We start from the raw sequence: 54,767 nt of genomic DNA, 5'->3' as shown, positions 1-54,767 counted from the left end.
ATGTGCTCTTCGCCCGCCGGATCCGCCGTCGCCGACCTCCGGCGGATCCGGCCCTCATGCCGATCCAGGGGGAGCGCATTCAGCATCGCGCACCCGAGCACGGGCCACCTCCCCGAAAACGCACCACGCTCCGGCAGGTCAGAGCACCGACACCCACGGAAAACGAAGCACGCGCACGGAAGTCTGATGGGCAAGCAAGAAGGCCCGGGTCGATGACCTGGGCCTTCACTGTCGGAACTGGAGCGGGTGACGAGAATCGAACTCGCGCTCTGAGCTTGGGAAGCTCATGTTCTACCATTAAACTACACCCGCGTGGTACCGCCGCTGAAGCGGCCCGTACTGCCGGACACTGTACCCCATGCCGGGCCCCGGGCGCTCAAGCCGCCGGGGTCCGGCTGCGTTGTGCGGCCTGGAAGTGACTGCGGGTGAAGGGAGTTGGGGCGTACGGTGGGCGGACCGCGCGAGGGTTTCTCAGGGGTGTCCCGAGGTCGGAGCGCCGCCTGGATCCGCGTCCCTTTCATCCCGTAATGTGACCCCGTCGTCGGTCAGGAAACTGGCCAAATGGCTCGTGGGGAAGGGACTGCAGGGACTTGATGGACTCGATGGAGCGCACCGTCGTCCGATGTGCCGAAGGGCACGTTTTCAGCACCGCATCGTTCCCGATGCAGCAGGCCGACCGTCTCGGTCCCGGCCGGCTCATCCGGTGTCCGAAGTGTGCTCGGTTGCGGCATGCCGTTCCTGTGGGACCGCAGCAGCGGTAAGCACGGCACAGGTAGTCGTACGGACCAGGTCAGAGCGCGCGGGCCCGCCGATTGTGGCGGGCCCGCGCGCTCTGCGTATCCTCGGTGCGTGCTTCTCTCAGACAAGGACATCCGGGCCGAGATCGACTCCGGGCGGGTACGGATCGATCCCTACGACGAATCGATGGTTCAGCCGTCGAGCATCGATGTGCGGCTCGACCGCTACTTCCGGGTGTTCGAGAACCACAAGTACCCGCACATCGACCCCAGCGTGGAGCAGGCCGACCTGACCCGGCTCGTGGAGCCGGAGGGTGACGAGCCGTTCATCCTGCACCCGGGCGAGTTCGTGCTGGCGTCCACCTACGAGGTCATCTCGCTGCCCGAGGACATCGCCTCGCGGCTCGAGGGCAAGAGCTCGCTCGGACGGCTCGGGCTCGTCACGCACTCCACGGCCGGCTTCATCGACCCGGGCTTCAGCGGCCACGTGACGCTGGAGCTGTCGAACCTCGCCACGCTGCCGATCAAGCTGTGGCCGGGCATGAAGATCGGGCAGCTGTGCCTGTTCCGGCTGTCGTCGCCCGCCGAGCACCCGTACGGGAGCGAGCGCTACGGTTCGCGTTACCAGGGACAGCGCGGGCCGACCGCCTCCCGTTCCTTCCTCAATTTCCATCGGACCCAGGTGTGAGCAGCAGCGACATGAGTGACGTCAGCCCCGTGCGCGAGAACCTTACGTACGAGAAGTTCGGGGTCGCGATCCGCGAGCTCGCGCAGACCATCGCCGACGACGGCTACGAGCCCGACATCATCCTGAGCATCGCGCGCGGCGGCGTCTTCGTCGCGGGCGGCCTCGGGTACGCGCTGGACGTCAAGAATCTGAATCTCGTCAACGTCGAGTTCTACACCGGTGTCGGCGAGACGCTGGAGATGCCGGTGATGCTCGCGCCGGTGCCGAACGTCATCGACTTCTCCAACAAGAAGGTCCTGATCACCGACGACGTCGCCGACACCGGCAAGACGCTGAAGCTGGTCCACGACTTCTGCCTGGACACCGTGGCCGAGGTGCGGTCGGCGGTCGTCTACGAGAAGTCCCACTCGCTCGTGAAGTGCGAGTACGTGTGGAAGCGGACCGACGACTGGATCAACTTCCCGTGGAGTGTCGAGCCGCCCGTCGTGAAGCGTGACGGTCAGGTGCTCGACGCCTGAGGGCGGCTGTCCGTTCTGTACGTGAGAGGGGCCCCGCACCGGGAGAACGGTGCGGGGCCCCTCTCACGTGCGTACGTGACTAGAACGTGCCCAGCTTGATGATCGAGAGCAGGGCGACCAGCTGGATCGCCGAGGCGGCCAGGGCCTTCGGCCACGGGAGGTCGTGGGACTTGGAGACCATCGTGGTGAGCAGGGCGCCCGCCGCGATCCAGGTCGCCCAGCCGAGGAGCTGGACGAACATCTCGTTGCCGCCGAGGAACATGCCGACCAGCAGGCGCGGGGTGTCGGTGAGGCAGGCGATCAGCATGGACAGGCCGACCGTGGGCTGCCAGGCGCCGTCGCCGCCGAGCTGGCGGGCCAGGGTGTGGGTGACCACGCCGAGGATGAAGAAGGAGACCGTGACCGCGACGCCCGTGGTCAGGACGTAGGGGATCGCCGAGGAGAGCGTGGCGTTGATCACGTCGTCGCGGGCGCCGTCGAAGCCGAAGATGGCGAGCAGCCCGTAGAGGAACGTGACGATGAGGGCCGGGGCCCACATCGCGTAGTCACGCATCTGGAGGTAGGTCGGCGCGGGGCGGAAGACGACTCCCGTCAGGAGGTCCTTCCAGTGCAGGCGGGGGCCGACCGGGCCCGCCGGGGCCGCGCCCGCCTGGTACGTGGAGCCCTGGCCGTACGGGTCCGGGTCGTCCGGGTTCACGGAGAACGCCTGGGTGTGGCCCGGGTTGTTGGCCGCGTACGGGTCGTAGCCGCCGCCCCCTTGCGGGTGGGGCGCCTGCCGCGGGTCGCCGAAGTACTCCGGCTCGCCGTAACCGCCGGCCCCGTGGTTGCCGTTGTTCTGGGGCCACTGCTGCTGACCACCGCCGCCGCCGTAGTACTGCGGGGGGCCTTGGGGCGCTTCGCGGTTGTCCCGGCCGCGTCCGTTCCTGAATCCAGCCACGTAGTCGAACGTACCTGGTTTCGCCGGGGTCAATGCCGGGCCCGGGGGATCGGGCCCGGCATTGCGGCTGAGCTGTGACATCCCCTACGGGGTGCCTCGTAGGGGGCGGATCAGTTGGCCGCGTTCGCGCCGAACTCCGGGTAGCCCGCCGTGTCCACGCCCGCCGCGGTCGCGGAGATGCTGCGCGCGCCGGTCGTGGTGATCTTCGTGCCGTCGGACGGGAGGTAGGTGATCGCGCCGTTGAAGTCGTTCTCGCCGACGGCGGTGACGACCAGGTCCGCCTTGCCGTCGTGGTTGGCGTCGGTGAGCTTCACCTCGCCGCCGAAGTAGTCGTTCTTCTCGTCGCCGCCGGGGACACCGGCCGTCGACTGGGCGAGGAACTGGGTGCCCGACGTCGTGTTCAGGCCGCTCGCGGAGCCGTAGAGGACGGTGACGGAGCCGGTGTTGACGACGCCGTCCAGGTTCTCGCCGGGGGCGCCGACGACGACGTCCTGGTAGCCGTCGCCGTTGATGTCGCCGAGGGCCAGCTCGCTGCCGAACCAGTCGCCGCGCTCGGAGCCGCCGGGCACGTTGCCGGTGTCCTGGTCGATGTTCGTGACGCCGGACGGGCCGGACGCGGAGCCGTAGGTGACGTGGACCTGGCCGCCGGTGACGGAGTCGGGGACGGTGGTGGTGCTCCCGTCGGGGTTCTTCAGGTTCGGGTCCCACTCCTGGCCGGTGACGATGTCGCCGAAGGTGTCGCCGTTGACGTCGCCGATGCCGGTGATGATGCCGCGCTTGAGCTGCCGGGCGCCGCTCGTGGTCAGGCCGGAGGCGGAGCCGGGCAGGTAGTAGTTGGTGTTGTAGCCCATGGAGGTGCCGGTCTCGTAGCCGTTGGCGACGAGGTCGGTGCGGCCGTCGCCGTTGACGTCGCCCGCGAACAGGCTGAGCGGGCCGGCCGTGCCGCCGCTGATGATGTTCGGCTTGACGGTGTAGTGGCCGCCCAGCGAGGCGGACTTGGTGAGGCCGCCCTTGTAGACGTAGAGGGTGCTGGCGGTCGAGCCGATGGCGAGGTCGTCGCGGCCGTCGCCGTCGAAGTCGCCCGCGGCCAGGGAGCGGCCCCACTTGTCGTGCGCGGAGACCGCGGGGTCGGCGATCGTGGTGCCGCCGGTCAGGCCGCTCGTGGAGCCCCACAGGATGGCGACGGTGCCGCCCTCGACATCGGTGCCCACCTTCTCCCACGGGGCGGCGACGGCGAGGTCGTCGAAGCCGTCGTGGTTGAAGTCGCCGTACGCGCTGGACCAGCCGAAGCCGTCGCCGGCCTCGGCGCCGCCGGGGACGCCGCCGGTGTTCTGGTTGATGGTGGAGCGCTTGGCGGAGGTGATGCCGCTGGCCGAGCCGTACAGGGCGACGATGTCGCCGGCCTCCTTGTGCCCGGCGACGGTGGCGTTGCCGGCCGCGTAGGCGAGGTCGCCGTAGCCGTCGTTGTTGAAGTCCGCCTGCTGGTGGTGGACGGAGTCGGCGGCGCCCGCGCTGCCCGCGGACACGGCGAGCAGCCCGCCGGTGAGGGTGGCCGCGGCGGCCGTCGCCGTGGCGAGGCGGAGGCGTGCGGGGGAGGGGGTCGGGACGCGTCTGTGCTTGGGCATGCGGAGTACTCCCATGAGGTGGGCGAGAGGCAGGGCGCGGGCGGGGTCGGTCAGTCGGTGAAGTTGGCGCCCAGGTGCGGGGTGCCGGTGGCCGAGATGCCGAACGTGGAGGTGTAGATGCCGGAGGCGGCGGCCGACAGCGTGCCGTCCGCCTTGATGTTCACCGGATAGACGGCGCCGTTGCCGTTCTCGCCGGGCGTGCCGATGTAGAGCTCGCCGCGGCCGTCGGCGTTCAGGTCGTCGATGTGGACGTCGGCGCCGAACCAGTCGTTCTTCTCGTTGTCGTTGGCCACGCCCGCGGTGTTCTGGTCCAGGAAGAGCGAGCCCTGCGCGGTGATGCCCGTGCCGTCGGCCTTGCCGTACAGCACCCAGGCGGCGCCGGTGTTCGTGCCGCCGGTGAGGTCCTCGCCGGGGGCGCCGACGACCAGGTCCAGGTGGCCGTCGCCGTTGACGTCGCCGAGGTCGACCTCGGTGCCGAAGTTGTCGCCCGTCTCGCTGCTGCCGGGGACGCCGGCGACGTTCTGGGTGAAGGTGGTGCGGCCGGCGGTGTCGGGTCCGCTCGGGGTGCCGTGGATGACGTACACCGCGCCGCTGTTCTCCTTGCCGCCGCTGGCGGACCAGTAGTTGCCGACGACGATGTCGTCGTAGCCGTCGCTGTCGGTGTCGCCGAGGTCGGTGATGACGCCCGTCGGGAGACGGACCGATCCGGACGTGCTCGGGCCGGAGGAGGTGCCCGGCAGCCAGAAGTTGGCGTTGGTGGCGTTGTCCTTGGCGTAGCCGTTGACGATCAGGTCGTCCTTGCCGTCGTGGTTGGCGTCGCCGGAGTGCAGGTTCCAGACGCCGGCGCCGGTGTCGCTGATCACCGGGACCTTGAGGACGGCGCGCTTCGCGGCACCCGAGGTGCGGCTGAAGCCGCCGCTGAGGATGTCGATCGTGTCCTTGTCGTTCGAGGCGATGGCCAGGTCGGTGCGGCCGTCGCCGTCGAAGTCGCCCGCCTCGACCGGGCCACCGAAGCCGTCGTGGGCGGTGGGGCGCGGGTCGGCGACGGTGGTGCCGCTGGTCAGGCCGTTCGCGGAGCCCCACAGGATGGCGGCGGTGCCGCCGTCCTTGTCGGAGCCGACGTCCTCGGTGGGGGCGCCGACGAGCAGGTCGTCGTAGCCGTCGCCGTCGAAGTCGCCGTACGCGGAGTCCGCGCCGAAGTAGTCCCCGGTCTCGGCCGTGCCGGGCACGCCGGGGGAGTTCTGGCTGAGGACGACCTTCTTGGTGGTGGCGGCTCCGCCGTAGACGACGCCGATCTGGCCGGCGTTGGCCTTCCCGTTCACGTAGGCGTGGGAGGCGGAGACGGCCAGGTCGGCGTAGCCGTCGTTGTTGAAGTCGGCGTCGGATGCGGCGACCTCGGTGGTGGCGGCCGATGCCGTGGTGGCGCCGGCCACGAAGAGTCCCCCGGTCAGCGCGGCCGCCGCGGCCGTCGCCGTGGCGAGGCGGAGGCGGGTCGGGGACGGGTCGGGGACGCGCTTGTGCTTGGCCTTGCTCGACATCGGGACAGCTCCTGCGGGAAGGGGATGTCTGGCCGACATCCCGCGACAAAGGGCATGACAACGTGCGGAGGTGCTGCCGTTCGGCTGTCGTTTGCCGGGAGTTGTCCCGTGCATGACCTTCCGGTCGGCGAACAGGAGACTCGTTGGGGGGTGCAAGGGTTGTACGGGAGCTGTGAGGACTTTGAGAAAGCGGGAACCGGAAGGGGTTCGGATCAGTCAGAGGTGAACTCGGCGGTCGAGAAGGTGAGTCCGGGCTTCGCCGCGATCAGCGACGCCGACCGCGCGCCCGTCAGCACCAGCACGGAGTCCTCGGCCGGATCCGACTCCTGGCCGCGCTGGACGACCAGATCGTCCCGTCCGTCCCCGTCGAAGTCGGCGACGGCGATCACCCGGCCCTCGCCCGGGGAGCCCTTCACCACGCGCGTACCGCCCGCCACCAGGCGGATCTTCCCGTCGCCCGAGGCGATCAGGTCGGTGCGGCCGTCGCCGTCGAGGTCGCCCGTGTCGAGGGCGGTGCCGGTGACGGGGAGCGTGCGACCGGTCTTCAGGACGATGCCGTCGGCGGTCATGACGGCCGAGCCGAAGCGGCCGAACGCCACGTCGGTGCCCGCCGGATAGGCGGCGCCGGCCGTCTGCGGGCCGTTCGGGCCGCCCAGGGCGAGGGCCGAGCGGGCGGCGCCGCCGTGGGCGCGGACCAGGACGTCGTCGGTGCCGTCGCCGTCCACGTCGGCCGCGGGCCCCGCAGGAACGTTTCCGGAGGACGGTACGAGACGGGCCGTGCCGCGCGGGGCGCCGGAGCGGGTGAACGGGCCCGGGAGGAAGGAGAGGCCGCCGTTGCTCGCGTGCACCACGAGGTCGGCCCTGCCGTCGCCGTCGAAGTCGCCGCACACGGGCTGGTCGGGCCAGTCGTTGCCGAGCCGCGCCCCGGCCGGGATCGTGACCTTCACGCCCTTGCCCGCGATCCCGCCGGGCGAGCCGAAGAGGATCTGCAGCGGTACCGGTGGCTGCCCCTGGCCGTCGTAGGGCGGGTCGGTCGACACGACGAGGTCGGTGAACCCGTCCGCGTTCAGATCGCAGCTCGCCTCCGAGGCGAACGCCGCCGGGGTCTGCCCCTTCGTCGGCGCCGCGTACGTCGCCGGGGACAGCAACTGCCGTACCCGCGGCGTCAGTCCGTGCCCCTTCTTCCCGTACACGATGCCGATCCCGGCGTCGTCGCCGAGCCCGTCGTGCGCGAGATCGTCCAGTACGAGGTCGGGGGCGCCGTCGCCGTTGAAGTCGGAGGCCACCTTCGAGCCGGTGCCGCGCGGCACCGGCTCGGCGGTCGTACGGGCGTTCTTGCCGGTCAGGGTCGTGGGGCGGTGGCCGGCCGAGGCGGCGGCGGTGTCGTCGCCTCCGCCGCAGCCGGTCAGCGCGGCGGCGAGGAGGACGACGGTGCCGGTGGTCGCGGCCGCGACGGTGGCGCGCCGCGCCCTGTTTCCCCTGCCGCTCCTCGTGCCTGTCATCGCAACGACCCCGCTCACCTCATGACTTCACAACCTCCACATCATGGCGGCCGCCGGGGGCGGGGTTAAGGGGTGCGGGGTGCCGCGTACGTCACGTCCGCGCGGATCCGGTCAGCGCAGGTCCGGTCAGCGCAGGGTGGTGCCGAACCGGACGCCCGGGCCCGGGAGGCCGACGTCGGAGCCGTTGAACGAGGTGGCCGCGGTGGTGGTGACGTACGGGGACGCGCCGCGCAGCACCCAGACCGCGCCCGCGTCCTTCGTGGCGGCGATGTCCTCGCCGGTCGCGGAAACGGCGAGATCCGCGCGGCCGTCGCCGGTGAGGTCGCGCAGGGCCACGGCCGCGCCGAACGCGTCGCCCGTCTCCGCCGCGCCCGGCACTCCGCTCGTGGCCTGGTGGTAGGCGCGGCCCGCGGTGAGCGTGCCCTTGTGGCCCTTCAGCACGGTGACGGAGCCGGTGCCCCGGACGCCGTCCACGGTCTCGCCGGGCGCGCCGACCGCCACGTCGGCGCAGCCGTCGCCGTCCACGTCGCCGACGGCCACCGACGCGCCGAAGCGGTCCTCGGGCTCGGTGACCCCGGGCACGTAGGAGCTGTCCTGGGTGACCTTGTCCATGCCCTCCATCTCGTCGGTGAAGATGGTGGACCCGCCCCAGAACACCCAGACCGAGTTGTCCTCGGGCTGGCCGGTGACCAGGTCGGGGGTGCCGTCGCAGTTCACGTCGCCGACGGCCGCGGCGCCGTACGTCTCGCCCGCGAAGCCGTCGATCGTGCCCGCCCGGTAGCCGATGTCGCCCGCGCCGCCGTCGACCCAGCCGGTGTACGGGCTGCCGTCCGGGTACGTGCCGTAGAGGACGTACGTGTACGTCCTGCCGACTCCGGCGCCGTGCACCTGGGCCGCCGTCTCGCCCTCCAGGGTCACGCCGTCGGGGAGGAAGTCGACCTCCGGGGCGTACGCCGACGACGGCGAGCTGTCCCCGTACCACCACCAGTTCTTCGCGCTGACGACGGACAGCTGGGGCCAGTCGTCACCGTCGAGGTCGACGAAGACGGCGCCCTCGCCGAAGCGGGTGTCGTCGGCCTTCGGGGCGTGGTAGACCTGCGCGCCCCGCGTGAATCCCTTCGCTCCGCCCCAGACCACGGTGACGGAGCCGCTCGCCCAGTCGGCGACCCGCTCGCCGGGGGCGCCGATGACGAGGTCGGCGTAGCCGTCGTGGTCGACGTCGCCGCTGGTGACGTTCTCGCCGAACTCGTCCTCGGGTTCGGTGGTGCCGGGGATGCCCTTGGTGGCCTGGGTGAGGGTCACGGATCTTCCCGTGCTCACACCGGAGGCCGAACCGAACGTCACCGTCACGGCGTTGGCGTGCGGGGTGCCGATGGCGAGGTCGCGGTAGCCGTCGCCGTTGTAGTCGTCCTTGAGGACGGTGGGCGCTGCGCTGGCTGTGGGGGTGATGGCGGTGAGGGTGCCTGTGGTGAGGGCGGCGACTGTGGCGGCGAGGGCCAGCTTTTTGATCCGCACGGGCAACTCCGTTGGGTGGCGGGTGTGTTGGTACGGGTGGGACGCATGAGGGGGTGGGGGTGGTTGTACGGGGGCGGCCGCGGCGCACGTCGTGGCTGGTCGCGCAGTTCCCCGCGCCCCTGAAGCATGCGCTGCGCGCAGCTTCCCCTTGCGGCTGCGGCTGCGGCTCCGCCGCGCTGTCGCACGCAGTGCGCATCTCAGGGGCGCGGGGAACTGCGCGACCAGCCCCCCGCGCACCTGCGTGCCGGCTAGTGGTCGATCGATGTGCCGTAGTGGGCCGATTTGGCCGGGGCGTTCAGGGATTTCGGGCCGTAGGTCCAGGAGCCGGAGGCGGTGACGCCGGAGGGGGTCGCCGAGAAGACCCAGACGACGCCCTCGGAGGAGTTCTCGCCGGGGGCCGCCGCCAGCAGGCCCGCGCGGCCGTCGGCGTTGGGATCCGTGAGGGAGACCTGCGCGCCGAACTTGTCGCCCTTCTCGGCGACCCCGGGCACCCCGGCCGTGTCCTGGTTGACGTCACGGACGCCGGTGGTCGTCAGACCGCCGGAGGAACCGCGCAGGACCCAGACGGCACCGGCGTCGGCCACGGCCCCGATGTCCTCGCCGGGCGCGCCCACGGCGACATCGGCGAACCCGTCGCCGTTGGTGTCGCCGACCGACAGGTCACCGCCCCACCGGTCACCGCGCTCGTGGGCGCCCGGCACCCCGGGGCTGTCCTGCGTCCACTGCTCTGCCTCCCCGGCGGGCCCCGCGTCGGAGCCGTAGTAGACGCCGATCATGCCCCCGGCGGTGGACTCCCCGCCCTCGTCGGGTCCCTGGGGATCGCCGGTGACGAGGTCGTCCTTGCCGTCGCCGTTGATGTCACCGGAGGCGACGACCGGCCCGCCGCGCAGCGCGAGCACGGGCAGCGGGTCGGCGTCGGAGGCGCTGCCCTGGAGGACGTAGGACCAGCCGTGGCCGCTGTCGTCGTCGGCGGAGATGCCGGAGACGACGAGGTCGGCGAAGCCGTTGGCGTCGTAGTCGCCGGTGGACAGGCCCGTCGGGTCGATGCCGGGCGGCTCCTCGGCGGCCGAACGGGCCTGGGGCGCCTTGTGCGCGAAGTCGGTGCGGGAGTGGCGTTCGAGGTGCTTGGCCGCGCCGGAGGCACCGCGCGCGGCGGGTGCCGCCTCGTACTGGAAGAGGGCGACGCCGACGGAGTCGAGGACGGCGACCAGGTCGCCGTCGGTCGTGTCGGCGAAGTGCGCGGCGGCGAGCGCCGAGCCGAAGTGCCGTCCCTTGCCGGGTACGTCGGCCTCCAGGCCGGTGGACTCGGTGCCGACGAGGCCCTTGGAGGTGCCCCACAGGACGACGCCGCCGCCGGAGTCGGCGACGGTGCCCAGGTCCTCGCCGGGCGCGCCGACGATCGCGTCGTCGTAGCCGTCGCCGTCGAGGTCACCGGTGGCGACGGCCTGCCCGAAGGCGTCGCCGTTCTCGGCGCTGCCCGGCACTCCGGCGGTGTTCTGGCTGATCACGGCGGCGCGGGAGGTGCCCATCCCGTTCGGTCCGCCGTACTGGACGGTGACGAGTCCGGCGCCGGCGTGTCCGCCGACGGTGGCGCCGGGGGCGCCGACGAGCACGTCGTCGTAGCCGTCGCCGTTGAAGTCGGTGTTGCGGTCGGCGGCGCTGGTGCCGCCCGGGACGCCCGCGTAGGCGGACGGGGCGGCGGCGATGAACGCGCCGGAGAGCAGAAGGAACGAGGCCGCCGCGAGGGCGGCCGTACGGTTCTTGCGCACGTGCGGCTCCTGAGTCTCTCGTGGAGAAGGAAGGCCGGGCAGCGCGGGGGTATGACCGACAAAGGGCCCGTTCCTTTGCCGGTGCCTGGTTCGACACGGGATCAGGCGCGAGGGTTGTACGGGACGGGACAGACGAAAGGGCACCCCGTCGGAACGGGGTGCCCTCAAGTGACGTACGGCGGGAACTACTTCACCGGCTCGGGCTCCGGCGCGTCCTCGGTCTCCGCCTCGCCGGCCGGGTCGGCGGGCGTCTTGACGGAGTCGAGCAGCAGCTGGGCGACGTCGACGACCTGGACGGACTCCTTGGCCTTGCCGTCGTTCTTCTTGCCGTTGACCGAGTCGGTCAGCATGACGAGGCAGAACGGGCAGGCCGTGGAGACGATGTCCGGGTTGAGGGAGAGGGCTTCGTCGACGCGCTCGTTGTTGATGCGCTTGCCGATCCGCTCCTCCATCCACATCCGCGCGCCACCGGCGCCGCAGCAGAAGCCGCGCTCCTTGTGGCGGTGCATCTCCTCGTTCCGCAGGCCCGGGACGTTGGCGATGATCTCGCGCGGCGGCGTGTAGATCTTGTTGTGGCGGCCCAGGTAGCACGGGTCGTGGTACGTGATGATGCCCTCGACCGGGGTCACCGGGACGAGCTTGCCCTCGTCCACCAGGTGCTGGAGCAGCTGGGTGTGGTGGATGACCTCGTAGTCGCCGCCGATCTGCGGGTACTCGTTGCCGATCGTGTTGAGGCAGTGCGGGCAGGTCGCGACGATCTTCTTGGCCGTCTTCGGCTTCTTCGACTCGTCGGTGACCTTGCCGTCGTCGTCGTACTCCTCGCCGAACGCCATGTTCAGTGCCATGACGTTCTCCTGGCCGAGCTGCTGGAACAGCGGCTCGTTGCCGAGGCGGCGGGCGGAGTCACCGGTGCACTTCTCGTCGCCGCCCATGATCGCGAACTTGACGCCCGCGATGTTGAGCAGTTCGGCGAAGGCCTTGGTGGTCTTCTTGGCGCGGTCTTCGAGCGCGCCCGCGCAGCCGACCCAGTAGAGGTACTCGACGTCGGTGAGGTCCTCGATGTCCTTGCCGACGACCGGCACCTCGAAGTCGAGCTCCTTGAGCCACTCCAGGCGCTGCTTCTTCGCCAGGCCCCAGGGGTTGCCCTTCTTCTCCAGGTTCTTGAGCATCGTGCCCGCCTCGGACGGGAACGCGGACTCGATCATCACCTGGTAGCGGCGCATGTCGACGATGTGGTCGATGTGCTCGATGTCGACCGGGCACTGCTCGACGCAGGCGCCGCAGGTGGTGCAGGACCACAGGACGTCCGGGTCGATGACGCCGTTCTCCTCGACGGTGCCGATGAGCGGGCGTTCGGCCTCCGCGAGGGCGGCGGCGGGCACGTCCTTGAGCTGCTCCTCGGTCGCCTGCTCGTTGCCCTCCATGTCCTTGCCGCCACCGGCGAGCAGGTACGGGGCCTTGGCGTGCGCGTGGTCGCGCAGCGACATGATGAGGAGCTTGGGGGAGAGCGGCTTGCCGGTGTTCCAGGCGGGGCACTGCGACTGGCAGCGGCCGCACTCGGTGCAGGTGGAGAAGTCGAGCAGGCCCTTCCAGGAGAACTGCTCGACCTGGGAGACGCCGAAGGTGTCGTCGTCGCCCGGGTCCTCGAAGTCGATCTCCTTGCCGCCCGAGGTCATCGGGAGCAGCGCGCCCAGCGACACGTCGCCGTCGGCGCGGCGCTTGAACCAGATGTTCGGGAAGGCGAGGAAGCGGTGCCAGGCGACACCCATGTCGGTCTTCAGGGCGACCGTGATCATCCAGATGAAGGAGGTCGCGATCTTCAGGCCGGCGAAGAAGTACGTGAGGGTCTGGAGCGTGGAGACGTCCAGGCCCGACAGCGCGTCGACCACGGGGTACGAGATGAAGAACGACGCCTCGTAGCCGTCGACGTGGTGCTGGGCGCCTTCGAGGGCGTGCAGCATGAAGATGCAGACGCCGACGATGAGGATGACGGCCTCGACGAAGTACGCCTGGCCGAAGTTCGAGCCGGCGAAGCGGGACTTGCGGCCCGGCTTGTCGGGGCGGCTCAGCTGGCGGATCACGATGAGGACCGCGATGCCGAGGATCGTCATGGTGCCGATGAACTCGACGAACATGTTGTACGGCGCCCACTCGCCGATGATCGGCAGCAGCCAGTCGGCCTGGAACAGCTGGCCGATGGCGTTGACGATCGTCAGCAGCAGCGAGAAGAAGCCCACCGCCACGAACCAGTGCGCGACGCCGACGACGCCCCAGCGGTTCATCCGGGTGTGGCCGAGGAACTCCTTGGCCACGGTCACGGTGCGCTGGACGGGTTCGTCGGTGCGGGTGCCTGCGGGGACGTTCTGGCCGAGCCGCATGAAGCGGTAGATCTGGGCGATGGCCCGGACGAACAGGGCTGCGCCGACAACGATCAGGGCCAGCGACACGATGATCGCGGCGAGTTGCATTTTGGGGGCTCCTCGGGCCTGCGAGGGGAGTCTTCTCGGGACACGTACTCGAACGGTGCTGATTACTAAGCGGTAACTTATGCAGTCCGTCTGAGACTACCCACTTACGCAATCGCAATGTAGTCGGCGCCGTGGTGATCTGCGTCGCTGAGGGTCCCCTCACGCGGCGCGGGCGCCGGGCCAAAGCTGATCGTGTTATTCGCCCCATATTTGGACATAACGGAATAACTTATGTAGGGCTCCAGGTGGGCGCGACCCACCGTTGTCACCCCGATACCGCACGCGCAACTCACCGAGGGGCCCATGACGACCGCATCTCTGACACATCTGGTCACCGGCGGCGCGGGCTTCATCGGCTCGCACCTGACGGACGCGCTGCTCGCCCAGGGCCATACCGTCGTCGTCCTGGACGACCTGTCCACCGGGGACCGCGCCAACCTCGCCGTCGCCTGGCCCGACCCGCGGCTGCGCTTCGTGCGCGGCTCCGTCCTCGACGCCCGGCTCGTCGACGAACTCACCGCGCGCTGCGACCGCGTGACCCACCTGGCCGCCTCCGCCGGTGTCCGGCGCACCGCCGAACAGCCCCTGCGGTCCTTCACCGCGACCGTGCGCGGCACCGAGCACGTCGTCGAGGCCGCCCACCGTCACGGCCGCCCGCTGCTGCTCGCCTCCACCGGCGAGATCTACGGCAAGAACGGCGCGGACCCGGTCGCCGAGACCGCCAACCGGATCCTCGGCCCGACCACCGTCGCCCGCTGGGCGTACCCCACGGCCAAGGCCGTCGACGAACTCTTCGCCCTCGGCCACCACCGCGAGTACGGCCTGCCGGTGACCGTGGCCCGCCTCTTCGCCACCGCGGGCCCGCGCCAGTCGCCCGCGCACGGCACGGTCGTGCCCCGGCTCGCCGCGCAGGCCGTCGCCGGACAGCCGCTCACCGTCCACGGCGACGGCACCCAGCGCCGCAGCTTCGCCCATGTCGCCGACGTCGTCGACGCGCTGCTGCGGCTGCTCGTCCACCCGGGCGCGAACGGCGAGGTCTTCAACGTCGGCAGCGCCGAGGAGACCACCATCGGCGACCTCGCGGGCATCGTCGTCGAACGCGCGGGCTCACCCTCGCCGCTGCGCTTCATCCCGTACGAGGAGGTGTACGGCGGCGCCGGCAGCGGCTACGAGGAACCCGACCGGCGCGTCCCCGACACCCGCAAACTCCGCGACCTCACCGGCTGGGAGCCGCGCCGGGGCCTGATCGACATCGTGGACGCGGCGCTGCTCGACGCGGGAGGCGCCTTCCCCGGCCCCGCCGCCCCGGCGCTCTTCCCGCCCGCCGTCCCGGCCCGGGCCTGACGTGCTGTACGGAGCGGCCGCCGCCGCGACCGCGCTGCTGCTCACCGCCGCCCTCGCCGCGGCGCTGCGCACCCTGGCCCTGCGCGTGGCCCGGCCCGGGCGGGCGGCCGGGGCCGCGCGGGCGGCACGGACCAGACCCAGGGCCGCCCCGCGCGTCGGCGGGGTCGCCGTCGCCGCGGCCACCGGCGCCGTCGCGGCCGTGGGCGCCGCCACCGGGCTCGCCCCGCTCGGCTCCGGCCCCGCCACGCTGCTGCTCGCCGCGGGCGCCGTCGCCGTGCTCGGACTGCTGCACGATCTGCGGCCGATGGGCGCCAGGGCGCGGGTCATCGTGCAGGCGGGGGCGGCGACCGCCGTCGTGCACGGCACCCAGCTCGGCCTGGTCACCGGCGCGCTCGCGGTGCTGTGGATCGTCTTCGTGACCAACGCCTTCCGGTCGCTGGACAACTCCGACGGGGCCGTGGGCACGGTCGGCGTCGTCACCGCGCTCGGCCTGTGCGTGTGCGCGGGGACGGCCGGGGCCGGCGCCCTGGCCGTGGTCCTCGCGCTGTTCGCCGCCTCGCTCACCGGGTTCCTCATGCACAACTGGCATCCCGCGCGTGTGGTGCTCGGCGACAGCGGCGCCCTGTTCACCGGGTTCCTCGTGGCGTCCGCCGCGCTGGCCGTGACCGACGGGCGGGAGGGGCCCGCCGCGCCGGCCGTCCTGTTCGCCGTGACCGCGGTCGCCACCACCGACACGGTGCTCGTCATGGTCTCCCGCCGCCGGGCGGGGCGCGGCCTGCTGCGCGGCGGCACCGACCACACCGCGCACCGGCTGCGCCGCCTGGGCCTGACCGCCCGCGGCGTCGCCGTCGTGCTCGGCGCCGCCACCGCCCTCTGCACGGCGACCGGGGTGCTGCTGCACGGCGGCGTCGTCGGCGCGGCGGTCGCCTGGTGGCCGCTCGTGGCGGCCGCGGTCGCGGTGGTGCTGCTGCTGCGCGTGCCGGTGTACGCGGCGGTCCGGCGCTCCGCACCGGGGATGGCCTGGGAACTGGGGGGAACCGGGGGAGCCATGGGACGCAAGGGAGCAGAGAGATGCTGAGCTTCGGCCGGACGCGCCGCCTGGTGCGCCAACTCGACCGCCACGAGATCGACCTGGTGCTGGAGTCGGGCCGCCCCGACGGGGCCTTCGGCCGCGCGCTGCGGCGGGCGGGCTACCGGGGCCGGATCGTGTCGTTCGAACCGTTCGGCGGCGACCGGGCCGGAGTGCGCAGGGCCGCCGCCCGCGACACCGCCTGGCAGGTGCTGCCCTACGCGCTCGGGGACCGGGACGGTGCCTGGGTCCGGCGGCTCGACGGGATGTGGGAGGACGTCGTCGCGCCCGGCGAGCGGGTGCTGCTGCACGTCGGGCACCGGCCCGAACTGCCCGAGGCCGTCGCGGGCGCCGGTGAGTTCGGCGGGGACCTGACCCTCGTACGGTCGGAGTCCGGGGACGATCTGACGCTCGCCCGGTTCGGGTTCGGGGACGGGCCGATGCCCGTGCGGGCCGGTGCCGGTGCCGGTGCCGGATTGACGTTCGTACCGTCCGGGAGGGTCGGGGCATGAGGGTCGCGCTCGTCCACGGCTTCTCCGGCGCGTCCGTGCCCGGCGGCGAGGACGACGCCGTCCTCGACCAGGCCGCCGCCCTGACCCGCGCCGGTCACGAGGTGCGGGTGGTCCGGGCCGGTGCCGGGCGGGACGTGCCGGCGGAGCTGCGGGCGTTCGCGCCGGACGTGGTCCACGTCCACCAGCTGTCCCCCGGCGCCGACCGGGCCCGTGTCGCCGAGTGGGCCGGGCCGCTGGTGGTGACGCTGCACCGGCACCGGCCGCCGCTGCGGGATCCGTTGCTGCGCCGCGCCGACCGGGCGGTGGTGCTGTCCGAGCCGGGCCGGGACGGCTGGCTCGCGGCCGGGATGCCGCCCGAGCGCCTCGCCCTGATCCCCGATCACGTCCCTCCGGTGCCGGACCCGGGCCCGCAGGAGCGGGCGGCGTGGGTGTGCGTGGGGCGGCTCGCCGTGGAGCGGGGGATCCTCGGTCTGCTGCGGCGCTGGCCCGCCGGGTGCCGCCTCGACGTCGTGGGCGAGGGCCCGCTGGAGCGCGAGTGCCGGGCCGCGGCGCCGCCGTCCGTCCGGTTCCTCGGGGTGGGCGAGCGGGGTGCGCTGCGCCGGTCGCTGACCGGCTACCGGGGGCTCGTCTTCCCCAGCCGCTGGCACGACGGCGCCGTTCCGCTGATCTATCTGGAGGCGCTGGCGGCGGGCCTGCCCGTGCTCGCCTTCGAGGGCTCGGCCGTGCCGCGCGCGGTCCGCGCCGAGGGCACCGGCACGGTCACCGCCCCGGACGCCCCGCTCCCCGCCGCCCTGGCCGCCGCCGACCGCATCTTCCCGACCCTGCGCGAACACTGCCGCTCGGTCCACGCGAAGCGCTACGGGGAGCCGGTGTGGGTCGAGCGCACGGAACGCCTGTACGCCACCGTCGTCCGGGAGCGCGTGTGACGGCACCGTGCGGGACGGACGCGGCTCGGGCTGATCGGGCGGTGCGCGGAAGGTTTCGGCGTCGTTGTGCGGGAGCGGGTGGGTTGGTGGGGGCCGTCGGTCGTGCGCGGGGTGTGGTCGGGGCTGGTCGGGCGGTGTGCGGCGGCAGGTCTTGGCGTCCTTGTGCGGGAGCGGCGGTGACGGCGCCGGGTGGGCTGGCGGGGGCCGTCGGTCGGGGCGGCGGGGGCCAGGTGCGTGGGGTGCGGTCGGGGTTGATCGGGCGGGGCGCGGCAGTAGGTCTCGGTGTCGTCGTGCGGGAGTGGGTGTGATGGCGTCGGGTGGGCTGGCGGGGGCCCTTGATCGGGTCACCGGGGATCAGGTGCGTGGGGTGCGGTCGCGGTTCGGGCTGCGGGCGGGGCTCACCGGGCTGTACGTGGAGGCGGTCGACGGGGGCGCGCGGGTGGCGTTCCTGCTGGCGGCCGCCGACCGGGCCGCCGCGCTGCTGCCCGGGTTCCGGCTGGTCGTCGCCGGGGACGGGGAGCTGCGGGAGGCGGCCGAGCGGCACGGGGCGCACGTCGTGTGCGTGGCGGGCGCCGCCGGGGACGACGACAAGGCGCTGCTCGGGGCCGTGGCCGACGTGCTGCTCGCGCCCGGCGCCGTGGGCGCCCTCGCGGCCGACTCGTTCGCGCTGCGCACTCCGCTGGTGATCACGGAGCGGGCCGGGACCGGCCCCGGGTTCGGCTGTCTGGAGGACGGCCGCAACGCCGTCGTCGCCCCCGACGACCCCGACGCCTACGGCGCGGCCGTCGCCGAACTCCTCACCCGGCCACGACGGTTGGCGTGTCTGCGGCGGGCCTGCCGGGCCGAGGCGCAGCGGTACACGGTCGAGGGGAGGACGGCTCGGGCGGCGTACGGCGTGGAAGGGCTTGTGCATGGCATTCCGTGATCTCCTCCCGGCCCGGCGCTGGGTGCGCCGCACGCTGCTCGGCGTCGTCCTGCTGCTGACCACCGCGGCAGGCGCGGGCGCCTGGGCGTACGCCCGGCTCGACGGCAACATCCGCACCGACGAGGCCACCGACCAGGCCCTCTTCGCGGATCACCACCGACGGCCCGCCGCCCTGCGCGCGGGCGCGCAGAACATCCTCATCATGGGCTCCGACATCGAGGCCACGAAGGACAGCCAGCGCTCGGACACCACGATGCTGCTGCACCTGTCGGCCGACCGGAAGCGGGCCGCCCTGGTGAGCGTCCCGCGCGACCTGATGGTCGACATCCCGGACTGCCGACTGCCCGACGGGGAACGCAGCGAGCCCGAGTACGCGCAGTTCAACTGGGCCTTCGAGCGGGGCGGCGCGGCCTGCGCGATCCGCACCTTCGAGGATCTGACGGGCGTCCGCGTCGACCACCACATGGTCCTGGACTTCACCGGGTTCGAGAAGGTCGTGGACGCGCTCGGCGGCGTCGACGTGAAGGTGCCGCAGCGGATGCGGGTACCCGGCGGCAAGGTCGTCCTCGACGAGGGCGAGCAGCACCTCACCGGCAAGCAGGCGCTGGTCTTCGTGCGGGGCAGGACCGGGGTCGGCGACGGCAGCGACCTGCAGCGCATCGAGCGGCAGAAGGAGTTCGTGCGGCTGCTGCTCGGGCAGGTGCGCAAGGAGGGGCTGCTCGACCACGGCTCCCGGCTGTACCCGGTGCTCGACGCGGCGACCTCGTCGCTGACCGCCGACCGGGGCCTCGACTCGCTGGGCGAGCTGTACGGGCTCGCGGAGGCGGCGGGCCAGGTGCCGGCCTCCCGGACCGCGATCGTCACCGTGCCGAGCGTCGAGCACCCGGACTACTGGGGCCGCTACATGCCCGTGGAGGATCAGTCGGAGGCGCTTTTCGAGGCGCTCCGGGAGGACGAGAAGCTGCCCGCGCACCTCTACAACGCCTACGACCCGGACAACGACGAACTCTGAGTCGCCCGGAAACCCGCAGGTCAGAAGGGTTCGCCAGACGGATTGCGGATAAGGAGGAGATAAAAGTTGAGTGGGGTCGACTCAGGTCTGTTGACTATGGGACGGGTGTCGTGCACTCTTGAGTCAGATCCACTCAAGTAAGCATCTGGAGGACCCGAAATGGCACGTGCGGTCGGCATCGACCTGGGCACGACTAACTCCGTCGTCAGCGTTCTCGAAGGCGGCGAGCCCACCGTCATCACGAACGCGGAGGGCGCCAGGACCACGCCGTCCGTCGTCGCCTTCGCGAAGAACGGCGAGGTGCTGGTCGGCGAGGTCGCCAAGCGCCAGGCGGTCACGAACGTGGACCGGACCATCCGCTCCGTCAAGCGCCACATGGGCACTGACTGGAAGGTCAACCTGGATGGCAAGGACTTCAACCCGCAGCAGATGAGCGCCTTCATCCTGCAGAAGCTGAAGCGCGACGCCGAGGCGTACCTGGGCGAGAAGGTCGCGGACGCGGTCATCACCGTCCCGGCGTACTTCAACGACTCGGAGCGCCAGGCGACGAAGGAGGCCGGCGAGATCGCGGGCCTGAACGTCCTGCGTATTGTCAATGAGCCGACGGCCGCCGCCCTGGCCTACGGTCTCGACAAGGACGACCAGACCATTCTCGTCTTCGACCTCGGTGGCGGCACCTTCGACGTCTCGCTGCTCGAGATCGGCGACGGCGTCGTCGAGGTGAAGGCCACCAACGGTGACAACCACCTCGGTGGTGACGACTGGGACCAGCGCGTCGTCGACTACCTGGTCAAGCAGTTCAACAACGGCCACGGCGTGGACCTCAGCAAGGACAAGATGGCGCTCCAGCGCCTGCGCGAGGCCGCCGAGAAGGCGAAGATCGAGCTCTCGTCCTCGACCGAGACCACGATCAACCTGCCCTACATCACGGCGTCCGCCGAGGGCCCGCTGCACCTGGACGAGAAGCTCACGCGCGCCCAGTTCCAGCAGCTCACGTCCGACCTGCTGGAGCGCTGCAAGACGCCGTTCCACAACGTCATCAAGGACGCGGGCATCCAGCTCTCCGAGATCGACCACGTCGTTCTCGTCGGTGGCTCGACCCGTATGCCGGCCGTCGCCGAGCTCGTCAAGGAACTGACGGGCGGCAACGAGGCCAACAAGGGCGTGAACCCGGACGAGGTCGTCGCCATCGGCGCCGCCCTGCAGGCCGGTGTCCTCAAGGGCGAGGTCAAGGACGTCCTGCTCCTCGACGTCACCCCGCTGTCGCTTGGTATCGAGACCAAGGGCGGCATCATGACGAAGCTCATCGAGCGCAACACGACCATCCCGACCAAGCGGTCGGAGATCTTCACGACGGCCGAGGACAACCAGCCGTCGGTGCAGATCCAGGTCTACCAGGGCGAGCGCGAGATCGCGGCGTACAACAAGAAGCTCGGAATGTTCGAGCTCACGGGCCTGCCGCCGGCCCCGCGCGGTGTCCCGCAGATCGAGGTCGCCTTCGACATCGACGCCAACGGCATCATGCACGTCACGGCCAAGGACCTTGGCACGGGCAAGGAGCAGAAGATGACCGTCACCGGTGGCTCCTCGCTGCCGAAGGACGAGGTCAACCGGATGCGCGAAGAGGCCGAGAAGTACGCGGAGGAGGACCACGCCCGCCGCGAGGCCGCCGAGTCGCGCAACCAGGGCGAGCAGCTCGTCTACCAGACGGAGAAGTTCCTCGCGGACAACGCGGACAAGGTCCCCGGCGACGTGAAGACCGAGGTCGAGGAGGCCGTCACCGAGCTGAAGGAGAAGCTCAAGGGCGACGACTCGGCCGAGATCCGCACCGCCACCGAGAAGGTCGCCGCCGTCTCGCAGAAGCTGGGCCAGGCCATGTACGCCGACGCCCAGGGCGCGCAGGCCGCCGGTGGCGCCGAGGGTGCCCCGCAGGGCGACGCCAAGGCCGCTGACGACGACGTCGTCGACGCCGAGATCGTCGACGAGGACCGCAAGGACGGTGCCGCGTGACGGAGGAGACCCCGGGCTTCGAGGAGAACGAGAAGCCTGACGTCCCCTCCGGCGCCACCTCCGAAGACGCCGAGCCGAAGGCCGCCCCCTCCGAGAAGGAGGGCGCGGCCCCGGCCGGGGACTCAGCTTCCGGCCCGCAAGGTGCCCAAGACGTGGCTCTGACGGCGCAGCTGGACCAGGTGCGGACCGCGCTCAGCGAGCGCACCACGGACCTCCAGCGCCTTCAGGCCGAGTACCAGAACTACCGTCGCCGTGTGGAGCGGGACCGCGTCACGGTCAAGGAGATCGCCGTCGCGAATCTCCTGTCCGAGCTGCTTCCCGTCCTCGACGACATCGGCCGCGCCCGTGAGCACGGCGAGCTCGTCGGCGGGTTCAAGTCCGTCGCCGAGTCGATGGAGACGGTCGCCGCCAAGATGGGGCTTCAGCAGTTCGGCAAGGAGGGCGAGCCCTTCGACCCGACCGTGCACGAGGCCCTGATGCACAGCTACGCGCCGGACGTCACGGAGACGACGTGCGTGGCGATCCTGCAGCCGGGTTACCGGATCGGCGAGCGCACCATCCGCCCCGCGCGGGTGGCGGTCGCGGAGCCGCAGCCGGGCGCGCAGACGGTCAAGACCGAAGGCTCCGGCGACGCGTCCGACAGTGCGGACGCCGAGAAGGAGACCGGTGGCCCGGAGGAGGGCTGACCCGGAGCACGTGCCGACCCAGGTGAGTGAGCCCAGTAAGGAGGGACGTCGAGGCCGATGAGCACGAAGGACTTCATCGAGAAGGACTACTACAAGGTCCTCGGCGTCCCCAAGGACGCCACCGACGCCGAGATCAAGAAGGCGTACCGCAAGCTGGCGCGGGAGAACCACCCCGACGCCAACAAGGGCAACCCGAAGGCGGAGGAGCGCTTCAAGGAGATCTCCGAGGCGAACGACGTCCTCGGCGACCCCAAGAAGCGCAAGGAGTACGACGAGGCGCGCACCCTGTTCGCCGGCGGCGGGTTCCGGCCCGGCGGCGCGGGCGGGGGCGGCTCGTTCAACTTCGACCTCGGCGACCTCTTCGGCGGCGGCGCCCAGGGCGGCGCCGGTGGAGCAGGCGGTGCCCAGGGCGGTTTCGGCGGTGGCATCGGCGATGTCTTCGGCGGCCTGTTCAACCGGGGCGGCGCGGGCGCGGGCACCCGTACCCAGCCCCGCCGCGGCCAGGACATCGAGTCCGAGGTCACGCTCAGCTTCACCGAGGCGGTGGACGGGGCCACGGTCCCGCTCCGCATGTCCTCCCAGGCGCCCTGCAAGGCGTGTTCGGGCACCGGCGACAAGAACGGCACGCCGCGCGTGTGCCCGACCTGCGTCGGCACCGGGCAGGTCTCGCGGGGCGGCGGTGGCGGTTTCTCCCTCACCGACCCGTGCGTGGACTGCAAGGGCCGCGGCCTGATCGCGGAGACCCCCTGCGAGGTCTGCAAGGGGTCGGGCCGGGCCAAGTCCTCGCGCACCATGCAGGTCCGCATCCCCGCCGGAGTCTCCGACGGGCAGCGGATCCGCCTGCGCGGCAAGGGCGCGCCCGGCGAGCGGGGCGGCCCCGCCGGCGATCTGTACGTGGTCGTGCACGTCGACAAGCACCCGGTCTTCGACCGCAAGGGCGACAACCTCACAGTGACCGTGCCCGTCACGTTCACCGAGGCCACGCTCGGCGGCGAGGTCAAGGTGCCGACGCTCGGCGGCCCCGCCGTCACCCTGAAGCTGCCCGCGGGCACGCCGAACGGGCGGACGATGCGGGCCCGCGGCAAGGGCGCCGTACGCAAGGACGGCACGCGCGGCGACCTGCTGGTCACCGTCGAGGTCGCGGTCCCCAAGGACCTGTCCGACGAGGCTCGTTCGGCCCTGGAGTCGTTCCGCGAGGCGACTGAGGACACCGATGTGCGGGCAGAACTGTTCCAGGCCGCGAAGGGAGCTTGAGCCAGATGGATGGCCGTCGCCGCAACCCGTACGAACTGACCGACGAGACACCGGTGTACGTCATCTCGGTGGCGGCCCAGCTGTCCGGCCTGCACCCCCAGACCCTGCGCCAGTACGACCGCCTCGGCCTGGTCTCGCCCGACCGCACGGCCGGGCGCGGCCGGCGCTACTCGGCCCGCGACATCGAACTGCTCCGCCAGGTGCAGGAGCTGTCGCAGACCGAGGGCATCAACCTGGCGGGCATCAAGCGCATCATCGAGCTGGAGAACCAGGTCACCGCGCTCCAGTCCCGGGTGGCGGAGCTCTCCGCCGCCGTGGAGGGAGCCGCCGCGGCCATGCAGCAACGTGAAGCGGCGGTACACGCCTCGTACCGCCGCGACCTGGTCCCGTACCAGGAGGTGCAGCAGACCAGCGCGCTGGTGGTGTGGCGGCCGAAGCGGCCGCAGGACTGACCTGTACGACGGAAGGGCCCCGGAGACATCGCGTCTCCGGGGCCCTTCCGCGTGTGCGCCCGGCCGGGTCAGCCGCTGATCGTGAACGTCCTGCTGTTGTTCTTCAGGTTCGGGTCGAAGGCGCTGATGGACAGCTCGGGGTCGTTGTTGCGGGTGGCGGCGGTGCCGGTCGCGCTCAGGGCGTCGGCCGAGGCCACCTTGAGCTTGAAGGCGAAGACGGTACGGTCCTTCTCCCACAGCAGGATCGGCGTGCGGCACACGTACTGGCGCTCGCCCGTCTTGTCGCACATCGCGGGCTTCTTGGTGACGGTCGTACCGGCGGGCAGCGTGACATCGACGGTGGCGACGCTCGCACCGGCGCCGAGGGAGGCGACCCAGGCCGGGCCCTTGTTGAGCACGCCGATGCGCGCGGTGACGGTGTCGCCGACGGCGGCGCCGGTGATGTTCGGCGCGGTGACCCGCAGGTCGGCGGTGTTCTCGGCGGTCAGGTTCCTCGCCCGGTAGTTGTCCTCCGGGTTGAGGTCGTCGGTGTCGGCCGAGCGCAGGGACGCGGCGGCCGGCTCTGGGACGAAGTCCGCCCCGCTGCCCTGGACGAACGGCCGTCCCGCGACGGCCTGCTGGTACGCCTCGTCGGTGTACGTCGCCACCTGGTAGTCGAAGCGCTCGTACAGTGCGGCGCCGGTGGTGCGCACGGCGGTCGCGGGCGACAGGTCGTACGTCTGGCCCGGCGCGACGGCCCGGTCCAGGACGCACACGGCGGTCGTGCCCGCCGTCTGGTCGGTGTCCGCGTACGTGCAGTTGCCGTAGCGGTGCGCCAGTTCCAGGCCGTGCGAGGCGAAGAGCGTGAGGATCGTGCGGTCGGCGGTCCGGTTCCCGGAGTTCGTCAGGCGCACCGGCTGCGCGACATCGCTGTTCAGGCCGACCTTGGCGTTGAACGGCAACTGGTTGAGCCCCAGGTCGGGGCCGTTGGCCACGGTGACGTGGGTGTCCGCCTGGTACGCGTCGAGCGGGCCGAAGTCGCTGTCGGCGCTCGCCGTGTAGTGCAGGTACGCGGAGGCGTCGGCCGGCGCGTCGGCCTCGGCGCGGATGCCGAGGGTGGCCGCGGTGATCCAGGGGGCGCCGTCGAGGCTGCCGAAGGTACAGGTCGCCTTGAGTGAACTCCCCACTTCCTCCGTGCAGTTGGCGGGCCAGGTCACGTCCGCGATCCCTGCCAGCTCGCCCGCGTCGACGGTGAGCGTGCCGCCGGAGACGGAGTTGTCGGTGTTGTCGTGGGAGAGCTGCACGTCGACGGATTGCGACGCGGCATTGCCGTCTGCGTCGGCCCCCGGCAGCACCAGGTCGTACGGTGCCGAGATCCACAGCGCGTCGGACGCGTCCGGCTCGTCGGCGAGGGCCGGGGCGGCCGAGGCGGCGGCGATCAGGGTCGCTGCCGCCAGGGCGGTGAGTACGGCGCGGCTGCTGCGCGGGGGAACGGCGATGGGCTGGCGCATGGGCTCTGCGGCTCCTTGTACGGGGTCGGAGAGGCGGGCTCTCGTCGGATGACAAGGTGACTGCCGGAGGGGCACCAGGGTTGTACGGGGCTCACATGTGGCGTCCCGGGTGCGATGCCGCAGGATGGACCCATGACCGAGATCCGCACCCCCCGCCTCCTCCTGCGCCGCTGGCTCCCCGACGACGACCTGACGCCCCTGGCGGAGATCCAGGCCGACCCGGCGGTGATGGCCCGCATCGGGGACGGCGCCCCGCGCTCCCTCGACGACACCGCCGAGGACATCGAGCGCTGGGAGGAGGAGTGGGACGACGAGGGGTTCGGGCTCTTCGCCGTCGAACTGCTCGGCTCGGGCGAGCTGGCGGGCGCGGTCGGGCTGTACGTCCCGGAGGCGCCGCCGAAGATCGCCGGGCACATCGGCATCCAGTGGCGGCTGGCCCGTCAGTTCTGGGGCCAGGGATACGCCTCCGAGGCGGCCCAGGCGTCCCTGGAGTTCGCCCTCCAGGACCGCGGCATCGACCGCGTCGTGGCGGCCGCCGCCCCCGACGACGCCTCCTCGATGAAACTTCTCCACAAGCTGGGGATGACGGCGACGGGGGAGGACGAGGGGTTGCGGCTGTACGCGATCGATCTGACGGAGTACGAGGGGTAGCTCGTCAGCCCTCGACCGCGTGGGCGACGAACTCGGCCCACACGGTGCCGGTCACGGTGAGGTGGGGGCCGGTGGTGTTCTTGGAGTCGCGGATAAGAGTGGTGCCGGGGGTGTGGGCGATCTCTACGCAGTCCGGGTTGCTGCTGTCGCTGCTGTAGCTGCTCTTGAACCAGGCCGGTTCGGACACGTTCATGTTTCTCCCAGCACATGCTCGATGAAGGCCAGTGACTCCTCTGGCGAGAGGGCCTGGGCCCGGATGATGCCACACCGTAGTTCGATGACGCGGACCTGCTTCGGGTCGGATACAGGCCGACTGGCGAAGTCGTCCTCGCAGCGTCCGATGGCTGTCCCGTCCTTGAACTTCAGCACCTCCATCTTGCCGAGCATTCCGGCGTGGCCTTCGCGTGCCGTCGGCATCACCTGGATGTCCACGTGGGGCAACGTGCCGAGTTCCAGGAGACGTTCGAGCTGGCGACGCAACACCATCTTCCCTCCGACGGGCCGCTGGAGCGTTACCTGCTCCTGGATGAAACTGAGAGTCGGTGCGGGGGAGCGGCCAAAGATCGACTGCCGGGCCGCGCGCCCGGCGACTGCGCGCTCGATTCGCTCTGCCGGAAGGACCGGGCGCCAGGTTGAGAAGAGCGCCTGGGCGTACTCGCTGGTCTGAAGCAGCCCATGCAGGTTGTGGCACCCGTACGCCGTCAGCTCCACGGCCCTCGACTCAGCCTCGGCGATGTCGCGCACCTTCTTCGGGTACCGCAGCTTGGCGGCATCCTCCTTCAGCTCCGCGATGCGTCCGCCGGCGTTCAGGACCTCGTCGGCCCTGTCGAGGTACTCGGGGCGCGGGATCCGGGTCCCGCTCTCCACCTTGTAGACGGTCCCCTCGCCGTACCCGAGGGCGGCGCCGAGTTCCGAGGCCCGCAGGCCGACCGACTCGCGCCACCCCTTCAACTGCCGCCCGATCAGCCCCAGTACAGCGGCCCCCTCCTCATCACCGGGCTCCAGCTCCCAGCCGTCACCATCAGTCATCCCGCGCACCTCCAGAACACCGAACTCCCCGACGTCAACGGCCGTACCCCCCGACGGTGTTGGACAGCCTGTACAGCCCTGTACAGAAGCTGGACAGTCACCGTACGTAGCAGCCGTGTCGCGGGTCAGAGTAGGCAGCCGCGGCCACGCTGAGTGACATGAACCAGAGATTCACGGTGCTGCTGTCACCCACACCCCGCGCCGCCCGCCTCGCCCGCCTGCTCGCCACCGAACAACTGCGCTCCTGGGGACACCCGTTCCTCCTGGACGAGGCGGCGCACATCGTGGCCGAGCTGGCCGCGAACGCCGTCACGCATGCGCGGGTGCCCGGCCGGGACTTCCGTCTCGGGCTGTGCGTCACCGGCGACGCGCTCAGGATCGAGGTGACCGACGCGCGGGGCGACCGCATGCCTCAAGTCGGCCCGGCAGAAGCCGAATCCGGGCGCGGGCTGATCCTCGTAGAAGCACTCGCCGACCGCTGGGGCGTCGACGAAGGCCCCCTCCCGCGCAAGACGGTCTGGGCCGAGCTGGACCTCGTACGACCGGCCCCCGGAAACCCGTACTCCGGTGACCCCGACGCCAACTCCAAAGACACCTCACTCAGGGGAAAGGAACCAGTCCAAGCCCACCCCGCCCTCCGCGCCGGAGGCGTTCACTCGCACCGGTGAACATCGCCAACTCAGCTGGCAATTGCCCCGGTTGCCTGGCTTACGCTCGGCGCCACACAGCACAACAACCGCAGACATACGTCGGCCCCCGGCCGGGAGTAGCAATCCCGATCGAGGGCCTGACCACCGAGGAAGAAAAGGCCTTCCCGATGGATACCCAGAACCCTAGCGCGCCCTCGCGCGCCCCGGGCCGGATCCCCGTGGATGTCCCCCGTGCGGGGATCGTTCACGAGAACGTTCGGCACCAGTCCCACTTCACGGTCGTCGGCAACCACCTCGCCCAGCACCGCGAACTCTCCGGCCTCGCGATCGGCCTCGGCGTCCACATCCAGTCGCTCCCGGCGGGGGCCCGCGTCGACGTCAGGACCCTTGCGGCCCGCTTCCCGGAGGGCACGACCCGGATCGCCGCCGCGCTGCGCGAACTCGAGGCCCACGGCTACCTGCGCCGGGAGCGGCACCGCACCCCCGACGGCCGGGTCCGTACGCGGACGGTCTCCTGCAACCGGCCCGGCGCGACCCCGGACCAGGAAAGGCCCAAGCGGCAGCAGCAGAAGCCCCGGGCCAAGCCGCTCACCGTCCCCCACCCCGAACACCGGCCGAGCCCCGCCACCCTCCAGGCCGCGACCGACCTCCTCGCCGGCCTGCACCGCGCCGACGCCCGCCTCGCCCTCTCCGCCCGCGACACCGAACGCCTCGCCCCCGGCGTCATCGCCTGGCTCGAACGGGACCTCACCCCCACCGCCGTCCGCCACGCCCTGACCCGCGACCTCCCGGAGGACCGGCCCGTGCGCAGCCCGGCGGCCCTCCTGGCCCACCGCCTGACGGCCCTGCTGCCCCCGATGCCGCCCGCCTTCCGGGCCCCGGCACCTCCGGACTCCGTACGCCATCCCCTCCAGAACTGCGAAACCTGCGACCGGGCCTATCGCGGGCCTCAGCCAGGCTCCTGCCCAGGTTGCCGGACCGCCCTCGGCGCACCCGCGTTCGTTCCCTGCGCCACCTGAAGGAGCTGCCCAGGATGACCGCCTTCCGACACGCCATCCCAGCGGTACCCCGGCCGATACTCTGGGCGAGGCACTCCCTGGAGGACACGATGAGCACACCTGCCACCGGCGGATCCGAGCTGATCCCGCGTCCGGAGAAGACCCCGGACGCGCTGCGCGCCCCAGGACCCCGAGGTGGCGCGTGAGGCCCTGCGCGAGCTGAGCGCTGTCCTGGACGAGGCTCTGGGGGCGGTCCAGGGGCGCCTGTGAAGCCCTGCACTTACATGGGCGAGCGCACGACGGAGTCGACCCGAAGGCGGCGACATCACGGTGCCGGGCGGCATGTTCACCTACCAGGTGGTCGTGCGCAGCGAACGTGTCTTCATCGTCCAGATCACGCATCTCGGCTACTGAGCCCCGCGACACAAGGCGCTCCGGATCCGACTCCTTACCTGTCACGTAATCGACCGCCCCCGCCCCGCCCGGCACTCTGAAGTCACCGGAACCCGGGCGGCGCACTCCGCTCGGGCTCCGGGTCCACCGACCTGGGGAGGCCCTTGCCATGACTGCCGACACGACCTACGACACCGCCGTCGCCCGCTACTTCGACGCCTGGAACGCCCGTACCCCCGAGGACCGCGCCAAGGCCGTCGCCGCCGCCTGGACCGAGGACGGCACCTACACCGACCCGCTCGCCGACGTCGCCGGGCACGACGGGGTCGCCGCCGTCATCGGCGCCGCCCACGAGCAGTTCCCCGGGTTCTTCTTCCGGCCGCTCGGCGCTGTCGACGGGCACCACCGGCTCGCCCGCTTCGGCTGGGAGCTGGTGTCGGAGCAGGACGGCGGCGCGCCCGTCGCCGGGTTCGACGTGGTCGAGCTGGACGACGACGGACGCATCCGCGCCGTCCACGGATTCCTCGACCGGGTGCCCGCCTGAGCACCGCCTGAGCACCGCTGAGAACGTGGCGGAAAAGTGAGCATCCTGTGAACACGGAACGGATGTCCAGTATTCGCCCCTTGGGGGGACTTCCGACTTCATGTGGGGAAGTAACGGACGCGGTTTCGTTGCGGTATTGGTTCACCTCTTGACGATGAATGTGCCGCCGAGTTGGCTTCGAGCCACCTCGGCCGCACCGTCGCGGCCACGTCAGGGAGGTATCCGTAATGAACACGCGAATGCGATGTGCCACGACAGCGGGCGCCGCATCCGTCCTGCTGGTCTCGCTCACGGCCTGCGGTGGTGTGCTGCCGGGGGGCGGCAGCGACAGCAGCGCTCCCGTGCGCAAGGGCAACGATGTCAAGATAGGTCTGCTCCTGCCGGAGAAGGAGGCCACGCGCTACGAGAAGTTCGACCGGCCGATCATCGAGAAGCAGGTATCCGAACTCACCGATGGTCAGGGCAAGTTCGTATACGCCAACGCGGACCAGGACGCCGATCTTCAGAATCAGCAGCTTCAGAAGATGATCGACGAGAAGGTCGACACGGTGATCGTCGACTCCGTGGACGCGCACACGATCGCCGCCTCTGTGCAGAAGGCGAAGGACGCGGGCATCCACGTCATCGCCTACGACCGGCTCGCCCAGGGCCCGGTCGACGCCTTCGTCGGGTTCGACAACGAACTCGTCGGCCAGACCCAGGGCAAGGAACTCGTCGCCGCCATCGGCGCGGAGCAGGGCAAGAAGGCCAAGGTCGTCATGATCAACGGCTCGCCGACCGACCCGAACGCCAAGGACTTCAAGGACAGCGCGCGGGAGGAGCTGGCGAACACGGTGACGGTCGCGAAGTCGTACGACACCGTGGCCTGGAAGCCGCAGAACGCCAAGGCCAACATGCAGTCGGCCATCGCCGCGCTCGGCGCCTCGAACATCGCGGGCGTCTACTCGGCGAACGACGGCATGGCGGCCGGCGTGATCGCCGCGCTGAAGGAGGCCGGCGTCACCAAGATGCCGCCCATCACCGGCCAGGACGCCGAACTCGCCGCCGTCCGCCGCATCCTCACCGGCGACCAGTACATGAGCGTCTACAAGCCCTACCCGGACGAGGCCGCGACCGCCGCCGAGATGGCGGTCCGTATCGCCCAGGGCCGCGACATCGAGTTCGAGGCCCTGGCCACCGGCCGCACCGACAGCCCGACCACCAAGCAGATCCACACGGCGAGCATCAGCGTCGTGGCGCTGAAGCGGACCAACATCAAGCAGACGGTGGTCAAGGACAAGATCTACACGGTCAAGCAGATCTGCTCGGGCGGATACGCGGCCGCCTGCGCCGAGGCCGGCCTGGAGTGACCGGGCTCCCGGAGCGGCCGGGTTCTCGCCGGGGCGGTCTCACGCCTCCTCGTCGAGGATTCCGGACCGGGCGATGAGATAGCCCAGCTGGGCCCTGCTGTCGCTGCCGAGGGTGGTCGCCAGCTTGGCGATGTGGACCCGTACGGTCCGGATGTTCACGCCGAGGCGCTCCGCGATGACCGCGTCGGTGTGGCCCTCGGTGAGCAGGGTCGCGATGGTGCGCTGCCGGGTGGTGACACTGCCCGGCGACGGCTCCTCGCCCAGGTCCAGGGGGAACATGGGGGTGGCGAGCCGCCACAGCCGCTCGAAGGTGGTCGCGAGATAGCTGATCAGGGCCGGGTGGCGGATCTCCAGCGCGACCGTGCGGTCCTGGTTCGCCGGGATGAAGGCCACGGTCCGGTCCAGCATGACCAGCCGCTCCGTGACCTCGTCGAGGGTGCGGACCTGGACGTCCCCGCTCAACTCCTCGTAGTGGGCGAGGACGGCCGGCGAATGGCGCGAAGTGTGCTGGTACAGCGTGCGCATGCGGCCGCCCCGGCTGAGCAGCTCCTGCTCGCGCGGCAGCGACGACGCGAGGAGCGACGCGGGGCGGGCCGGGCCCGGCTGGATGGTCAGCAGCTCGCTGCACGACTCCGCGGTGGCCTCGGCGATCGCTTCGTTGATGCGCCGCAGGCCCAGGAGCACGCCGATCAGCGGGGCGTTGGGCACCGCGGCGCGCTCCGCGTCCAGCGCCATCAGTGACGCGAACGTGTCGGCCAGCTTCGCCTCCTGGCGGCGCCGCTGGACGATGTCCTGCTCGATCGCCTTCAGCAGGCCGGGCAGCGCGATCGCGGGCGGCACGGGACGCAGCCACTGGGGATCCTCGCCGTCCGGGTGGAGCAGCCCGTACGCCTCGAGGCACGGGGTCGGGGCGGTGTCCTGGCGCAGCACGCGGCCCTCGCGCAGGCTGTGCGTGTACAGGCTCATTCCGGCCTCGCACAGTTCGCCGACGCCGTGCGGGTGGCCCTGCGCGGTCACGAATGACTCTCTCTGTTCGGTTCCGGCGTACCCGACTCCAGGAGTCCCGAGCGGGCGATGAGATAGCCGAGCTGGGCCCGGCTCCCGCTGCCCAGGGCCGCCGCCAGTTTGGCTATGTGCGCGCGGCACGTCCGGACGTTCATCCCGAGCCGGCGGGCGATCGCCTCGTCGACGTGGCCGTCGACGAGGAGCTTGGCGATCGAGCGCTGCACCCCGGTGATGCCGTCGGTGGGCGGGGCGTAGGGCGCTTCCTCCAGGAGCGGCACACCGCGCCCCCACAACTGCTCGAAGACCGTGGTCAGATACTCGACCAGGCCGGGATGGCGCAGTTCCAGGGCGACTTCGGTGTCTCCCCGGGTCGGGATGAAGGCCACGGTACGGTCGAAGATCATCAGCCGCTCGATGAGCTCTTCGAGAGTCCGGATTTCAACGTTTCCCTTGGCCATGTGTTCGGCATAGACCAGGGTGCCCTGGCTGTGCCGGGCCGTGTGCTGGTACAGGGTGCGCATCGTGATGCCGCGCTCTATGACGTCCTGGCCGCGCTCCAGGGCCTCGGTGAGCGAGTGTTCGCTGCGGCCGCCGCCCGGCTGGACCGTGAGGATCTCGGACGTGCACTCCGCTATGGCCAGTTCGATCGCCGAGTTGATCCGGTTGATGCCTTCGAGCACGGTGATCGCGTGGGTGGTCGCCGGATCCTGTGCGCTGATCGCCATGAAAGGTTCGAAATAGTTGGCGAGGTCGACGGCGAGGCTCCGGCGCTCCTGTATCTCGCGCTCGATGGGGTGCAGCCGCTGGGCCAGCGCCGCCGCGGGAGGCACCGGCCGCAGCCAGTTGGCGTCGTCCGGGTCCGGGTGCAGCAGGGCGAAGTCCAGCAGACAAGGTGCGGGCACCACTTCGGTGCGCGCGATACGCCCCGAGTGCAGGGCGTGGGCGTACAACCGCCTGCCCTCGTCACACAATTCGGCCGCAGCATGGGGATGTGTCCCATGTGGCTGTTTTGCTATCACTTGCTCACCCCCCAGGGTCCTGAACGTGCAGGAACATGATGCATCGATCCTGTGGTGTTTGCGTGGCCGAATGAGCCATCGTCTTGGGGAGCCGGGGGAGAGTAGCCATGGAAGTGAGGACGAAGCCCACTATGCGCAAGGAAATGCTTCGCTCGATACTGGTGGGTGCCTTCTCCGCCGGGCTGGCCTTCGGCGCTGCCGGCGCCCTGGATCTGTCGTGGAGTTCGGCGCCTGCCGGTACGGGCACTTCGGGGTCGCAGGCCGTGGCGCCGCCGGATCTTTCCTGGAGTTCGGCGCCCGCGGACGCGGCGGTGCGGCCCGCGGACCTGTCGTGGAGTTCGGCGCCCGCCGACTCGCTCGTACGGCTCGCGGACCTCTCGTGGAGTTCGGCGCCCGCCGAGACGGCGGTGCGGCCCGCGGACCTGTCCTGGAGCAGGGTCACGGGCGGCGCGACGGTGCGGCCCGCCGACCTGTCGTGGAGCGTGGCCCCCGCCGGGTCGGCCACGGCCGCGTCGCAGGCCGCCGTGCCTCCGGACCTGTCCTGGAGCACCGCCCCGGTGGACGGTGCTGCATGATCACCCCTCCGGACGACAGAACCCTCCGCCGCGAGATGGCGATCGCCTACCGCTCCGGTTGGCACACCATCGACCTCGTGACGGCGATCCCGAACGCCGGTGACTCCCTCATGGTCACCCTGTTCGGAGAGCCGATCGTCGTGGTGCGGGAGGACGACGACGACATCCGGGCCTTCCGGTGTCTGCGACGGCCGCGCGGCGCCCCACAGCCGGTGCGGTCGGTCGTCCGGTACGGAATGATCTTCGTGAACCTCGACCAGCGGGACCATCAGCTGGTCGGCGAGGCAGGACCCGAGGCCTCGCGGACGCCCCGAGCGGCGTCCCCTCGCACCACAGCCACCCCCCGCAGTGCCTGACGCGATGCCCCCGTCGTAGTAGATCGCGCAGGTGCTTCCCCCCGCAGCGGCGTCACCGTGGACCTGAAACACGGTGGCGCCGCTGCAGTTTTGCGTGCGGTCGTTGTGGTTACCCGGTGCCGGTGTGCGCCGGAGTCTCAGTCCGTGTCGGGGGTTCAGTCCGTGTCGGGGTCGAAGACGGCGTTGCCCGTCGCGCGGGTCACCGCGATCTCGATGACCACCCGGTCCGGGTTGGGCCGGGGCGCCTTGTAGCGCTCCGTGTAGCGGCGCTCGGCGTCGGCGACGCTCTCCGGGTCCGTGCGCACCGTGGCCTGCCCCTCCAGCGTGGCCCAGCGCCGCCCGTCGACCTGGCAGACCGCGACGGGCCCCGGCCCGTCGAGGAGGTGCGCGGCCTTGCGGGTCGCCTTCCCGGTGATCACCCGGGCCACCCGGGCCTCGGCGTCGTAGGTCACCCCCACCGGCACGACATGCGGTGTGCCGTCGCGGCGCAGGGTCGTCAGGGTGCACAGATGCCGCTCCCGCCAGAAGCTGAGAAAAGCGGCGGGAGGGTGGTCGAGGTCGATCCGCTTGGCCATACCGGGAACCTATCCCCCCCGAACCAAGGTTGAGTGGAATAGACTCAACTTTGCCTATGTTGGTCAAGGCAGAGTGAGTACCCGAGTGGGTGCCCGTAGGACGAGGACGCGGAGGAGAACAGGCACGTGGACGCCGAGCTGACGAACCGGAGCCGCGACGCGATCAACGCGGCGAGCAGCCGGGCCGTGTCCGGGGGACACCCGGATCTGACCCCGGCCCATCTGCTGCTTTCGTTGCTGGAGGGGCAGGACAACGAGAACATCGTCGATCTGCTGGCCGCCGTCGACGCCGACCAGGCGCAGGTCAGGGCGGGCGCCGAGCGCGTACTGGCGTCGCTGCCCAGCGTCACCGGGTCGACGGTCTCGCCGCCGCAGCCCAGCCGCGAGCTGCTCGCGGTGATCGCCGACGCCGACGAGCGGGCCAAGGAGCTCGGCGACGAGTTCCTCTCCACCGAGCATCTGCTGATCGCCCTCGCCGCCAAGGGCGGCGCCGCCGGCGAGGTGCTGACCGACAATGGGGCCAGTGCGAAGAAGCTGGCCGAGGCCTTCGCGACGAGCAGGGGAGGGCGCCGGGTGACGACACCCGACCCCGAGGGGTCCTACAAGGCGCTGGAGAAGTTCGGGACGGACTTCACCGCGGCCGCCCGCGAGGGCAAGCTGGACCCCGTCATCGGGCGTGACCAGGAGATTCGTCGCGTCGTCCAGGTACTGTCCCGCCGCACCAAGAACAACCCCGTGCTCATCGGTGAGCCCGGCGTCGGCAAGACCGCCGTCGTCGAGGGCCTCGCCCAGCGCATCGTGAAGGGCGACGTTCCGGAGTCCCTGAAGGACAAGCGGCTCGTCTCGCTGGACCTCGGTGCAATGGTTGCGGGTGCGAAGTACCGGGGTGAGTTCGAGGAGCGGCTGAAGACCGTCCTCTCCGAGATCAAGGAGAGCGATGGCCAGATCATCACGTTCATCGACGAGCTGCACACCGTCGTGGGCGCGGGCGCCGGCGGCGACTCCGCCATGGACGCGGGCAACATGCTGAAGCCGATGCTCGCCCGCGGTGAGCTGCGCATGGTCGGCGCCACGACGCTCGACGAGTACCGCGAGCGCATCGAGAAGGACCCGGCGCTGGAGCGCCGCTTCCAGCAGGTGCTGGTCGCCGAGCCGAGCGTCGAGGACTCCATCGCGATCCTGCGCGGGCTCAAGGGCCGCTACGAGGCCCACCACAAGGTCCAGATCGCCGACAGCGCGCTGGTCGCGGCCGCCACCCTCTCCGACCGCTACATCACCTCCCGCTTCCTGCCCGACAAGGCCATCGACCTCGTCGACGAGGCGGCCTCCCGGCTCCGCATGGAGATCGACTCGTCACCGGTCGAGATCGACGAACTCCAGCGCGCCGTCGACCGGTTGAAGATGGAGGAGCTGGCGATCGGCAAGGAGACCGATCCGGCCAGCCGGCAGCGCCTGGAGAAGCTGCGCCGCGACCTCGCCGACAAGGAGGAGGAGCTGCGCGGGCTCACCGCCCGCTGGGAGAAGGAGAAGCAGTCCCTCAACCGCGTCGGTGAGCTGAAGGAGAAGCTCGACGAGCTGCGCGGCCAGGCCGAGCGGGCCCAGCGCGACGGCGACTTCGACACCGCCAGCAAGCTGCTCTACGGCGAGATCCCCACCCTGGAGCGCGACCTGGAGGAGGCCTCCGAGGCCGAGGAGGAGGTCGCCCGGGACACCATGGTGAAGGAGGAGGTCGGCTCCGACGACATCGCGGACGTCGTCGCCTCCTGGACCGGCATCCCGGCCGGACGCCTCCTGGAGGGCGAGACGCAGAAGCTGCTGCGCATGGAGGACGAGCTCGGCAAGCGGCTCATCGGCCAGTCCGAGGCCGTCCGCGCCGTGTCCGACGCCGTCCGCCGCACCCGCGCGGGCATCGCCGACCCGGACCGCCCCACCGGCTCGTTCCTCTTCCTCGGCCCGACGGGCGTGGGCAAGACGGAGCTGGCCAAGGCGCTCGCCGACTTCCTCTTCGACGACGAGCGGGCCATGATCCGCATCGACATGAGCGAGTACAGCGAGAAGCACTCGGTGGCCCGCCTGGTCGGCGCGCCCCCCGGCTACGTCGGCTACGAGGAGGGCGGCCAGCTCACCGAGTCGGTGCGCCGGCGCCCCTACTCCGTCGTCCTGCTCGACGAGGTCGAGAAGGCGCACCCGGAGGTCTTCGACATCCTGCTCCAGGTGCTCGACGACGGGCGGCTCACCGACGGGCAGGGCCGCACGGTCGACTTCCGCAACACGATCCTGATCCTCACGTCGAACCTGGGCAGCCAGTTCCTGATCGACCCGATGACCTCCGCGGACGAGAAGAAGCAGCAGGTCCTGGAGCTCGTCCGGGCCTCCTTCAAGCCGGAGTTCCTGAACCGGCTCGACGACCTGGTCGTCTTCTCCGCCCTGGAGAAGGACGAGCTGCGCCGCATCGCCGGCCTCCAGCTCGGCCGGCTCGCCAAGCGCCTGGCGGACCGCCGCCTGAAGCTCGACGTCACCGACGCCGCGCTGACCTGGCTCGCGGACGAGGGCAACGACCCGGCGTACGGTGCGCGGCCGCTGCGCCGCCTGGTCCAGACGGCCATCGGCGACCGGCTGGCCAAGGAGATCCTGTCCGGCGAGATCAAGGACGGGGACACGGTCCGGGTGGACGTGTTCGGGGACGGGCTGATCGTGGGACCCGGGGCCACAGCCGAGGCCGGGGGCAAGACGCTGTAGCGGGGGAGCGGGGCTGTCCGCAGACGGCGAACGGCCGAAACGCGGCGGAGGGGCTTCCGGGCTTGCCCCCGGGGGCCCTTCCTGGGAGAGGATGGCCGCATCCGTACGAAGGGAACAAGCACGTGAGCATCGACCCGTCCTCGATTCCGAATTTCGGGGGACAGCCTCAGCAGCAGGGGGCGGGACCGGCGGGCCCCGTCATTCCCGACCAGGACCTGGTCAAGCAGCTGCTCGACCAGATGGAGCTCAAGCACGTCGTCGACGACGAGGGTGACCTCGCGGCGCCGTGGGAGGAGTTCCGCACGTACTTCATGTTCCGCGGCGAGGACGACCAGCGGGTCTTCTCGGTGCGGACCTTCTACGACCGGCCGCACGGCATCGAGGCCAAGCCGCAGCTCCTGGAGTCGATCGACGACTGGAACCGCCGCACGCTGTGGCCCAAGGTCTACAGCCACACCCACGACGACGGCACGGTCCGCCTCATCGGCGAGGCCCAGATGCTGATCGGCACCGGGGTCTCCCTGGAGCACTTCGTGTCGTCGACCGTCAGCTGGGTGCGCGCCGCGATCGAGTTCGACCGCTGGCTGATCGAGGAGCTCGGCCTCGAGGCCGAGGTCGACTCGGCCGTGGAGGACGAGAAGCCCGGCGACGACGCCGAATAGAGCACTGCCCGGCTACAGCGGTCTGTGGGCATAGACCAGCAGATACGTTCCGTACGCCACCGAGAGCCCGGCCAGCGCACCCACCACCAGGAGGGCCTGCGCGGGTCGGGTTCTCGCCGTTCTGGCGAGGGCGCACGCCAGCGGCAGCAGCAGCGGGAACGCGGGCAGCAGGAAGCGCGGCTTCGACTCGAAGAACCCGGAGCCGCAGACCGCGATCGACAGCAGGACGCCGCTGTGGACGAGCAGCGGCAGCGGTGCCCGGTCCAGGAGCAGCAGCGCGAACAGCAGCACGCCGGCCGCCACGATCACCAGCGCCATCGGGAACACGAAGAGATCCCCGCGCAGCAGCATCCGCTTGGCGAACCGGGCCGACCCGGCCCCCATGTCGAACGTCGACCCCCACGCCCGCTGCACGGCGAAGTACCCGCCGAGCAGATCGCCCTCGCGCCGCCCCACCCACAGGACGTACGCGGCCCAGCCGGCCGGGGCGAGCAGCGCGCCCGTCCACAGCCTGTGGGGAACGCGGCCGCGCCGCCGCCAGAGCTCCCAGCCGGCGGTGGCCACCACGGCGGCGGCGACCGCGAAACCGTTCGGCCGGGCCAGACCGGCGAGCGCGGCCAGGGTGCCCGCCCACACCCAGCGCCCGGTCAGCACCGCGTACAGCGACCAGGCGGCCAGGGCCGTGAGCACCGGCTCCGTGTAGGCCATGGACAGCACCACCGAGTGCGGCAGCACTCCCCACAGCACGACGAGCAGCGTGGCCACGGTCGGGCCGTGCAGCCGCAGCCCGATCCGGTGGATGCCGAGGGCGGCGGCGCCGGTCGCGGCCCAGGCGATCAGCAGTCCGCAGGTGCCGGTGTCGAGCACCGGCAGCAGGGTGTGCGCGGCGCGGATCAGGGCCGGGTAGAGCGGGAAGAAGGCGAGGTCCTGGTAGAGGAGGCCGGGGCCCGGGTGCAGGGTGCGGGCGCCGTAGCCGTTCGCGGCGATGCCGAGGTACCAGAGGGAGTCCCAGGAGCGGCCGAGCAGCGCCCAGGGTTTGTCGCCGGCGAGCGCGAGGGCGGTCATGCCGGTGAGGCGGGCGACGGCGAAGAGGGCCAGGGCCTTCAGCGCCGAATCCGTCGTGCGGGGCCGGGCGATGGTGGCTGAGGGGGCGTCAAGTAGGGCGGTGGTGCTGCTCGGCTCGGTCACATCCGAACCCTGCGATGCGGCTGCCGCCGGCGCGACTCGGGGTGCGCCGACTGGGTTCGTCGGTCGGGCGCGGCTCACGTCGTGGCTGGTCGCGCAGTTCCCCGCGCCCCTGGGAGCGAGCTCCGCTCGCCCAGGGGCGCGGGGGGAAGGCGCGCGCAGTGCATGCCTTCAGGGGCGCGGGGAACTGCGCGACCAGCCCCCGCCGGCCGTCAGCCGGACGACGCGGCTCAGAGTCCCTTGAGGCGGGCCACGGCGTCCTCCAGCACGCTCTCCCGCTTGCAGAACGCGAACCGGACGAACGGCGCCCCGGCCTCCCGGTCGTCGTAGAACACGGCGTTCGGAACAGCCACCACCCCGCACCGCTCGGGCAGCGCCCGGCAGAACGCGAACCCGTCGTCGAACCCGAGCGGCCTGATGTCGGTCGTCACGAAGTACGTGCCCTGCGGCCGGAACACCCCGAACCCCGCGTCGGCGAGCCCCGCCACCAGCAGATCCCGCTTGGCCGTCATCTCGGCGCGGAAGTCCGAGAAGTAGGAGTCGGGGAGCGCGAGCGCCTCGGCGACCGCGTACTGGAACGGCCCGGCCGACACGTACGTGAGGAACTGCTTCGCCGAGCGCACGGCCGTCACCAGCTCCGGCGACGACGTCACCCAGCCGACCTTCCACCCGGTGAACGAGAACGTCTTGCCGGCCGACCCGATCGACACCGTCCGCTCCCGCATCCCGGGCAGCGTGGCGAGCGGGACGTGCTCGGCGTCGCCGTACGTCAGGTGCTCGTACACCTCGTCCGTCACCACGAGCAGATCCCGCTCGACGGCCAGTTCGGCGATCGCGGTCAGCTCGGCACGGGTCAGGACGGTGCCGGTCGGGTTGTGCGGGGTGTTGACGAGGAGCAGCCGGGTGCGCGGGGTGACGGCGGCGCGCAGCTCGTCGAGGTCGAGGCGGAACGCGCCGTCGTCCGGGCGCAGGGTGACCGGCACCCGCGTACCGCCCGCCAGCGCGATGCTCGCCGCGTACGAGTCGTAGTACGGCTCGAAGGCGATCACCTCGTCGCCGGGCTCGACCAGGGCCAGCAGCGAGGCGGCGATGGCCTCGGTCGCGCCCGCGGTGACCAGCACCTCGCGGTCGGCGTCCAGCTCGATGCCGTACCGGCGCCTCTGGTGCTCCGCGATCGCGGTACGCAGCTCGGGGACGCCGGGCCCCGGCGGGTACTGGTTCCCGCGCCCGTCCCGCAGCGCCCGCACCGCGGCCTCGCGCACCTGCTCGGGCCCGTCGGTGTCGGGGAAGCCCTGCCCGAGATTGATGGCACCGGTGGAGACGGCGAGCGCGGACATCTCCGCGAAGATCGTGGTCCCGAACTCGGCGAGACGGCGGTTGAGGAGGGGGCGGGTGCGGGAGGTCATGGGCGTCATCCTGCGTCGAAGTCCCGGGGTTCCTCAACTTCCGTTCCGCTGTTCCGTCGCGGCCGATTCGGGCAGGAGTCGGGCGCGCGAGCGCACCGGACAAACACCCTCGTCACCGCCGGGCGCGACCGGACTGCGCTTCTGCGCAGGTCAGCAGCCGATCACTGACGCGGACCCTCAGAAGTTCCTCAACTCTGCTTTGACCGCGTACGGGCAGGGGCATCCCCCTTGCACGCCCGCACGGGGCGCCCCTCGGGGGATTCGGGGGAAGGGAAAGGAGGACCGGTGATGGGAGCTGTTTTCATCGGGGTCTTCGTGGTGGTGGTCGTCGCCATCGTGGTCGGAACGGCCAAGGCGGGCGGCAGCGGCCGCGCGCCGAGCACGTCGTTGAAGAAGAAGAGGCGTTCGCGGGGATCGAGCGGCAGCTGGTGGGCCGGGGGCGGTGCCGCGAGCAGTGGCGGTGCCTCGTGTTCGTCCGGATCGTCGTCCGGCCATCACGGCCATTCCTGCGGGGGCGGCCACTCCTGCGGCGGGGGCAGCTCCTGCGGAGGCGGCTCGTCGTGCGGTGGCGGGGGAGGGTGCGGCGGCGGCAGCTGACGCCGCGCCCACGGGGGAAGCGGGCGGCCCGCGCGGAGACGACTGACACGGGGCAGTCGGTCCACGCGGGCCGTCCGTATGTCGGGACACTCGTGCCCGTACATATGTCCAGGAAAAACCCGAAGGGTGTGCGCCGGGCGCATTCGGATGCCCGCGGAGGTTGAACAGTTGAGCTGTGCAGCGCCCGGGGGGATGGAAACCCCGTCAAGTTGGGTAAAAACGCTGTGACGGCGCCACCGCCCATGATTCCCTTTTAACCGTCAACTCAGCCCTCGTACTGCGTCTTCACGCCGTTCGCGTGGGCACGAGCCGGTCCCTTTGACACAGCCGGCCCCACCTCCCTTTGCGTGCTAGCGGAGCCGACCCATGCTCACGACCCTGAACACCGCCTACACCGACACCAGCGCGGACGACCTGGCCTGGACCCTGGGCCGTGAGCCGCTTCCCGCGCTCGCCACCCTCGACCTGCAACTTTCCGGCGCCACACTCCAGTTGAGGCTGCTCGGCGCCTCCCACCAGGTACTCCTGGAGGAGGAGAACGGCAGCTGCTCGGAGACCGTGGCCTGTATCCCGGGCAGCAGCACCCCGCTGCCGCTCGGTGTCGCCGAGCGTGTCGGCGACTGGGAGTACGAGTTCGCGGCCCGCGTCGAGGATCTGACCCCAGGTCAGTTCGCCGGACGCGCGCAGGAACTGCTCGCTCTCGTGTCCGACCATCCGAACGGTCTGGCCGGGGTCTTCCCCGGCAGCCCGCACGCCTTCACCGCGATGCTCGCCCAGCGGCACGAGGGCCAGGTGCACTGGCGCACCTGGCACGCGTACCCGCAGGACGGTCAACTCGTCGCCACCCGCACCCGGGTGGGTGTGCGGCGGCCCGCCGCCGTGCTGCTCTAGGGCCTGTCCGGGGCCTGTCCTCGACGAGGTATGCCTGCGCCCGGTTTTTCCACACGTGTGGGTGACCGGCCGGAGTTGCACGGTGACGTAGCGTTCCCTGGGTGATCGATCCGCACGCCCCTGCCCCGTACTCGGGGGTCCCGCGGTCCCGGGGCGAGCCGGGCCGGGCCCCGCTCCCGGTCAAGCCGGGCACCGGCCGGTTCCTGGTCCTCGCGGGCGTCTTCGTCTGCGCGGCCTGCGGACTGGTGTACGAACTCGAACTGGTCGCCCTCGCCTCGTACCTGATGGGCGACTCGGTCACCCAGGCGTCCGTGGTGCTGTCCGTCATGGTCTTCGCGATGGGCCTCGGCTCGCTCGCCGCCAAGCGGCTGCGCTGCCGTGCCGCGGTGGGCTTCGGGTTGCTGGAGACCCTGCTCGCGCTGGTCGGCGGGTGCAGCGCGATGGCGCTGTACGCCGTGTTCGCCTGGACCGGCGGCTGGGGCGGTGTCTGGGGCGACGGGCCGAGATATCTGCTGGTCGGCTTCTCGCTGGCCATCGGGGTGCTGATCGGCGCCGAGGTGCCGCTCCTCATGGTGCTCATCCAGCGGATCCGGAGACAGGACCCCGGCGGCGCGGTCGCCGACCTGTTCGCCGCCGACTACGTGGGCGCGCTGGTGGGCGGCCTCGCGTTCCCGTTCCTGCTGCTGCCGCTGCTCGGGCAGCTGACGGGTGCGCTGCTGACCGGCGCGGTCAACGCCGTGGCGGGCGGGGCGCTGGTCCTCGGGCTGTTCCGGCGGGACCTGAGCCGGCGGGGCCGCTGGCTGCTGCTCGTCGCCAATGTCACGGTGCTCGCGGTGCTGGCCGCCGCCTGGGTGCTCGTCGACGACTTCGAGCGGGCGGCGCGGCACGCCATGTTCGGCGCACAGGTGCGGGTCGCCGTGCAGAGCGAGGTGCAGGAGGTCGTGCTGACCGGCGGGGAGCACGGGCGGCCGCTCGGCCTCTACCTGGACGGGCGGCTGCGGGTGCGCGGCGACTCCGCCGCGCGCTACCGCGCCGACCTCGTCGACCCCGCGCTGCGCTCCGGGCCGCGCGGGCGGGTGCTCGTCATCGGGGGCGGGGACGGGATCGCCGCGCGCGAGGTGCTGCGCTTCGGCGGGGTGCGGCGGGTCGACGTCGTCGACGGCGATCCCGAGGTGGTGCGGCTCGCCCGGCGGGATCCGGGGCTCAGCGCGTTGAACGGGCGGGCGCTGAGCGATCCGCGGGTGCGGGTGGTCACCGGGGACGTGTTCGGGCTGCTGCGCGGCGGGGCGTCGCTCGGGGGGCCGTACGACGTGGTGATCTGCGACCTGCCCGATCCGGCGCTCACGGGCAGTACGAAGTTGTACTCGCAGGAGTTCTACGGGCTGGTGGCGCGGGTGCTGGGGGAGCGGGGGCGGGTCGTGGTGCACGGGGGGCCGGTGTCGGGGCGGTTCTGGACCGTCGCCGCGACGGTGCGGTCGGCCGGGCTCCGGGTCGTCTCGTATCGGGGTGGTGGGGGTGCCGCGTTCGTTCTGGGCGGGCGGCAGGCGGTGCCGTCGCCCGGGGGTGCCGGGGTCCTCCGTCCGGACCGTGCCTACGCGCCGTCGACCCTGGTCCACCCGCGCTACGGCACCGGATAGCGGTCACCCGAGCGCGCCGCCGTCGTGGCTGGTCGCGCAGTTCCCCGCGCCCCTGGGTCGTACATCGGCTGACGGCCGGTGGCCGCTTCTCGCGCAGTTCCCCGCGCCCCTGGGAGCGAGCTTCGCTCGCCCAGGGGCGTAGGGGGAAGGCGCGCGCAGCGCATGCCTCAGGGGCGCGGGGAACTGCGCGAGAAGCCCCACCGGCCGGTAGTCGACGACGAATCGTCATTCGGTGCGGCGAACACGGGTCAAGCCCCGCAGGGAGTCGCTAGGCTCGGCCGACATGGAGCATGAGGTGTTCGTTCCGGTTCCGGCGGAGTCCGTCAGGGCGGTGCTCGGCGACCCCCTTCGGGTGGCCCGGGCCCTGCCCGGGTTCCAGCGCGACGCGTCCGGCGACGGCGGTCGCCTCAAGGTCCGGATCGGCGGACACACCATCACCTACCGCGGCAGCGTCACGGTCGACCGCACCCCGGACGGCTCGTTCACGCTGACCGGCGACGCCGTCGAGGCCCGCGGCACCGGCGCCGTCACCTTCGCCCTCACCGCCCGCGCCGCCGCCGCCGACGGCGGCACCACGCTCACCTTCACCGGCACCGCGACCGGCGACGGCCGCGTGGCCGAACTCCCCGGCGACGCGGTGGAATCGGCGGCCCAGCGCCTCCTGAACCGTTTCGCGGAGAACCTCGGGGTGGCCGGCCAGGAACCGGGCAGCGACCCGGAGGAGGCCGAGGAACCCGAGGCGCCCGAGGCGCCCGAGGCGTCGGTGTACGAGGCCGAGGTGCCGCCCCCGTCCCTCGACCCCGAGACGGACCTGCCCGCCGAGCCGGCCGCCGCCCACGCCCGCCGCACGATGATCGGCCGCAGCGCGGAGGAGGTCGACCACGCCCCGCCGCGCGGCCGCTACGCCCCCGTGCCCGCCCCGGCCGGCGCCACGGCGAGCGCCACCCTGCGCTGGGCGGCACCGGCCGCCGCCCTCGCCGTGGCCTCCGCGATCGTGGTCGGCCGGGCGCTGCGCAGGCGCCGCTGAGCGGTCGGGGCCCTACCCCGCATAGGGTCAGTGGTCGTGACGACACAGGAAACGACGCTGACCGCGGGCGACGCGGAAGTGACCGTGGCGCCGGGCAACGGCTGCCGCATCAGCAGTCTGAAGATCGCCGGAACCGAACTGCTCCGGCAGGGCGAGCGCTACGGCTGCTTCCCGATGGTGCCCTGGTGCGGCCGGATCGCGGACGGCCGGTTCATGGACGGCGGCCACGTCCACCAGATGCCGCTGAACTCCCCGCCGCACGCCATCCACGGCTTCGCCCGGGACGCCGAGTGGACCACGGCGCGCGCGTCGGCGACCGAGGCGGCGTTCACGTACGACCTCACCGACCCGTGGCCGTACTCCGGCCGGGTCACCCAGGTCGTCGCGCTCACCGAGGACGCGCTGACGCTGACGCTCGGCATCGAGACGTACGGCGACTCGTTCCCGGCGCAGGCCGGCTGGCACCCCTGGTTCAACCGGAAGCTGGGCGAGAGCGAGGTCGAGATCGCGTTCGACGCCGCCTGGCAGGAGGAGCGGGGCGAGGACCATCTGCCCACCGGCCGGCGCATCGGCGTACAGCCGCAGCCGTGGGACGACTGCTTCGGCATGCCCGACGGGGTGGACGTGACCCTGACCTGGCCCGGTGCGTTCGCCGTGAACGTCACCAGCCGTGAACCGTGGGTCGTCGTCTACGACGAGCAGGACGCCGCCGTGTGCGTCGAGCCGCAGACCGGGCCGCCGAACGGGCTCAACACCGCCCCGCGCCTCGTCACGCCCGTGGAGCCGCTGGAGGCCAGCACCACGTGGACCTGGCGGCGCCTTTAAGCTCTTGGGCATGACGACGAACGACGTGCGGGACGCCCTGCTCCAGCAGATCAAGGACAAGGCCGTGGTGCACGGCAAGGTGACGCTCTCCTCCGGCCTTGAGGCCGACTACTACATCGACCTGCGCCGCGTCACCCTCGACGGCGAGGCGGCCCCGCTCGTCGGGCAGGTCCTGCTGGATCTCGCGAAGGACCTGGAGTTCGACGCGGTCGGCGGTCTCACGATGGGCGCCGACCCCGTCGCCGGCGCGATGCTGCACGCCTCCGCCGCCCGCGGCGAGCGGCTCGACGCGTTCGTCGTCCGCAAGGCCGCCAAGGCGCACGGCATGCAGCGCCGGGTCGAGGGCCCCGAGATCAAGGGCCGTCGCGTCGTCGTGGTCGAGGACACCTCCACCACCGGCGGCTCCCCGCTGGAGGCCGTGCAGGCGGTGCGCGAGGCGGGCGCCGAGGTCGTCGCCGTCGTCACCATCGTCGACCGCGCCACCGGCGCCGCCGAGAAGATCACCGAGGGCGCCGGGGTCCCGTACCTCTTCGCGTTCTCGAAGGACGAGCTCGGCCTGGACTAGGGACGTACGTCCCGGCATCCCGGGCCTTCCCCGGACTGGAGCATTCGCACAAGTCTGGAAAGATGGGGCCGACGATGAAGTCACCCCATGGTGCTTGGTGAGGTCGGACCACCGGTCAGGACACCAGAACAACCTCAACCCGCAATCGCGCTTCACGAGGAGACGGCAGATGCCCATCGCAACCCCGGATCAGTACAACGAGATGCTCGACCGGGCCAAGGCGGGGAAGTTCGCCTACCCGGCCATCAACGTCTCGTCGACGCAGACGCTGAACGCGGCGCTGCAGGGCTTCGCCGAGGCCGAGTCCGACGGCATCATCCAGATCTCCACCGGTGGCGCCGAGTACCTGTCGGGCCAGGGTGTGAAGGACATGGTCGTCGGCGCGCAGGCGCTCGCCGAGTTCGCCCACGTCGCCGCCGAGCACTACGGCAACAAGATCGCGCTGCACACCGACCACTGCCCCAAGGGCAAGCTGGACGGGTACGTGCGCCCGCTGCTCGACATCTCCGCCAAGCGCGTCGAGGCCGGCGGCCTGCCGCTGTTCCAGTCGCACATGTGGGACGGCTCGGCCGAGACCCTCGCCGACAACCTGGAGATCGCCCAGGAGCTGCTCGCCAAGGCCAAGGCGGCGAAGATCATCCTGGAGATCGAGATCACCCCGACCGGCGGTGAGGAGGACGGCGTCTCGCACGAGATCAACGACAACCTCTACACCACGGTCGACGACGCGGTGCGCACCGTCGAGGCGCTGGGCCTGGGCGAGAAGGGCCGCTACCTGCTGGCCGCCTCGTTCGGCAACGTGCACGGCGTGTACAAGCCGGGCAACGTCGTGCTCCGCCCCGACCTCCTCGCGGAGCTGAACTCGGGCATCGCCGAGAAGTACGGCAAGCCGGCCGGCTCCAAGCCGTTCGACTTCGTCTTCCACGGCGGCTCGGGCTCCACCCTGGAGGAGATCCGCACCGCGCTGGAGAACGGCGTCGTGAAGATGAACCTCGACACCGACACCCAGTACGCCTTCACGCGGCCCATCGCGGGCCACATGTTCGAGAACTACGACGGCGTCCTGAAGGTCGACGGCGAGGTCGGCAACAAGAAGACGTACGACCCGCGCGTGTGGGGCAAGAAGGCCGAGGCGAGCATGACGGCCCGCATCGTCGAGGCCTGCGAGAGCCTGCGCTCGACCGGTACGCGCATCAAGTAACCGCTCGTGCCGTGTGCGGGCCCGGCCCCCTCGGGGTGCCGGGCCCGTGCCATGTCTGGAGGACTCAGCAGTGACGTACGACTTCGACACCGTCGTCGACCGGCGCGGCACCTGGTGCGTGCAGTGGGACGGCATCACGGACCGGTTCCCCGTGCCGGACCTGCTCCCGTTCACCATCTCCGACATGGACTTCCGGTCCCCTCCGGTGGTGCTCGACGCCCTCACCGCGCGCGTCGGGCACGGCGTGTTCGGCTACACGGACTGGCACAACGACGACTTCCGCGGGGCGATACGCGACTGGTTCCGGGAGCGGTACGCGACCGAGGTGGACGTCGACCGGCTCGTCTACGGCCCGTCCGTCCTCAACCAGATCGCCCAGCTCCTGCGCATGTGGACGGTGCCCGGCGACGGCGTCGTCCTGCACTCCCCGACCTACGACGGCTTCCGCAAGGCGATCCTCGGGCTCGACCGCGACCTGCGGACCGTCGGGGTCGACGACTGGGCGGGCCTGGAGCGGGAGTTCGCCCGGCCCGACAGCCGGGTCTTCGTCCTCTGCTCGCCGCACAACCCGACCGGTCACGTGTGGACGGACGCCGAGCTGCGCCGCATGGCCGAGCTGGCCCGCGCCCACGACGTCGCCGTGATCAGCGACGAGATCCACGCCGACCTCACGCACGACGGACACGTCCACCGGCCGTGGACGGCGTACGGCGAAGGAGTGCGCTGGGCGCTCGTCACCTCCGCCAGCAAGTCCTTCAACTTCCCGGCGCTGAGCGGCAGTTACGGCTTCATCGGCGATCCGGACGACCATGCCGAGTTCGTCCGCAGGATGGGGCACGACGAGGGGCTGGAGTCACCGGCGGTGCTCGCGCTGACCGCGCACATCGCCGCCTACCGCGAGGGCGCCCCCTGGCTGGACGAGCTGCGCGCGTACACGTACGGCAATCTGCGGCTCCTGGAGGACCGGCTGAAGGCGGCCTTCCCCGAGCTGGGCTGGCGGGTCCCCGACGCCGGATATCTCGCCTGGATCGATCTGCGGCCGCTCGGCATCACGGCCGACGAGGAGCTCCAGCGGGTCCTCGTCGAGCGGGAGCGGGTGGCGATCATGCCGGGCGGGACCTACGGCGAACCGGGCTTCGTCCGGCTGAACCTCGGTTGCCCCCGGGACAAGGCGGAGGCCGGGATCGAGGCGCTCGTACGGGCCGTCGCGACCGTTCGCTCCGATGGCGCAGACTGGAACCCATGAGCCTTCACGAGAACCTGCTCGGGGGACCGCCCCCGACCCACCTGCCCGACGACCCCGAGCCCCGCGAGCTGCTGGCGGGCGGCACCGCCCCGGCGGACGTCGCCGCGAAGTACCCGACCTCCTCGCTCGCCTGGGCGCAGCTCGCCGACGCGGCCTTCGAGCGGGGCAGCGTCGTGGAGTCGTACGCGTACGCCCGCACCGGCTACCACCGCGGCCTGGACTCCCTGCGCCGCAGCGGCTGGAAGGGCCACGGGCCGGTGCCGTGGGAGCACGAGCCCAACCGCGGCTTCCTGCGCGCCCTGCACGCCCTGGCCCGCGCCGCCGGTGCCATCGGCGAGCAGGAGGAGTACGAGCGCTGCTCGCAGTTCCTGAAGGATTCCTCGCCGGCGGCCGCGCAGACCCTCGGCTAGGACCGGTTCCTCCCGTGAGGCCCGCCTGTGATCAGGCGGGCCTTGCCGTTTCGGGGCACGATTGTGAAGGATGCGAGGTGGGGACCGGGGCCCCGTGCCGGTAACGGCAGGGCGGACCGCTACCCGTAGTACGCAACAGGAGACAGCGATGTCCCACGACGCGGATCACGAGGCGCACTCCGACACGGAGGAGACCGCCGCACCGCATCTCGACTTCGCGGGCACCACGCCCTACGAGGACTACGTCCAGGCCGACGTGCTCACCCACCTCCAGACACTGCGCTCGGACGATCCGGGCGAGATGGTCTTCCTCGTGACGACCCAGGTCATGGAGTTGTGGTTCACCGTCATCGTGCACGAGTGGGAGACCGCGAGCCGGTCCCTCGCCGCCGACGACGTGCCCGCCGCGGTCGCCGCGCTCAAGCGGTCGGTGCGCGAGCTGGAGGCGCTGAACGCCTCGTGGCGGCCGCTGAGCCAGCTCACCCCCGGCCAGTTCAACTCCTACCGGGCCGCGCTCGGCGAGGGCTCCGGCTTCCAGTCGGCGATGTACCGGCGCATGGAGTTCCTGCTCGGCGACAAGTCGGCCTCGATGCTGGTCCCGCACCGCGGCGCCCCGCGCGTCCACGCCGAGCTGGACAAGGCGCTGCACGAGCCGAGCCTCTACGACGAGGTGCTGCGCCTCCTCGCCCGGCGCGGCCACGACGTGCCGCGCGCCGTCCTGGACCGGGACGTGTCGCGCCGCTACGAGCCGTCGCCGGAGGTCGAGGCGGTGTGGACGGCCCTGTACGCGGGTGACGAGAGCGCCGAGCTCGCGCGGCTCGGCGAGGCGCTGAGCGACGTCGCCGAGCTGGTGTGGCGCTGGCGCAACGACCACCTGGTGGCGACCCGGCGCGCGATGGGCGCCAAGACGGGCACCGGCGGCTCCGCCGGGGTCGCCTGGCTGGAGAAGCGGGCGCGCGGCAATGTCTTTCCGGAACTGTGGACGGCGAGGTCCCATGTCTGATCTGCTGTCTGATCTGCGAGAGCGCGCGCGGGAGCTGGACGCCGCCGACGAACTGGCCGCCGTGCGCGAGGAGTTCGTCCTCGGCCCTGACGATCTGGTCTACCTGGACGGGAACTCGCTGGGCGCGCTGCCGGTGAACGTGCCGGGCGCGGTCGAGGACGTCGTGCGCCGCCAGTGGGGCGAGCTGCGGATCCGGTCGTGGACCGAGTCGGGCTGGTGGACGGCGCCGGAGCGGATCGGCGACAGCATCGCCCCGCTGCTGGGCGCCGCCGCCGGACAGGTCGTGGTCGGCGACTCCACCAGCGTCAACGTGTTCAAGGCGCTGGTGGGCGCGGTGCGCCTCGCTCCCGAGGGGCGCGACGAGATCCTGGTGGACGCCGCGACGTTCCCCACCGACGGCTACATCGCCGGGTCGGCGGCCCGGATGACCGGGTGCACGGTGCGCGCGGTGGACCCGGCCGCGGTGCCGGACGCGCTCGGTCCCCGTACGGCGGCGGTGCTCCTGAACCAGGTCGACTACCGCTCCGGGCGCCTGCACGACCTCCCCGCCCTGACGGCGGCGGTCCGGGCGGCGGGTGCCGTCTCCGTCTGGGACCTGTGCCACAGCGCGGGCGCGCTGGAGGTCGGGCTCGACGAGCACGGCGTGGACCTGGCGGTCGGCTGCACCTACAAGTTCCTCAACGGCGGGCCGGGTTCACCCGCGTACCTGTATGTGCGCGCCGAGCACCAGGCGCGGTTCGACTCGCCGCTGCCGGGCTGGAACTCGCACGCCGAGCCCTTCGGCATGCGGGCCGCGTACGAGCCCGCCGACGGTGCCGTACGCGGCCGGGTCGGCACCCCGGACATCCTGTCGATGCTCGCCCTGGAGGCGGCCCTCGCCGTGTGGTCGCGGCCGGACGTCTCGGTCGCGGCGGTGCGCGCCAAGTCCCTCGCGCTGACGGACTTCTTCCTGGAGTGCGTGGCGGCGTACGTGCCCGGGGGCCGGGTCGAGGTCGTCACCCCGGCCGCCCACGCCGAGCGGGGCAGCCAGGTCGCGCTGCGCTGCGCGGACGCCGGGAAGGTCATGGGGCGGCTGATCGAGGCGGGCGTCGTCGGCGACTTCCGGGCGCCCGACGTGCTGCGCTTCGGGTTCACCCCGCTGTATCTGGGGTTCGCCGAGGTGGAGCGGGCGGCGCGGGTGCTGGCCGCCGAACTCAGCCGGCCGAGCTGACGTAGACCCCCGCCTCGGCCGCCGCGACGGCGGCGGCGACGGCCCGGTCCGCGTCCGCCCCGGTGGGCGCGGACCCGGTCGTCAGCATCCGGTAGTAGAGCGGGGCGGACACCGCCCGGACGACCTCGGAGGCGTCCGTCTCCGCGGGCAACTCGCCCCGGGCGACGGCCTCTTCGACGACCGGCGCCCACTCGGCGACCCGGACCTCGTAGAACCGCCCGAGGGCCTGTGCCGTGTGCGCGTCGCAGGTCGCGGCGGCGATCACCGCGCGGAACAGCGGGCCCTGCCGGGGGTCGGTCAGGGTCCGCTGCACCAGGTGGGCGTTGGCCGCCAGGTCGCCGCGCAGGGAGCCGGTCGCCGTGCGCGGCAGCGACTCCTCGGCCATCTCGGCCAGCAGATCCGTGACGAGGCCGGTGGGGGAGGACCAGCGCCGGTACACGGTGGTCTTGCCGACCTCGGCGCGGCGCGCGATGTCGGCGAGGTCCAGCTCGGCGAAGCCCCGCTCCGCCAGGACGTCGCCCGCCGCGGCGAGCACCGCGGCACGGACCCGGGCGGTGCGGCCGCCCGGGCGGAGGGTGCCGGGTTCGGGTTCACTGCTCATGCCCGCAGGGTAACGGAACCGCAGGACCGTTTATTCGGATTTCTCGGTGACTGTGCGTGTCGGCGGAGGTGATCTCCCTGGTAGCGTCCGCTTACCCCGCAGGGTCCCCTTCTGTTTCCTGCGGGTTCTCTGCTGGTCCCCCTGTGCGCTGAGAGGTCGGAGCATGCCGGACGAAGCCGTCGCTCGCGAGAAGGCCGAGGAGTCATCGGCCTTCTCGCACCCCGCCGTCCCCCCGGACGTCACTGCCGCGTACGGCGATCACCCGGATCAGGTCGTCGACTTCTACGCGCCCCGGGACGGGTCGGGACCGGCCCCGCTGGTCGTCGCCCTGCACGGCGGGGCGTGGCGGGCGCCGTACGACCGGACGCACCTGAGCCCGCTGTGCGACTTCCTCGCGCGGCGCGGGTTCGCCGTCGCCAACGTCGAGTACCGGCGCGGCGGTTCGGTGCCGCACCAGGGCGCGGGCGGGCCGGTGGCGGGGCGCTGGCCGGAGACGTTCGACGATGTGGCGGCCGCGTTCGACGCGCTGCCCGCGCTGGCCGCCGAGCACCTGCCGACGGCGGACGCCCGGCGCGTCGTCGCCGTCGGGCACTCGGCGGGCGGTCACCTCGCGCTGTGGGCGGCGGCCCGGCATGTGCTGCCCGAGGACGCGCCCTGGTACTCCGGGGCCCCGGCGGCCCTGCGCGGGGTCGTCGCGCTCGCCCCGATCGCGGACCTCGCCCTCGCCGAGGAGCTGGGCGTGTGCGGCGGCGCGGCCGGTGAACTGCTGGGCGGCGACGCCGGGTCGTTCGACGAGCGGCGCGCCTGGGCCGATCCGTCGCTGCTGCTGCCGACGGGCATCGCCACCACTCTCGTCCAGGGCCGCACCGACACCACGGTCCCGTTCGCGCTCGCCGAGGCGTACGCCGACGCGGCGGCGAAGGCCGGCGAGGTCGTGGGCGTCACGTTCCTGGAGGAGGTCGGGCACTTCCCGCTGATCGATCCGGCGGCCGACGCGTGCGCGGTGGTCGCGGAGGAGATCGAGCAACTGGCCTGGTGACGCCGCTGGTCGGCATACCGGGGTATGACGCGGGAGGCCCGGGTGATACCTGGGAGCTACGTGCGAAGTTGGCTCCCTGGTGTGATGCCGACTACAGCCTGTGATCAATAACTTCCTTTCCAGAGACGCCGGACGGTGGCGTCGGACGGAAGGGGCGGGCCATGGGCGGCCGGGTCGGAGTGCGGCGCTGGGCGGGGCGGCTGCGGCGGGCGATGCTCGCCGCGCTGGTGGCGGGCGCGGTCGTGGTGCCCGTGTCGGCGGCCGCGCACCCCGAGATCCCCGCCCCCGGGCCCGCCCGGCTGGGCACGGTCACGGCCGCGTCCCTCGACGGGGCGTACGCGGCGAACCGGGCGACGGCGGCGCGGGCCGCCACGATGGCCGCGGACCACGGCGACACCGGGCGCGCCCGTGAACTGCGCGCGATGGCGTCCGCCGGCCGTACGTTCCTCGACTTCGACCCGCGCGGCCGGGGCCGGGCCGCCGAGGTGTTCGGCGACCTGGCGCACGCCGGCCGGATCGCCGTGCTGGTGCCCGGCTCGGACACCTCGATCGACACCTACGACCGGTTCCGCGCGGGCGCCCTCGCCCTGCACGACAGGCTCGGCGCGCGGGCCGCGGTGGTGGCCTGGCTCGGGTACGAGACGCCGGGGACGGTCAGCGCGGCCGTCATCACGACGGGGCGGGCCCATCGGGCCGCACCCGAACTGACCGCCTTCGTCCGGCGGTTGCACGGGATAGCGCCGGACTCGGCCGTCTCCCTGCTGTGCCACTCCTACGGGGCGGTGGTGTGCGCCGTCGCCGCCCCGCACCTCACCGGCAGCGCCGCCGTCCGCGACCTCGCGCTCGTCGGCAGTCCCGGCGCGGGGGCGGACAGCGCGGCGGACCTCGGCACCCGGGCCACCGTGTGGGCGGCGCGCGGCGCGGACGACTGGATCGCCGATGTGCCGCACGTCCGGGCCGATGTCTTCGGCACCACGGTCGGCTTCGGCACCGATCCGGTCTCCGCCGCCTTCGGCGCCCGGGTGTTCGCCGCGGGCGACGGCGGCCACAGCGACTACTTCAGACCCGGCTCCCCCTCCCTCGACAACCTCACCCGGATCGTCCTGGGCCGCTACACCGACGTCACCGACATCGCCGATGCCACGGAGGCCACCCATGGCTGAACTCCGTTCTCCCGTCCGGTCGTTCGTCCGCCGGGCCGACGCGGCGACCCCGGCGCACCGGGACCGCGCGGTCGACGCGCTGCGCGCCCTCGCGATCTGCGGTGTCGTCCTCGGCCACTGGTGCGTCACGGCCCTCGTGCCCGACGGCGACGGCACCCTGCGCACCGCGAGCCCGCTCCAGCACCTGCCGTGGCTCGCTCCCGTCTCCTGGCTCTTCCAGACCCTCGCCGTCTTCTTCCTGGTCGGCGGGCACGTCGCGGCGAAGAGCCACGCGTCGTCCCGGGAGCGCGGCGAGACGTACGGGCGGTGGCTGCGGGCCCGGCTCGGCCGGCTCTTCGGGCCGGTCGCCGCCGTGCTCGGGCTGTGGACGCTCGCGGCGGCCGGGATGCTGCTCGCGGGAGTCCCCTTCACCACGGTCCACACCCTGGGGAAGCTCGCGCTGTCCCCGATGTGGTTCCTGCTGGTCTTCGCGGGGCTGACGGCCGTGACCCCCCTCGTGGCGCGGCTGAGCCCGCTGTGGCCGCTCGCCGTCGTGCTCCACGTGGACCTCGTACGGTTCGGGTTCGGCGGCCCGTCCTGGCTCGGCTGGGTCAATGTGGCGGCGGGCTGGCTGGTCCCGTACACGCTCGGCACGGCCTGGGCCCGCGGTGAGCCGTCCCGGCGGTGCGGGTGGACGCTGCTCGTCGGCGGGGCCGCGGCGACGGCCGGCCTGGTCCTCTTCGCGGGCTATCCGGCGTCGATGGTCGGCGTGCCCGGCGCGCCGGTCTCGAACCTGAACCCGCCGACGCTCGCCGCGGTCGCCTTCGGCCTCGCCCAGTGCGGGGGCGCTCTGCTGCTGCTCGGTCCCTTGCGGCGGTGGATGCGGCGGCCCGCGGCCTGGGCCGCCGTCGCCCTCGCCAATCTGTCGGCGATGACGATATTCCTCTGGCACCAGACGGCCCTGATGGCGGTCACCGCGACGGGGCTCCTCGCCGGACGGCTTCCGGGGCTACACACGTCCCCGGATTCGGTGGCATGGGTCGCCGCCCGGGCCGCGTGGCTGCCGGTGTTCGTGGTGGGCCTGGGGGTGTGCGCGGCGGCGTTTCGCGTGTACGAGCGGGGTGGACCGGTTCGTGGGCGGGCCCCGGCCGGTGGGGCTTCTCGCGCAGTTCCCCGCGCCCCTGAAGGCATGCGCTGCGCGCAGCCTTCCCCGAGGAGATGGCGCACGAAGTGCGCATCTCAGGGGCGCGGGGAACTGCG

General features: G+C 71.9%; 50 protein-coding genes and 1 tRNA gene. 34 read left to right on the top strand and 17 right to left on the bottom strand.

What is annotated here, in order from left to right:
* Positions 1-238: 238 nt before the first annotated feature.
* Positions 239-312: transfer RNA gene (locus ABZ930_RS33020), tRNA-Gly, on the bottom strand.
* A gap of 537 nt (positions 313-849) precedes the next feature.
* Here ABZ930_RS33020 and dcd point away from each other — a divergent pair.
* Together dcd and ABZ930_RS33010 are read left to right on the top strand one after the other, a co-directional pair.
* Positions 850-1,425 carry a dCTP deaminase gene (gene dcd, locus ABZ930_RS33015; protein WP_361556163.1) on the top strand — a complete coding sequence of 192 codons (576 nt, stop codon included), beginning with the start codon at positions 850-852 and terminating at the stop codon, positions 1,423-1,425.
* 11 nt (positions 1,426-1,436) lie between these two features.
* Positions 1,437-1,943, top strand: coding sequence for a phosphoribosyltransferase (locus ABZ930_RS33010; RefSeq protein WP_361556161.1), 507 nt, complete (start codon positions 1,437-1,439; stop codon positions 1,941-1,943).
* A 79-nt stretch (positions 1,944-2,022) separates the two neighbouring features.
* On the opposite strand, the gene ABZ930_RS33005 is transcribed toward ABZ930_RS33010, so the two are convergent.
* From ABZ930_RS33005 to ABZ930_RS32975, 7 genes are all read right to left on the bottom strand, one after another.
* A complete protein-coding gene (locus ABZ930_RS33005) occupies positions 2,023-2,961 on the bottom strand; it encodes a Yip1 family protein (RefSeq protein ID WP_361556158.1) in 939 nt (312 codons plus the stop codon).
* A gap of 29 nt (positions 2,962-2,990) precedes the next feature.
* The gene (locus ABZ930_RS33000) at positions 2,991-4,505 is read right to left on the bottom strand and encodes an FG-GAP-like repeat-containing protein (protein ID WP_361556155.1); all 1,515 of its coding nucleotides are present in this window, start codon (positions 4,503-4,505) and stop codon (positions 2,991-2,993) included.
* 50 nt (positions 4,506-4,555) lie between these two features.
* Positions 4,556-6,043 (bottom strand): FG-GAP and VCBS repeat-containing protein, encoded by a 1,488-nt coding sequence (locus ABZ930_RS32995; RefSeq protein WP_361556153.1) that lies wholly within the window; start codon positions 6,041-6,043, stop codon positions 4,556-4,558.
* Positions 6,044-6,255: 212 nt separating this feature from the next.
* Complete coding sequence (locus ABZ930_RS32990; RefSeq protein WP_361556150.1) at positions 6,256-7,545, bottom strand: VCBS repeat-containing protein; 1,290 nt, start codon at positions 7,543-7,545, stop codon at positions 6,256-6,258.
* 126 nt (positions 7,546-7,671) lie between these two features.
* Positions 7,672-9,060, bottom strand: a complete 1,389-nt coding sequence (locus tag ABZ930_RS32985; RefSeq protein WP_361556147.1) for an FG-GAP repeat protein — start codon at positions 9,058-9,060, stop codon at positions 7,672-7,674.
* A gap of 248 nt (positions 9,061-9,308) precedes the next feature.
* Positions 9,309-10,829: an esterase gene (locus ABZ930_RS32980; protein WP_361556144.1), complete on the bottom strand. Its 1,521-nt coding sequence runs from the start codon at positions 10,827-10,829 to the stop codon at positions 9,309-9,311.
* 185 nt (positions 10,830-11,014) lie between these two features.
* A complete protein-coding gene (locus tag ABZ930_RS32975) occupies positions 11,015-13,297 on the bottom strand; it encodes a (Fe-S)-binding protein (protein ID WP_361556142.1) in 2,283 nt (760 codons plus the stop codon).
* Positions 13,298-13,600: 303 nt separating this feature from the next.
* Between ABZ930_RS32975 and ABZ930_RS32970 the strand changes: the two genes are divergently transcribed.
* From ABZ930_RS32970 to ABZ930_RS32925, 10 genes are all read left to right on the top strand, one after another.
* Positions 13,601-14,641 carry an NAD-dependent epimerase/dehydratase family protein gene (locus ABZ930_RS32970; RefSeq protein WP_361556139.1) on the top strand — a complete coding sequence of 347 codons (1,041 nt, stop codon included), beginning with the start codon at positions 13,601-13,603 and terminating at the stop codon, positions 14,639-14,641.
* Position 14,642: 1 nt separating this feature from the next.
* Positions 14,643-15,719, top strand: a complete 1,077-nt coding sequence (locus ABZ930_RS32965; protein WP_361556136.1) for an MraY family glycosyltransferase — start codon at positions 14,643-14,645, stop codon at positions 15,717-15,719.
* Complete coding sequence (locus ABZ930_RS32960; protein ID WP_361556133.1) at positions 15,713-16,222, top strand: hypothetical protein; 510 nt, start codon at positions 15,713-15,715, stop codon at positions 16,220-16,222. The genes ABZ930_RS32965 and ABZ930_RS32960 overlap by 7 nt, the downstream gene beginning before the upstream one ends.
* Positions 16,219-17,148 carry a glycosyltransferase gene (locus ABZ930_RS32955; protein ID WP_361556130.1) on the top strand — a complete coding sequence of 310 codons (930 nt, stop codon included), beginning with the start codon at positions 16,219-16,221 and terminating at the stop codon, positions 17,146-17,148. Before ABZ930_RS32960 ends, ABZ930_RS32955 begins: the two co-directional genes overlap by 4 nt.
* 367 nt (positions 17,149-17,515) lie before the next feature.
* Complete coding sequence (locus tag ABZ930_RS32950) at positions 17,516-18,073, top strand: glycosyltransferase (RefSeq protein ID WP_361556127.1); 558 nt, start codon at positions 17,516-17,518, stop codon at positions 18,071-18,073.
* Positions 18,060-19,085: an LCP family protein gene (locus ABZ930_RS32945; protein ID WP_361556124.1), complete on the top strand. Its 1,026-nt coding sequence runs from the start codon at positions 18,060-18,062 to the stop codon at positions 19,083-19,085. The genes ABZ930_RS32950 and ABZ930_RS32945 overlap by 14 nt, the downstream gene beginning before the upstream one ends.
* A 159-nt stretch (positions 19,086-19,244) precedes the next feature.
* On the top strand, positions 19,245-21,095 hold the full coding sequence (gene dnaK / locus ABZ930_RS32940; protein WP_361556121.1) for a molecular chaperone DnaK: 1,851 nt from the start codon (positions 19,245-19,247) through the stop codon (positions 21,093-21,095).
* Entirely contained in the window at positions 21,092-21,781 is a 690-nt protein-coding gene (gene grpE, locus ABZ930_RS32935) for a nucleotide exchange factor GrpE (RefSeq protein ID WP_361556118.1), read from the top strand. Before dnaK ends, grpE begins: the two co-directional genes overlap by 4 nt.
* 57 nt (positions 21,782-21,838) lie before the next feature.
* Positions 21,839-23,035 (top strand): molecular chaperone DnaJ, encoded by a 1,197-nt coding sequence (gene dnaJ / locus ABZ930_RS32930; RefSeq protein WP_361556115.1) that lies wholly within the window; start codon positions 21,839-21,841, stop codon positions 23,033-23,035.
* Between the two features lie 5 nt (positions 23,036-23,040).
* The gene (locus ABZ930_RS32925) at positions 23,041-23,487 is read left to right on the top strand and encodes a helix-turn-helix domain-containing protein (protein WP_361556113.1); all 447 of its coding nucleotides are present in this window, start codon (positions 23,041-23,043) and stop codon (positions 23,485-23,487) included.
* 68 nt (positions 23,488-23,555) lie between these two features.
* Here the strand turns inward: ABZ930_RS32925 and ABZ930_RS32920 are convergent, their stop codons facing one another.
* Positions 23,556-24,977 (bottom strand): hypothetical protein, encoded by a 1,422-nt coding sequence (locus ABZ930_RS32920; protein ID WP_361556110.1) that lies wholly within the window; start codon positions 24,975-24,977, stop codon positions 23,556-23,558.
* 132 nt (positions 24,978-25,109) lie between these two features.
* Here ABZ930_RS32920 and ABZ930_RS32915 point away from each other — a divergent pair, with 132 nt between their 5' ends.
* Entirely contained in the window at positions 25,110-25,628 is a 519-nt protein-coding gene (locus ABZ930_RS32915; RefSeq protein WP_361556107.1) for a GNAT family N-acetyltransferase, read from the top strand.
* Between the two features lie 4 nt (positions 25,629-25,632).
* Here the strand turns inward: ABZ930_RS32915 and ABZ930_RS32910 are convergent, their stop codons facing one another.
* Positions 25,633-25,821 carry a DUF397 domain-containing protein gene (locus ABZ930_RS32910; RefSeq protein ID WP_361556105.1) on the bottom strand — a complete coding sequence of 63 codons (189 nt, stop codon included), beginning with the start codon at positions 25,819-25,821 and terminating at the stop codon, positions 25,633-25,635.
* Entirely contained in the window at positions 25,818-26,657 is an 840-nt protein-coding gene (locus ABZ930_RS32905; protein WP_361556102.1) for a helix-turn-helix transcriptional regulator, read from the bottom strand. The genes ABZ930_RS32910 and ABZ930_RS32905 overlap by 4 nt, the downstream gene beginning before the upstream one ends.
* A 158-nt stretch (positions 26,658-26,815) precedes the next feature.
* Here ABZ930_RS32905 and ABZ930_RS32900 point away from each other — a divergent pair, with 158 nt between their 5' ends.
* From ABZ930_RS32900 to ABZ930_RS32885, 4 genes are all read left to right on the top strand, one after another.
* Positions 26,816-27,325 (top strand): ATP-binding protein, encoded by a 510-nt coding sequence (locus ABZ930_RS32900; RefSeq protein ID WP_361556099.1) that lies wholly within the window; start codon positions 26,816-26,818, stop codon positions 27,323-27,325.
* A gap of 149 nt (positions 27,326-27,474) precedes the next feature.
* Entirely contained in the window at positions 27,475-28,326 is an 852-nt protein-coding gene (locus tag ABZ930_RS32895; protein WP_361556096.1) for a helix-turn-helix domain-containing protein, read from the top strand.
* 541 nt (positions 28,327-28,867) lie between these two features.
* Positions 28,868-29,242, top strand: coding sequence for a nuclear transport factor 2 family protein (locus ABZ930_RS32890; protein ID WP_361556093.1), 375 nt, complete (start codon positions 28,868-28,870; stop codon positions 29,240-29,242).
* A gap of 227 nt (positions 29,243-29,469) precedes the next feature.
* On the top strand, positions 29,470-30,591 hold the full coding sequence (locus tag ABZ930_RS32885) for a substrate-binding domain-containing protein (protein ID WP_361556090.1): 1,122 nt from the start codon (positions 29,470-29,472) through the stop codon (positions 30,589-30,591).
* Positions 30,592-30,630: 39 nt separating this feature from the next.
* Here ABZ930_RS32885 and ABZ930_RS32880 read toward each other — a convergent pair whose 3' ends face one another.
* The gene (locus ABZ930_RS32880; protein WP_361556087.1) at positions 30,631-31,608 is read right to left on the bottom strand and encodes a LuxR C-terminal-related transcriptional regulator; all 978 of its coding nucleotides are present in this window, start codon (positions 31,606-31,608) and stop codon (positions 30,631-30,633) included.
* The gene (locus tag ABZ930_RS32875; RefSeq protein WP_361556084.1) at positions 31,605-32,546 is read right to left on the bottom strand and encodes a helix-turn-helix transcriptional regulator; all 942 of its coding nucleotides are present in this window, start codon (positions 32,544-32,546) and stop codon (positions 31,605-31,607) included. The genes ABZ930_RS32880 and ABZ930_RS32875 overlap by 4 nt, the downstream gene beginning before the upstream one ends.
* Positions 32,547-32,758: 212 nt before the next feature.
* On the opposite strand from ABZ930_RS32875, the gene ABZ930_RS32870 reads away from it, so the two are divergent.
* Positions 32,759-33,190, top strand: coding sequence for a hypothetical protein (locus ABZ930_RS32870; protein ID WP_361556081.1), 432 nt, complete (start codon positions 32,759-32,761; stop codon positions 33,188-33,190).
* Positions 33,187-33,546 carry a hypothetical protein gene (locus tag ABZ930_RS32865; RefSeq protein ID WP_361556078.1) on the top strand — a complete coding sequence of 120 codons (360 nt, stop codon included), beginning with the start codon at positions 33,187-33,189 and terminating at the stop codon, positions 33,544-33,546. The genes ABZ930_RS32870 and ABZ930_RS32865 overlap by 4 nt, the downstream gene beginning before the upstream one ends.
* 155 nt (positions 33,547-33,701) lie before the next feature.
* Here the strand turns inward: ABZ930_RS32865 and ABZ930_RS32860 are convergent, their stop codons facing one another.
* Positions 33,702-34,121, bottom strand: a complete 420-nt coding sequence (locus ABZ930_RS32860) for a TIGR03618 family F420-dependent PPOX class oxidoreductase (protein ID WP_361556075.1) — start codon at positions 34,119-34,121, stop codon at positions 33,702-33,704.
* 126 nt (positions 34,122-34,247) lie between these two features.
* Here ABZ930_RS32860 and clpB point away from each other — a divergent pair, with 126 nt between their 5' ends.
* A complete protein-coding gene (gene clpB / locus ABZ930_RS32855) occupies positions 34,248-36,860 on the top strand; it encodes an ATP-dependent chaperone ClpB (RefSeq protein WP_361556072.1) in 2,613 nt (870 codons plus the stop codon).
* A 122-nt stretch (positions 36,861-36,982) separates the two neighbouring features.
* Complete coding sequence (locus ABZ930_RS32850) at positions 36,983-37,522, top strand: YbjN domain-containing protein (RefSeq protein WP_361556069.1); 540 nt, start codon at positions 36,983-36,985, stop codon at positions 37,520-37,522.
* A 12-nt stretch (positions 37,523-37,534) separates the two neighbouring features.
* On the opposite strand, the gene ABZ930_RS32845 is transcribed toward ABZ930_RS32850, so the two are convergent.
* Together ABZ930_RS32845 and ABZ930_RS32840 are read right to left on the bottom strand one after the other, a co-directional pair.
* Positions 37,535-38,659, bottom strand: coding sequence for a hypothetical protein (locus tag ABZ930_RS32845; RefSeq protein ID WP_361556169.1), 1,125 nt, complete (start codon positions 38,657-38,659; stop codon positions 37,535-37,537).
* Positions 38,660-38,937: 278 nt separating this feature from the next.
* The gene (locus ABZ930_RS32840; RefSeq protein ID WP_361556066.1) at positions 38,938-40,122 is read right to left on the bottom strand and encodes a pyridoxal phosphate-dependent aminotransferase; all 1,185 of its coding nucleotides are present in this window, start codon (positions 40,120-40,122) and stop codon (positions 38,938-38,940) included.
* Between the two features lie 954 nt (positions 40,123-41,076).
* Between ABZ930_RS32840 and ABZ930_RS32835 the strand changes: the two genes are divergently transcribed.
* The 10 genes from ABZ930_RS32835 to kynU all read left to right on the top strand — a co-directional run bounded on the left by ABZ930_RS32835 (position 41,077) and on the right by kynU (position 50,725).
* Positions 41,077-41,601, top strand: a complete 525-nt coding sequence (locus ABZ930_RS32835) for a DUF2617 family protein (protein ID WP_361556063.1) — start codon at positions 41,077-41,079, stop codon at positions 41,599-41,601.
* A 101-nt stretch (positions 41,602-41,702) separates the two neighbouring features.
* On the top strand, positions 41,703-43,238 hold the full coding sequence (locus ABZ930_RS32830; RefSeq protein WP_361556060.1) for a polyamine aminopropyltransferase: 1,536 nt from the start codon (positions 41,703-41,705) through the stop codon (positions 43,236-43,238).
* A 283-nt stretch (positions 43,239-43,521) separates the two neighbouring features.
* The gene (locus ABZ930_RS32825; protein WP_361556057.1) at positions 43,522-44,265 is read left to right on the top strand and encodes an SRPBCC domain-containing protein; all 744 of its coding nucleotides are present in this window, start codon (positions 43,522-43,524) and stop codon (positions 44,263-44,265) included.
* A gap of 36 nt (positions 44,266-44,301) precedes the next feature.
* On the top strand, positions 44,302-45,090 hold the full coding sequence (locus ABZ930_RS32820; protein ID WP_361556054.1) for an aldose 1-epimerase: 789 nt from the start codon (positions 44,302-44,304) through the stop codon (positions 45,088-45,090).
* A 10-nt stretch (positions 45,091-45,100) separates the two neighbouring features.
* Positions 45,101-45,655, top strand: coding sequence for an orotate phosphoribosyltransferase (gene pyrE / locus ABZ930_RS32815; RefSeq protein WP_361556051.1), 555 nt, complete (start codon positions 45,101-45,103; stop codon positions 45,653-45,655).
* A gap of 169 nt (positions 45,656-45,824) precedes the next feature.
* Positions 45,825-46,856, top strand: a complete 1,032-nt coding sequence (fbaA, locus tag ABZ930_RS32810) for a class II fructose-bisphosphate aldolase (protein ID WP_361556048.1) — start codon at positions 45,825-45,827, stop codon at positions 46,854-46,856.
* Between the two features lie 70 nt (positions 46,857-46,926).
* Positions 46,927-48,102, top strand: coding sequence for a MalY/PatB family protein (locus ABZ930_RS32805; RefSeq protein ID WP_361556045.1), 1,176 nt, complete (start codon positions 46,927-46,929; stop codon positions 48,100-48,102).
* On the top strand, positions 48,099-48,512 hold the full coding sequence (locus ABZ930_RS32800; protein ID WP_361556042.1) for a DUF3151 domain-containing protein: 414 nt from the start codon (positions 48,099-48,101) through the stop codon (positions 48,510-48,512). The genes ABZ930_RS32805 and ABZ930_RS32800 overlap by 4 nt, the downstream gene beginning before the upstream one ends.
* Before the next feature lie 148 nt (positions 48,513-48,660).
* Positions 48,661-49,515, top strand: coding sequence for a tryptophan 2,3-dioxygenase family protein (locus ABZ930_RS32795; protein ID WP_361556039.1), 855 nt, complete (start codon positions 48,661-48,663; stop codon positions 49,513-49,515).
* Positions 49,516-49,519: 4 nt separating this feature from the next.
* Complete coding sequence (kynU, locus tag ABZ930_RS32790) at positions 49,520-50,725, top strand: kynureninase (RefSeq protein ID WP_361556166.1); 1,206 nt, start codon at positions 49,520-49,522, stop codon at positions 50,723-50,725.
* On the opposite strand, the gene ABZ930_RS32785 is transcribed toward kynU, so the two are convergent.
* Positions 50,709-51,326, bottom strand: a complete 618-nt coding sequence (locus ABZ930_RS32785) for a TetR/AcrR family transcriptional regulator (protein WP_361556036.1) — start codon at positions 51,324-51,326, stop codon at positions 50,709-50,711. The genes kynU and ABZ930_RS32785 overlap by 17 nt on opposite strands.
* Positions 51,327-51,489: 163 nt before the next feature.
* Here ABZ930_RS32785 and ABZ930_RS32780 point away from each other — a divergent pair, with 163 nt between their 5' ends.
* The 3 genes from ABZ930_RS32780 to ABZ930_RS32770 form a co-directional block, all read left to right on the top strand.
* Complete coding sequence (locus ABZ930_RS32780) at positions 51,490-52,365, top strand: alpha/beta hydrolase (protein ID WP_361556033.1); 876 nt, start codon at positions 51,490-51,492, stop codon at positions 52,363-52,365.
* A gap of 161 nt (positions 52,366-52,526) precedes the next feature.
* Positions 52,527-53,528 carry an alpha/beta hydrolase gene (locus ABZ930_RS32775; RefSeq protein WP_361556030.1) on the top strand — a complete coding sequence of 334 codons (1,002 nt, stop codon included), beginning with the start codon at positions 52,527-52,529 and terminating at the stop codon, positions 53,526-53,528.
* A partial coding sequence (locus ABZ930_RS32770) for an acyltransferase (RefSeq protein WP_361556027.1) occupies positions 53,521-54,767 on the top strand: 1,247 nt, incomplete at its 3' end. The genes ABZ930_RS32775 and ABZ930_RS32770, both read left to right, overlap by 8 nt.

This window comes from Streptomyces sp. NPDC046716 (assembly GCF_040645755.1).
Lineage (GTDB): Bacteria > Actinomycetota > Actinomycetes > Streptomycetales > Streptomycetaceae > Streptomyces.
Note: the sequence above shows the minus strand (reverse complement) of the source record. Positions and strands in the feature narration are given on the sequence as shown.

Bases quoted from the DNA above. Each gene is read 5' to 3' on its own strand.
- ABZ930_RS32970 (WP_361556139.1), top strand. From the start codon at position 13,601: ATGACGACCGCATCTCTGACACATCTGGTCACCGGCGGCGCGGGCTTC.
- ABZ930_RS32920 (WP_361556110.1), bottom strand. From the start codon at position 24,977: ATGCGCCAGCCCATCGCCGTTCCCCCGCGCAGCAGCCGCGCCGTACTC.
- ABZ930_RS32780 (WP_361556033.1), top strand. From the start codon at position 51,490: ATGCCGGACGAAGCCGTCGCTCGCGAGAAGGCCGAGGAGTCATCGGCC.
- ABZ930_RS32910 (WP_361556105.1), bottom strand. From the start codon at position 25,821: ATGAACGTGTCCGAACCGGCCTGGTTCAAGAGCAGCTACAGCAGCGAC.
- ABZ930_RS32915 (WP_361556107.1), top strand. From the start codon at position 25,110: ATGACCGAGATCCGCACCCCCCGCCTCCTCCTGCGCCGCTGGCTCCCC.
- ABZ930_RS32800 (WP_361556042.1), top strand. From the start codon at position 48,099: ATGAGCCTTCACGAGAACCTGCTCGGGGGACCGCCCCCGACCCACCTG.
- ABZ930_RS32960 (WP_361556133.1), top strand. From the start codon at position 15,713: ATGCTGAGCTTCGGCCGGACGCGCCGCCTGGTGCGCCAACTCGACCGC.
- ABZ930_RS32795 (WP_361556039.1), top strand. From the start codon at position 48,661: ATGTCCCACGACGCGGATCACGAGGCGCACTCCGACACGGAGGAGACC.
- ABZ930_RS32890 (WP_361556093.1), top strand. From the start codon at position 28,868: ATGACTGCCGACACGACCTACGACACCGCCGTCGCCCGCTACTTCGAC.
- ABZ930_RS32885 (WP_361556090.1), top strand. From the start codon at position 29,470: ATGAACACGCGAATGCGATGTGCCACGACAGCGGGCGCCGCATCCGTC.
- fbaA (WP_361556048.1), top strand. From the start codon at position 45,825: ATGCCCATCGCAACCCCGGATCAGTACAACGAGATGCTCGACCGGGCC.
- ABZ930_RS32860 (WP_361556075.1), bottom strand. From the start codon at position 34,121: ATGGCCAAGCGGATCGACCTCGACCACCCTCCCGCCGCTTTTCTCAGC.
- ABZ930_RS33000 (WP_361556155.1), bottom strand. From the start codon at position 4,505: ATGCCCAAGCACAGACGCGTCCCGACCCCCTCCCCCGCACGCCTCCGC.
- ABZ930_RS32975 (WP_361556142.1), bottom strand. From the start codon at position 13,297: ATGCAACTCGCCGCGATCATCGTGTCGCTGGCCCTGATCGTTGTCGGC.
- ABZ930_RS32785 (WP_361556036.1), bottom strand. From the start codon at position 51,326: ATGAGCAGTGAACCCGAACCCGGCACCCTCCGCCCGGGCGGCCGCACC.
- dnaK (WP_361556121.1), top strand. From the start codon at position 19,245: ATGGCACGTGCGGTCGGCATCGACCTGGGCACGACTAACTCCGTCGTC.
- ABZ930_RS32945 (WP_361556124.1), top strand. From the start codon at position 18,060: ATGGCATTCCGTGATCTCCTCCCGGCCCGGCGCTGGGTGCGCCGCACG.
- ABZ930_RS32905 (WP_361556102.1), bottom strand. From the start codon at position 26,657: ATGACTGATGGTGACGGCTGGGAGCTGGAGCCCGGTGATGAGGAGGGG.
- ABZ930_RS32870 (WP_361556081.1), top strand. From the start codon at position 32,759: ATGCTTCGCTCGATACTGGTGGGTGCCTTCTCCGCCGGGCTGGCCTTC.
- ABZ930_RS32825 (WP_361556057.1), top strand. From the start codon at position 43,522: ATGGAGCATGAGGTGTTCGTTCCGGTTCCGGCGGAGTCCGTCAGGGCG.
- dnaJ (WP_361556115.1), top strand. From the start codon at position 21,839: ATGAGCACGAAGGACTTCATCGAGAAGGACTACTACAAGGTCCTCGGC.
- ABZ930_RS32835 (WP_361556063.1), top strand. From the start codon at position 41,077: ATGCTCACGACCCTGAACACCGCCTACACCGACACCAGCGCGGACGAC.
- ABZ930_RS32775 (WP_361556030.1), top strand. From the start codon at position 52,527: ATGGGCGGCCGGGTCGGAGTGCGGCGCTGGGCGGGGCGGCTGCGGCGG.
- ABZ930_RS32865 (WP_361556078.1), top strand. From the start codon at position 33,187: ATGATCACCCCTCCGGACGACAGAACCCTCCGCCGCGAGATGGCGATC.
- pyrE (WP_361556051.1), top strand. From the start codon at position 45,101: ATGACGACGAACGACGTGCGGGACGCCCTGCTCCAGCAGATCAAGGAC.
- ABZ930_RS32840 (WP_361556066.1), bottom strand. From the start codon at position 40,122: ATGACGCCCATGACCTCCCGCACCCGCCCCCTCCTCAACCGCCGTCTC.
- ABZ930_RS32925 (WP_361556113.1), top strand. From the start codon at position 23,041: ATGGATGGCCGTCGCCGCAACCCGTACGAACTGACCGACGAGACACCG.
- ABZ930_RS33005 (WP_361556158.1), bottom strand. From the start codon at position 2,961: ATGTCACAGCTCAGCCGCAATGCCGGGCCCGATCCCCCGGGCCCGGCA.
- ABZ930_RS33010 (WP_361556161.1), top strand. From the start codon at position 1,437: ATGAGTGACGTCAGCCCCGTGCGCGAGAACCTTACGTACGAGAAGTTC.
- ABZ930_RS32990 (WP_361556150.1), bottom strand. From the start codon at position 7,545: ATGACAGGCACGAGGAGCGGCAGGGGAAACAGGGCGCGGCGCGCCACC.
- ABZ930_RS32955 (WP_361556130.1), top strand. From the start codon at position 16,219: ATGAGGGTCGCGCTCGTCCACGGCTTCTCCGGCGCGTCCGTGCCCGGC.
- ABZ930_RS32895 (WP_361556096.1), top strand. From the start codon at position 27,475: ATGGATACCCAGAACCCTAGCGCGCCCTCGCGCGCCCCGGGCCGGATC.
- ABZ930_RS32995 (WP_361556153.1), bottom strand. From the start codon at position 6,043: ATGTCGAGCAAGGCCAAGCACAAGCGCGTCCCCGACCCGTCCCCGACC.
- ABZ930_RS32900 (WP_361556099.1), top strand. From the start codon at position 26,816: ATGAACCAGAGATTCACGGTGCTGCTGTCACCCACACCCCGCGCCGCC.